We start from the raw sequence: 57,671 nt of genomic DNA, 5'->3' as shown, positions 1-57,671 counted from the left end.
GGATATATTCGGCAGGTGGAGTTCTGTATTTCTCATGGAACTGCTTGCTGAAATGAGTACGGTGAATACCGACATAATTTGCAACCTGGGTAACAGTGAGTCCTTTGTCAAAATAGGCATGAATATACTCAATTGCCTGCTCCATCCAGGGCACAGGTTCCTTGGTAGGTGTGTAATCAATACGTGCTGCCTGATTAGCAGACAGCATGGCAAACATACCGAATAATACCTCCAAACGACGGAGTTCAGCACTAAAGGTATCAGAACGCTGATTCGTGTTTAATATAAGATTATAATAATCAATCATCTGATCGAAAAGCTCGGTACTGAGTTCGCTATATCCGTCCTGCATATTGCTTTCCTGGATCAGCAGATCCGCCTGGGGACCAGTAAAGCCTACAAAGTAAGTTTCAAGAGGTTCATCGGTATTATTGATATATTCAATGGTGGCCATGGAAGACATACACCATATATTATTTGTTCCAAGTACATAATTATGACCGTTTTTGATGATCATGCCACCCTGCCGATTAGCTATCCAGAAGCAGGTAGGATTGGTGGCAAATAACCTCCTGCAGCCAGGTTCCAGAGAGTAGCGACCTGCCTGTGTAATCCACAGTCCACCGGTTTGTATAAAAGAAGAAGTAGAAAGCATAAAACGCTCCAAGCTTTCTCTTTCGGCTTGAAAAATGATATCACTTGCCATCCGTTCGTATTCATCCTTTCTGTTTAAATAGGTACCCTATCATTATACAACACATTTTGACAAATAAAAACAGCACAAAATGACATTGTTTGATAATCTTCATTTTTGCTATGATTTAAATCACGGTATTCCTACTAAAATAATGGGGATATTTTAACTTTAGTTAATTTACATAGATAATCCCGATATGTTCATTGACGATACGAAAATGGAGGATGATTCATGAAAAATCAACGTACAAGATTGGCTTTACTGCTTGTTATGGTACTTGCGCTTACCGGAGTGTTATCCGCATGCGGAGGTGGATCTGATCAGGCAGCCGATGGCAAAGTAACAATCAGTTTCCTCCACTGGCGCGGGGAAGATACGCAGACGTTCCAGAAGATCATTGATGCTTTTGAGCAAAAGAACCCGAATATTGTCGTCGATATGCAAACGCTCACTTCCGATCAGTATCAAACAACGGCTCAAGCCAAATTGACTGATGGATCGGTAGGGGATGTATTCGCTTCTTTCCCGGGTGCACAATTTTCCGCACTTGCCAAAGCAGGTCTGTTCACGGATCTGTCCGGTGAATCATTCCTTAAAAATTATAATGCCAATCTGATCGAAGCAGGCAGTCAAGACGGCAAACAATGGGCTGTACCTTATCAGCTCGTGTATAATATGCCAATTTACAATAAAGCCCTTTTTGAAAAATATGGTTTGACTCCACCGAAGGACTGGGAGGGCTTCCTCAAAGTCTGCCAGACACTCAAGGATAACGGAATTATCCCGATTGCCTTTGCCGGTGGCGATATTGGACCCGGACAATTGATGAACACGATGGTAATGAATAATGAACCAAGCGAAGATATTTTCACCAAGGTCGAAGCAGGACAAGCCAAGCTGACCGATGAATTCTGGGTGAAAACACTGGCTGAGTTCAAAGAACTGAATGATAAAGGATTCTTCCAACCAAACTCTTTAGGTACCAAAGATCCGGCAGCAGGTGCACTGTTTATTCAGGGTAAAGCCGCCATGCTCGCCAGTGGTTCCTATCAACTGAGCCAGAATGCCAAGCAGAATCCGGAGCTACAGCAGGGACTGCTTGCACCGATCACTGTATCGGCGGATCAGGCCAAATATGAAGGCGTGCATACAAGTACATTTATGCTGGCTGTCAACAGCCGCTCCAAACATCCGGAAGAAGCGAAGAAATTCGTTGAATTCTTGAGCCAGCCGGATATTGCTGCTCAATATGCTAATGAAACCGGACAAAATGTAACACTTAAGGATATCAAGTATGATAGCAAGGAACTGAATATCGCTCAGGAATGGGCAGATAAGAAAACAGTATTCCAGCCTCGTTATACAATTGTAAATGCCGAGAATCAAAAGGCTGTGACCAACTCGATCCAGGCGGTCCTGGGTGGTGCTACACCAGAACAGGCAGCTCAGGACGCACAGGCTATTATTGATCAGCAGATCGGACGTTAATACGTTCTGCTGATGATTTGCTCCATGTATCACAGGTATCAAAAGATAAAGTAAAGGGATACGGTAACGCTTATGATTAATCGTAAATTACTATGGCTGTTTATGCTTCCTGGAATATTGCTGTACACCGGCCTGTTCGTATACCCGGCTTTATCGGGATTGTTCTACTCCTTTACCAACTGGGACGGTGTATCGCCGTCCTACAATTTTGTGGGAATTGACAATTACAAAGACAGCTTTGACAGCATTACATTCCGCAAGGCATTTCTGAATAATATCAAATTCATGGTCGTTGTGGTCGTGCTGCAGACGGTCATCTCGCTGGTACTGGCACTTGTACTTGCCAAGAACAGCCGCACACATGTTGTTTTCCGTGCATTGTACTTTTTCCCGGCTATTCTGTCATCGGTATCGGTAGGATTGATCTGGTCATTCATTTACGATCCTTCGATCGGTTTGCTGAATATGTCGCTTCAGAGTGCAGGACTGGATAGTCTGATGGGCAGCTGGACAGGGGATGCGAAGATTGCGCTGTATGCGATCGCCTTTGTACAGATCTGGGCACATGCCGGACAGATGATGATTATCTTTATTGCTGGATTGCATGCAATTCCGGGTGAATTGATGGAAGCCGCTCGTATTGACGGCGCCAACCGTTTGCAGATTTTCGGCAAAATCACATGGCCGCTGCTCGCGCCATCGGCAGCAATCGTTATCTCGTATACGACGATTCAGTCGTTCAAAGCGTTCGATCTGATCTTTGTCATGACAGATGGCGGACCGAACTATGCGACCGAGATTTTGACGACATATATTTATCATCTGGCGTTCTCCAATTATTCCTTCGGACTGGCATCTGCCGGATCCATGATTTTCCTGGTACTGCTGGGTATTCTGACGTTCTTCCAGTTCAGAGCATTGCGCCAGGAAGGAGCAAGAGGATGATTGGATATTTTACAGGAAAACGAGGTGAGCTGCTGCAATGAAATGGGTTGGACGTATCATCATGATTTTGTACGGGCTGCTGGTTGCAGCGCCACTGTATTTTGTAGTCGTATCTTCGTTTAAAACGAGCCAGGCTTTTTATGCGAATCCATTGGGCTGGCCGGATACATGGAGTCTGCAGAACTTTATTCATATTTTTGATGCTCAGCCCATGTTGCAATATTTTTGGAACAGTGCGAGGGTCACTCTGTTTACAGTAGTGATTGTATTATTCCTTGGAAGTCTGATTTCTTACGCTATTGTGCGTCTGGGCGGCAGATTGGGCAAATTCGCTTTTGCCTACTTTGTAGCCGGACTGATCATTCCGTCACAGGTTATTATGCTACCGCTGTATTCACTGGTGCGTCAGCTTGGATGGTCGGACAGCCTGACTGCATTGACGGTCGTAACTGCTGCCGGACTGCTACCGCTGACGGTATTCACGCTAACCGGATTTATGGAGATGCTAAGCAAGGAAATGATGGAAGCGGGAAGTATGGATGGAGCCGGTGAGTGGAAAATATACTGGCGTCTGGTATTGCCTTTATCCGGTCCATCGCTCTCGGCGACCGCGGCATTCCTGTTCGTAATGGTATGGAATGATCTGCTGATTCCGCTTATGCTGCTGAATAGTACGGAGAAGCTAACCCTGCCGCTCGCACTGATGCAATTCCGGGGCGAGTATGTTACGGATTACACCATGCTGCTGACAGGTGTCGTGATTACAGCACTGCCGATGGTTATTCTGTTTGTATTCCTGCAGCGATTCTTTGTAACCGGTCTGACTGCAGGTTCGGTCAAAGGATAAACCGTTAGCAACATGTTGGATATTGAATGTTAGATATTGAGTTTTACATGTTGAATGTTAAATTTCAAATATTGAATGCTTTGTATAATGACCCGTTTTGTAAAAGAAAAGCCAGACAGAACCCGAAAAAATGATTTTCGTGGTTTTGTCTGGCTTTTTGTGTACGATTCTATCGGGGAGAGTGGGCACCTTGTTCAAGTAACAATTCCCTGCCGTATAGCGACTACGGCCGCCTGTGTACGGTCTTTGACCCCAAGTTTCTGGATAATATTATGTACATGGGTTTTGACGGTACTTTCGGAGACGTACAGGTCGGCAGCAATCTCAAAATTGCGTTTGCCATAGGCGACAGCCTGCAGAACTTCCAGCTCGCGCTCGGTAAGCGGTTCGGTCAATGGCATAGCAGCGACAGACGAGTCGTCCCCATTTTGTACAGATAAAGGGCGGCCGAGCAGTTCAACGAGTGCACTGCCGGCAGTCGTGGTATTGTAAATGGCTCCACCTGCACAGATTGAACGAATTCCCTGAATCATTTCGTTCATATCAATATCCTTAAGAAGATAGCCGGATGCGCCTGCGCGAATTCCATCGATCACATATTCCTGCACATCAAAAGTCGTCAGCAGCACAATCTTGATCTCCGGACGCTGCTGCAAAATAGCACGTGTTGCTTCGATACCGGTCATACCCGGCATCTGGATATCCATCAGGATCAGATCGGGCTGATATTCACCGGTAAGCGCGACAGCTTCGTCGCCGGTAGATGCCTCGGTAACGACCTGCAGATCCGGCTGCAGATCGAGAATATAGCGGATTCCCTGACGAATCAATGACTGGTCATCGGCCAGCATAATACGAATAGGACGGTTAGGCTGGTTCATGGCATACTCCTTTGTTGTTCATGATGTATTGCAAATGAAAGGGGCAGGCGTGCTTCTACAATCAGGCCACTACCTTCGCGTGCCCGGAACGTACATTTACCTTGCAGCTGCTCGCAGCGCCGGATCATATTTTGCAGACCAAAGCCGTGAATTAACGGAGTGTCCTCGCGGTATACTCCATTATCGGCAATATGCATAATCACCTGGTCGCCCAGCTGATTGATCGTCACGTCTACGACTGATGCCTCGGCATGACGAACGATATTGGTCAGTGATTCCTGCAAGATACGATACAGAATACCATCGACGGCTTCGCCCCACTGGGAGTCGGCTGCATCCGCCTGGAAATTCAGTGTGAATCCCGAACGCTCTGCGACCTGGGAAGCGAGCGTATGCAGTTCACTCACTCCACGTTCACTGACCGACCAGTCTCTCACTACGCTTCGTACTTCGGCCAGTCCCTGGCGGGAAACGTCCAGCAGCTGATTCACGGTATGTTCTGCCTGCTCGGGATTGGGCCGAATCATCCATTTCAGTGCCTGCAGCTGTACGATCAGGGAAGTGAAATGATGACCAAGTCCGTCATGAATCTCGCCTGCGATACGTGTTCGTTCGGCCAGGGCTGCATAGCGGATCGATTGTAGCGCATTCTCCTGCAGTTCGTTATGAGCATGCTTCAGTTCATTATGCACGGTCTCCAGTTCCTGTAGCTGTTCACTATTAATGCGGAGCACCGAGATATACCGGTAAATACTATGTACGCCAAAATAAATACTTACCAACGAGATCAGCATGGAATAAGGAAATCCACGATCATAATCTGCAATCAGCATTAGTACACCGGTTAAAAGGGCAAAAAAGGAAGCAATACTCTTCTCCCGGACCGAAATGGTACACAGAATAGCAAACCATACCCACAGCAAAGCCAAAAAGTTGGCGGGCGTATTGGCCATGCGTTCATTAACGAACATCATGACATACAAAAATAGACTGAATGTGATAATAAAAAGTGGATGAAGCTTGAGGGGAGCCCATGTCAGGATCACAAAAATCAGCATGGTCACCGTATAGATCGACCAGATAAAAAAGGACTCCCGAAAATAGATAGTAAAGCAGCTGTACATCATAATGATGGTCACAGAAAGACGGAATACCAGCGAGTGGTTACCCATCAGCCTGTTCAGATTATCCATACGATTAATTCCTTCCCGCAGTAGTACCCTGTGCTGAAGCTATCAGATACCATGAATCAGCCGGTTGTAATCAAGATAAATTATGATGCGGGTAGTAACAACATTGGCCAGTGCTATAATCAGCAGACTATTGGATATCAATGTGGCTGCATCACTATGATGGGGCAGCAGATAACCCGAATCGATCAGATAACCGGTGAATACACGTACAGCAATCAGTACGAGCACAATAATCATACTGGTAATAGAAGATCTTGTTACAATTTTACCATTTATAGGGTCCTGATGAACAGTATGGTATCGGGAACGAATCCAGCCAATCATGGCGCCGATACTGATACTGACAAATAATATAATTTCCATGATCAGACCGCCTGACAGCATAGGCTGAATCTGAGGAGATACAGCATACAGCAGAATTGCCGGCAGCAGGAATAGTTGAATAGGACGTACTTCCTTGACTCTGGCCATAGGATCACTCTCTTTCTGTAGATGGGGAGATAGGAGTTATCAGCAGTGGGAGCGGATAATTATCCCTCCAATCATGAAGTTAATTCCAGTATAATCGGAAGCAGCATTCGCTTCATCGGTGGTTGGATGGATTTGGTCCCAGGTGTTCTCCACCTCCAGATGGAGCAGAGGATAGCTGGATAGATAGAACCTTTTGATATATGTATAGAATTTATTGATTAGCAGATGCATTGCGCTCTGGAGGAGCAGATGCTAGACTTTATTCAAGTTTTAACCAACTTAAATGGTCGGAATTATCGGATATCAATAAAAGTGATGATTTGCAAGGATTACATTTTATTAACAATCAAAGGGGTGCAGTACATGATAACCATCAAAGCTCCATCGATATACTTGAATGAGCCACATCTGCTGGCTGTCAGCGGCTCGCATATTCGGGCTCTTGGCAGCAATGCCCTCCTTATCGGTGGTCATACGGCGCTGGAGAAAGTTACACCTCATCTGCTCCCAGCGCTGGACGAGGCAGGGGTGAATTATCATTTGCAGCCTTTTCAGGGAGAGTGTACCCGTGAAGTAATTCAGGCTTATACGGGTATAGCACGTAAAGTTCAAGTAAATCTGATTATTGGTGCAGGTGGCGGCAAAGTACTGGATCTGGCCAAAGCAGTCGCCGAACAAGCCGGGCTCCCGGTAGTAACGATTCCGACGATTCCAGCTACCTGTGCAGCATGGTCGGCACTGACTGTTCTGTATGATGAACGGGGACAGGCAGCCGGATATTGGCCGCTGCGTCGCTCACCCGATCTGGTGCTTGCCGATACAGCGTTATTGGCGGCAGCACCTGCCCGGTATCTGGCAGCAGGCATAGGGGATACGCTGGTCAAATGGCATGAATTTGCAGTGAATCTCAGTGGCAATTATTCCAGTCTGGCGCTGCGCAGCAGTGTTGCTACTGCCCGACTGGCGCTGGGGATTCTGGAAGAGCATGCACTGGATGTGTACGAACAGACTCCTCGGCAGCAGATAACGCCTGAATTTATACAAGTCACAGATGCCATTATCGTACTAGCTGGTCTGGTCGGAAGTATTCAGGATGGATCGGTACACGCGGCTATTGCTCATGGATTGCATGACAGCCTGACCCGGCTGGAAGATACTCATCGCAGTCTGCATGGGGAAAAGGTAGCTTTTGGACTGCTTACCCAGTGGCAGCTGGAGCAAAAGGAATACCGGGAGCTGCACCGGCTGGCTTCGCTGCTGCATCAGTTGGATCTGCCGGTGACATTGAAACAGCTGGGTATTGAGGGCGATCGGGAACAGGCAGCCAGACAGATTGCCAAAGGATTGACTCTGCGTGAAGGAGCTGATCATCATCTGGCTTTTGCAGTCCATCCCGAAGCAGTTACTCGTGCCATTCTTGAGGCGGATGAGCTGGGAGAGCAGTTAATCGCCTCGACAGCGAAGAGGAAGCAAAGCGTACTCGGAAGTACACCGGCTCGCTAGATCACTTTATTTCAATATATATACGATATATACACAGATCCTATTAAACAAGAAAAGGTGATGATTCTTGAAACAACGTATAAACACTATTATATTCCTGTTTACATGTTTTAGTCTGTTGATCTTCCTGTCAGGCTGTTCGGGCAAAACGAATGAATCCTCACCCGGTGAAGCGGCTGCTGCGGGAGAAGTAACGATCCGTGTCGGTCAGACAGGGTGGGGGAATCTGGAGGAAGGATTGAAGGCGGCAGGGTTGGGTGATACACCTTACCATGTGAAATACAGCGTCTTCCAGGGAGGCAATCTGATCCTGGAAGCGATGGCAGCCGGACAGGTCGATTTTGGTATTACAAGCGAAATTCCGCCGATTTTTGCTTCGCAGGCAGCTGGTGATGGGGGATTCAAAGTGGTTGCGGTACAGGAAGGCAATACACTAAATCAGGAAGTTGTAGTGGCGCAGGGTTCCCCAATTCACAGTATCGCAGATCTTAAAGGCAAAAAAGTCGCTTTTGTCAAAAATACAACGGCTCATTACTTCCTGCTCAAAATGCTGGAGGAAGCAGGATTACGCTGGCAGGATATTGATGCGGTAGAGCTATCCACAGCAGATGGTCTGAGCGCATTGATCAGCGGTAAAGTTGACGCTCTTGCAAGCTATGGCAATGCCATTATTTCTGCCCACCAGAAAGACGCCATAACCATTGCCAGCGCCAAGGACATTCTGTCAGGCAGCTTTCTCGTTAATGTATCGGACAGTGCAATCAAAGACAGCGCCCAGCAGAAAGCGATTGCCGATTATCTGAAACGGATCAATCAGTTCCACGAATGGTCCCGCAGTCATCTGCAGGAATGGGCGCAGATTACGGCAGATGCTACTCATCAGCCGGTAGAGCAGGCACTGCAAACCCTGCAGGAAGGAGAAGCCCAGCGTCATAGTCGTATCATTGCCGCTTCTGCAGAGACTATCCGTTCGGAGCAGGATGTAGCGGATACTTTCACCAAGGCAGATGTGCTGTCCCAACCGGTTAAAGTGTCTACATTTTGGAGCGATGCATTCAGCTCGGGTCTATCCACCAATAAATAATAACTGCAGACCCATTATCAGATCGCAAAGGAGGTTATAGTGTGTCTTCAAAAAGTATAGCTCCACCGATTCAGGACCAGGCTGCACTTCATACAGCCGGGGAACATGTCGTAAATCGTGAATCTGGTACTTCTATTGCTTCGACCCGAAAGCGCTACAGTGCGGATGATAATGCTTTTCTAAGGAGCCCATGGTTAAATCGGCTGCTGCCGTTTGGACTGCCACTACTACTGCTTATCGGCTGGCAGTTGCTGACGGCTAACGGATGGATTGCCGGTAATATTCTGCCAACACCGGTAGAAGTATTTCGTGCCCTGATCCGGTTGCTCGGTACAGGTGAACTGGTTGAGAATATTGCTGTCAGTACAAGCCGTGCTCTGAGTGGATTTGCAATCGGAGGTGGGCTGGGCTTCCTGCTCGGCGTCGTCAATGGTATCTCACAGCTGTGGGAGAAAATATCGGATTCATCTATCCAGATGATTCGCAATATTCCGCATCTGTCGTTAATTCCGCTCGTCATCGTCTGGTTCGGAATCGGTGAGGAAGCCAAGCTGTTTCTCGTATCGCTGGGTGTATTTTTCCCGGTATATCTTAATACATTCCACGGTATTCGTTCGGTAGATCGTGGACTCGTCGAAATGGGCAAGGTGTACGGGTTGAGTCGTCTGGCGCTGTATATCCATATCATCCTGCCGGGTGCACTGCCATCGATTCTGGTCGGTATCCGCTATGCACTCGGTATTATGTGGCTGACCCTGATTGTAGCCGAGACCGTGGCAGCAGATGCCGGAATTGGCTATATGGCGATGAATGCACGGGAATTCATGCAGATGGATGTCATTGTACTGAGTATTCTGCTGTATGCTCTGCTGGGCAAGCTATCCGACAGTATGGCCAAGCTATTGGAGAAGCGCTGGCTGCGCTGGAATCCGGTACTATCCCGCAAATAAACAGTCAAAGGAGGAAAAGTAATGACAGTGGACCAGGCAGCTTTTCTGCATGTGGATCATATTGGTAAACGATTTGGAGAGCGGCAGATTTTGTCGCAGGTGGATATTACGATCGAGAGGGGAGAGTTTGTAGCGATTGTCGGACGCAGCGGCTGTGGCAAAAGCACGTTGCTGCGTCTGATCGCTGGTCTGGAGCAGCCGACCAGCGGACAGATCAGCATCGATCGCGATACCAAAGCTTCTTCGGCAGCAGGGGCTGAAGGACGGCGGTCAACCCGGTTTCTGTTTCAGGAATCCCGGCTGCTGCCATGGAAGTCGGTGCTGGATAATGTAAGGCTGGGCATTCCGGATAAAAACAGGCATACCGCCCGTGAAGCACTGGCACAGGTAGGATTGGCTGACCGCGAAAAGGAATGGCCGGGCATACTCTCCGGTGGACAAAAACAACGTGTCGCTCTGGCACGGGCACTGGCTAGTCGTCCGGATCTGCTGCTACTGGATGAACCTCTCGGCGCACTGGATGCACTGACACGTATCGAAATGCAGCAGCTGATCGAACGGCTCTGGATCGAGCAGGAATTGACGATTGTACTGGTCACCCACGATGTGAGTGAAGCTGTTGCTCTCGCTGATCGTGTACTGCTGATAGAGGAAGGACATATTGCGCTGGATATGCGCATTACTCTGGATCGCCCACGTGAACGGGACAGCGGATTTGCTCACTTTGAGAACCAGATTCTGGGCAGATTGCTCCAGCGGGATAATCGACAGCCGCTGCCGATGGTTAGACAGCCCAATTTCTCCATCTAATACTCGGGATCACCCGATATTAACGTTTACAAAATGAAGCTTATATTGAGGAGGATTATATATGACTTTTACTGGACCCAAGCCGTATGCCTATCAGGCACCCAAGCAGAATCGCTCTACCGAACCTTCTTTGTCAACAACTGAACTGTCGGATAATCATCTGAAATCTGCCAACAGCAGTACGGATACAGTCCATTCCGTTATAGACTCCCCAGCTGCAATTCACCAGCAGTCCGATATTATCTTGCGTCAGGCAGAAGGGACAGATACCGAGGAATTGCTGCAGGTCATACTGGACGCCTATGAGCCGCTTCGTCAACTGCAGATTCCATTTCCGGCAGGTTATGCAACGCTGGAGATGATCCAGAACAATATTGCCGCACATGAATGCTATCTCCTGATCAAAAATGGAGCGATTGCCGCGACTGTCACGCTGGACCGGGATGATCAGCCGCGACTGAAAGAATTGAGCAGTCTGCCGTTCATCCGCTGGTTTGCCGTTGGACCTCGGTTCAAAGGGCAAGGGTACGGTGCGCAGCTACTCAACTGGCTGGAGCAGGAGATTATAGCCGGCAAGCACGGTCAGCCGGGAGTCATGCTGGCGACAGCAACCCGTCATCCATGGTTGGCACCGATGTACGAACGACGTGGTTATTATACCTTTTATGATGAGAACCATAATGGCGAGCATATTGTCTTTATGGCCAAGCTGCTCGACCCTGAACAGGAATTGCAATCATTTATTCATACAACTACAGGAGGGAAATAAAATGTCTACAATTACCCAACCGGTTACACATATTATTGTCTGGAGCAAAACAGGCTGCCACTTTTGCCAGGAAATCAAAACCTATCTGGAACTGAATGGGTACACCTATACCAATTTGGAAGTCGCCGGTAATGATGTGCTGCGTGATGTGCTGGAGGCCAAGTATGGTATCCGTCATGTACCTGTCGTGGAAATAGGTGGCAACGGGAAATATACCGCTCTGTTGGAGCCGGATCTGGAGAAGCTGCAGTATCTGCTAAACAGTACACAGGTGGAAGAAAGCAGAGTCCAGTGATTCGACTCGCAAGCAATGAACAATAACTTTTGGTAAAAATCAATCAGAGGTATCGGTTCCGGTTTAGCCGAATGGCTATCGATCACTATTAATAATATAAGTAGAGAGGATGAGAGCAATGAGTCAGCAGCGTCAGCTTAAATTTGGAGCGATTATACACGGAATCGGAGGAAGCATGTCCACATGGAGGCATCCGGAGGTACCGGTTGATGCCAGTGTGAGTCTGGAGTTTTACAAGCGTCAAGCCGTAAAGGCAGAAGAAGGCAAGTTTGATCTGGTATTTATCGCGGATGGATTGTTTATCAATGAACAGTCCCTGCCTCATTTTCTGAACCGGTTCGAGCCGATAACGATCCTGTCGGCATTGGCGGCAGTTACTTCACGGATCGGCCTCGTAGGAACGATCTCTACCAGCTATAGTGAACCTTTTACCATTGCCAGACAGTTATCCTCCCTGGATCATATCAGCGGCGGACGTGCCGGCTGGAATGTGGTGACTTCTCCACTGGAAGGTTCTGCTCTTAATTATAGCCGATCCCAGCATCCTTCCCATCCGGAACGCTACCGGATTGCTGCCGAATACCTGGAAGTTACCAAAGGTCTCTGGGATTCATGGGAAGAAGATGCTTTTGTCCGGGACAAAGCAACCGGTGTTTTCTTTGATCCTTCCAAGCTGCATACGCTAAATCACCAGGGAGAGTATTTCTCGGTACAGGGGCCGCTAAATATTGGACGTTCCCGTCAGGGGCAGCCGGTTATTTTTCAGGCGGGATCATCAGAAGATGGGCGGAATCTGGCAGCTCAATCTGCAGATGCAGTCTTTACCGGACAGGAGACACTGGAAGATGCCCAGGCTTTTTACCAGGATGTGAAAAAGCGGGCAGCTGCCTACGGACGAAGCGAAAATGAGCTCAAAATCCTGCCTGGTATCACACCGATTATCGGACGGACTGAAGCCGAAGCAGAAGAGCGATACCGCGAAATTGCCAGCTTGATCACTGTGGACAAGGCACTGCTGTATCTGGGTCGCTTTTTTGATCATCATGACTTCTCCCAGTATGCGCTGGATGAGCCATTCCCGGAACTGCATGGAATCGGCAGCAACAGCTTCCGCAGCGGTACCGATAAAATCAAAAAAGATGCTCGCGAACGCAATCTGACCCTGCGTGAGGTAGCACTGCAGGCGGCGACGCCTCGCAGCAATTTTATCGGTACGGCTGAGCAGGTGGCAGACCGTATCCAGTACTGGTTCGAACAGCGGGGATCAGATGGATTTATTATTCATTCCGATCTGCCTTCCGGTCTCCATCAGTTTGTGGATGAGGTGGTACCGATTCTGCAGGAGCGTGGTATTTACCGGGAAGATTATGAATACGATACGCTACGGGAGAATCTTGGTGTTCCTATTCCGCAGAATCGCTATACCCGCCGGACTGTGAATAGCTGAGCAACAGCTGTATATATGATTGTTCCGGGCGAATCAGCTCCTAATGACTGTGCACATCAGGCCAGTGTCCCTACCTGTATAATAGGGGCCTGATGCTGCAGTTTGATTTTCCCATTATGAATACAAGTCGGAGAAAGTCTTGCTGTATATGGGCTCTAAAGGAATTCTGCTGATAGGCATGCTGGATTCGATAGGAAATCCCGTTGACAAGCTCTTTCCACCCACCTATGATACATAAAACCAAGTTAATTCATAGGTTAAGTTAGTATAATAATAGGAAAGGGGAATGCACGATGAATATTGAGAATATGGAAGCTTTTGTGTACATCAATCATTATGGCAGCTTCAACAAAGCGGCAGAAATTCTGTTTTTGTCACAGCCTTCTGTTACTGCACGAATACAGTCACTGGAGCGGGAACTGGGCTGTAAATTATTCGAGCGACTCGGCCGGCAGATTCTGCTGACTGAAGAAGGCCGGCGCTTCCTGCCTTATGCCCAGCAAATGCTGCAAGTGCTGCAAAAAGGCAGACAGCAGATTCAGACGGTTCGCACAACACCAGAGGAGCTGACCATTGGATGTACACTCTCGGTATCTCACTATATTCTTCCTGCACTGTTTCCCCGATTAAAAAAGCAATATCCGGCAACTCGCTTCAAAGTAGTGACAGCAGCTACAGATCAGCTGGTTAGCCGTTTGCTCAATAAAGAGCTTGATATGGCATTTGTACGCAAAGTAATGAATCCTTCGATTCGTACGGTATCCTCCTATGAGGATCCGATCTCACTGTATGTATATGCTGATCATCCCTTTGCCAGCCATCCTCCGGGATCGGCAGTTGCTTTGCAGGGAGAACCGCTGGTTTTTTTTGAATGTGGATCGCTTGACTGGTTGCGAATTCACCGTGTATTTGAATCGCTGCCCGTTCCACCGGATATTGCTTTTCAAGTAGATCATGCGGAGACCGCGCGCAAACTTGTACTGCAGCAGGCCGGCATTTCGCTGCTGCCAGGACTGAGCGTCCAGGAAGATGTACAGTCAGGCCGGCTCGTTCGTATTCCACTTCCTGAATTGGAAGGAATCTCGCTGCAGACTAGTCTCGTTACACTGAAAGAAAGCCAGATGCATATTGCTTCGGTAACGGCAGAAATGCTCCGTGAACTGGAATATTTTCGACCGTCAGGGATTCTGCAGGAACCTGTCCATTTTTAAATACAGATGGATTCTATCCTTTAGCAAGTGAATGAACTGTGCTGGACTGGATTCTAATATACAAAAGGGAAATCTGCTTGTTTAATTCTGATTAAATACATGCGAATTATATACTATCATTTGGGATGGGTGGAGAATCTATGATCAATAGGCATGCTATACGCAAATTATCACGCAGTACGCTCTGGGTAGGAGCACTTATGATGCTGTTATCGGGCTGCGCTTCTGTAAGCGAATCGAGCGGAGGCTCGGCTGGTAATACAGATGGAAATGCAGAAGCTGCTGCCAGTGGCAGTAATGTACGCAAGATCATCGTTGGTACAGGAACAGCGTTTCCCAACGTATGCTTTATCGATGAGAATGGCAAGCTTACCGGTTATGATGTGGAGCTGGTGCGGGAGATCGACAAGCGTCTGCCGGATGTGGAGTTTGAATTCAAAACGATGGAATTCTCCAATCTGCTGCTGAGTCTGGATACGAGCAAGATTGATTTTGTGGCTCATCAGATGGAGACTAACCCGGAGCGACAGCAAAAATATCTGTTCAATAAGGTTCCCTACAGCATTTTCCTGAACCGTGTCGCTGTCGCCAAAAACAATACAGCTATTCACGGATTGGATGATCTGGCTGGCAAAAAGGTAATGACCAGCGCGACAAGCAATGCTGCCTATCTGCTGAACCAATACAACAAAACCCATAATAATGCGATCCAGATAGTCTATACGAGTGGTGCAGCCAATGATACGGTACAGCAGATTGTATCCGGACGTGTCGATGCAACGATTACGACGGATTTTGCCAACCGGTTCAATACCGATGCGGATGGTCAAGTCGCTCTGAAAACAGTGGGTGAACCACTGAACCAGTCCAATGTGTACTTTGTATTCTGCAAGGATGAACAGCCGCTGGCGGACGAGATAGATCAGGCGATCAGCGAGATCAAAGCAGATGGAACGCTCAAGCAGCTCAGCGAAAAATGGCTCGGTGATGACTTTACCAAAACGCTGGCAGAAGCCAAAGTCACCCAGTAATACAGAAATATTCATGTATCTTATTCTGACCAAGGAGGCGAGCACACTGTGAGCAGACGATTTGATATTCAATATGTATTTGAATTTATTCCGAAACTACTGGCCTATCTGAATATAACACTGCTCATCGTGGGCAGCTCGATTGTGCTGGGCCTGCTGATTGGATTGATTGTGGCACTGCCGAGACTGTATAACACTCCTGTACTGAAACGGCTCTCCCAGCTGTATGTTTCCTTTTTTCGGGGAACACCGATTCTGATTCAGCTGTTTCTCGTCTATTACGGGCTACCTGAAGTGCTGGGCTGGATTCATATCGATGTATCCCGGCTGGCCGTGTTGTACTTTGTAATTGCTACCTATGCGCTGAACAGCGGAGCATTCATCTCGGAGATGATCCGTGCCTCGGTAGCTGCTGTGGACAGAGGACAGATCGAAGCAGCACATTCGATCGGGATGAGCGGCTATCAGACCTTTACCCGGGTTATTGCACCACAGGCACTGGGAATCTCGATACCGCTGTTTGGTAATCTGGTAATCGGCAATCTCAAGGATACTTCACTGGCTTTTACACTGGGAGTGATGGAGATGACCGGTCGATCACAGACGCTTGGTACAGCTACCCAGCATTTTATCGAGACCTATATTGCGCTATCACTAATTTATTTTGTAATCAGCTTTGGATTGGAAAAGGGATTTCAGTGGATGGAGCGTTATGTGAACCGTTTTGACGGACATCGGAGCGAACAGATGCTCAGAGCAAGCTGGCGCCGTCCGCTGCGGGCGGTTCCACTACTTGGCAAAGGAGGTAAAAGCGGATGAATCTGGACCCTTCATTTATCTGGACTGCAGGACTTAGCCTGCTGCAGGCACTGCCGGAGACGCTGTGGATTACGTTTGTCTCGGTAGCAGCCGGACTGGTCATTGGTACGGCAGTAGCATTGTGCCGGATGTACCATATTCCGGTGCTGTCCCAGCTCTCGGCAGGTTATGTGGCTTTTGTCCGGGGTACACCGATGCTGATGCATCTACTGTTGATTTATTTTGGATTGCCGGTGTTGATCGATGGGATCTCGTCCGCAATGGGCTGGAGTTTTACATCTGCTTCGATTCCACTGATCGGCTTTGTATGGATTGCCTTTTCGATAACGGCGGGAGCCTACATGTCCGAAGTCGTACGGGCAGGCATTCAGGCAGTAGACAAAGGACAGGTGGAGGCTGCGCAGTCTATCGGAATGACTACAATACAGACCCTGCGGCGAATTATTTTACCACAGGCACTGTCCGTCAGCCTGCCAAACCTGTCTAATTCTGTAATCGGTATGCTGCATGGATCAACTCTGGCATATACGATATCGGTTGTAGAAATTAATGCCCGGGCACAGATCGTTGCGGCAGACAATTGGAAATACTTTGAGGCCTATATAGCGGCAGCGATTCTGTTCTGGGTGCTAACGATCCTGATCGAATGGATCAGCGGATGGCTGGAGTACAGACTGAACGCCTATCAGCGAGGAGGCGCTTTATGATTCAACTTAGCGGATTATCCAAAACATTCGGTACCCAGCAGGTACTGAAAGAAATCGATCTGACGGTCGACAAGGGAGAAGTCGTCGTTATTCTTGGGCCGAGCGGTTCGGGCAAAACAACGATGCTGCGCTGCATCAATTATCTGGAGCGTCCGGATGCCGGAGAAGTGAGGATCGGTCATCTTGCCGTTCAGGGAAAACATCCATCCCGCCGCGATATACATCAACTGCGCCAGCGTACTGCGATGGTATTTCAGCAGTACAATCTGTTCAAGCATCGGACAGCGCTGGAAAATGTAATGGAAGGATTGACAGTCGTGCAGCGAATTCCCCGCTCCGAAGCACGGGAGATCAGCGCACGTATGCTGGAAAAGGTAGGGCTTGGCAGCAAACTGGATCATTATCCAGGCCAACTATCGGGTGGTCAGCAGCAGCGGGTAGGTATAGCACGGGCACTGGCATTGAATCCGGAAGTGATTCTGTTCGATGAGCCCACCTCTGCCCTTGACCCGGAACTCGTTGGAGAAGTGTTGGAAGTGATCCGCAGGATTGCCCGTGAAGGGATTACGATGATTGTAGTCACCCATGAAATGGGCTTTGCCCGTGATGTGGCAAACCGTGTGGTCTTTATGGATGGAGGCATTATCGTGGAAGAGGGGCAGCCAGAAGAGATTTTTCAGCGTCCCCGGGAAGAGCGGACGCGCCAGTTTCTCCAGCGGATCATGCCTGAGCCCAATTATTCGATTTAATGTAATGGCTGTAAGGAAATCTCCGATTACGATTCTGCATTTGGACATAGACATATCTGCATGCAACAACACATACAGGGATAAAAATAAAGGAGGTCATGGGATGATACCTGTCGGAATATTGGATCAGACGCCCACATATGAACAGGAAGGTGCAGAAATTTCATTTCAGCGAACAGTAGAGCTGGCACAACTGGCAGAAAGGCTCGGTTATCGCCGATTCTGGGTGTCGGAGCATCATGATTCTTCGAATGTATCCGGTTCTTCACCGGAAGTGCTGATATCGTATTTGATGGCACATACCCAAAAAATCAAGCTTGGTTCGGGAGGCGTAATGCTTCAGCATTATAGTCCCTACAAAGTAGCCGAGAACTTCAATGTTCTGGCGGCACTCGCTCCAGGCCGCGTCGAACTCGGGATTGGACGTGCACCAGGCGGTCTGCCCAGATCTACACGGGCTTTGCAGGGTGAAGCGGCTGCCTTGCAACCTCCGCTTGATGTGAAATTACAGGAACTGCGCCAGTATTTGTATCATCGTGTGCCTGTTGATCATCCGCTAGCCGGTATTCAGGCGAGCCCGCGTCCGCAGCAGCCCGCCGATCTGTTCGCGCTTGGAGCGAGTCCGGATAGCGCACAGCTGGCCGCACGTCTGGGTCTGCCTTATGTATTTTCCCTATTTATCAATAGTGATGAACAGGTTGCTCTGCAGGCACTGCATAGTTATCGGGAGAACTTTATTCCTTCTGAAGAACTGCGAGAGCCTCATGCTATTCTGGCATTATCTGTTATTACTGCAGAGACCGAGCAGGAAGCTGACCAGCTGGCGGGTGAAAATCTGTCTGTCAAAATTCATCTGGAGAGCGGCCGTGTACTGACGGTTGCCACCATCGAACAGGCTGAAGAGTTTGGCAGACAGTCCCTGGAAAAATACCGAATCGAAGTCAAAGAAGCCAAAGTAGTAAAAGGCTCACCGTCATCGGTCTATAAGCAGCTCGCAGATATTCGTCTGCGTTATGGTGTCCAGGAATTTATTGTGCATACGGTGATCCGTGATTTTGCCAAACGTATTCGTTCTTTTGAACTGCTGCAGGAGGCATTTGTACAGTATGAATATGATAGTCCCGAAGCTGCCGCCGTTCTGAGTGGTTCATCTGTTCAGCAGCACCATTTATAACCCCTAACAGGGCATTAGGATAATAGAATGCATATAAATAATAGATGAATAGCATATAATGCCGTTGTTTGCCGTGAATGATTGGCACAGTGCTTGATTCGAGAATAGACAAAGAAAGCCAGACTAAAACAAAGGAGGCAACTGATGGATTCAGTCACAGCACTACAGGAACAGCTGGTAGCCATACGCCGCCATCTGCATCGTTATCCGGAATTATCCGGTGAAGAGTGGGAGACTACCCGTTATATTCGTGAACAGCTGGAAGCGGCAGAGATTCGGATTCTGCCTGCTGCCGGCCTGGCTACCGGTATTATCGCTGAAATTGGTCATTCCGGCCCGGTGATTGCCCTGCGGGCAGACATTGATGCACTACCGGTACAGGAGCAGACCGATCTGCCATATGCATCTACGATTGCAGGGAAGATGCATGCCTGCGGGCATGACTTTCACAGTGCTGCTCTGCTTGGTGCCGCCTATTTGCTCAAAAAGAAGGAAGACATATTGCCCGGCAGAGTAAGACTTATTTTTCAACCTGCAGAAGAAAAAGCCAAGGGAGCGCGTCAGATTATCGATAATAGAGGGCTGGAAGATGTGCAGGTCATCTATGGACTGCATAACAAGCCCGATCTGCCGGTGGGCACCATCGGTATCAAAGACGGTCCGTTAATGGCAGCAGCAGATGGATTCCGTATTCGTATCCATGGTCAATCGACACATGCGGCAGTACCGGAGGCGGGAATAGATCCAATTGTAGTCTCTGCTCATATTATTACTGCACTGCAGTCAATCATCAGCCGGAATATCAGCGCCCAGGAGAGTGCAGTGGTTAGTGTAACCCGGTTGCACAGTGGTCATACCTGGAATGTCATTCCCGAGCAGGCAGAGCTGGAAGGCACGATTCGTACTTTTGACGAATCGGTACGTCGCGAAGTTCTGGAGCGGTTTAGCCGTATTATTGAGCATATAGCAGCAGCTTATGGAGCCAAAGCGGATATACAGATGCTCGCCGGACCACCGCCTGTTCATAATGACAAAGAGTGGACAGAGGCTGCCCGCCGTTCTGCCCGTCAGCTGGGTCTGAATGTTATTGTGCCAACCGTATCACCGGCAAGCGAAGATTTTTCCTTTTATCAACAGCAGGTTGCGGGTGTATTCCTGTTTGTGGGTACCTCGGGTCCGCAGGAATGGCATCATCCCGCTTTTGACGTGGATGAAGAGGCGCTCGGTCATACCGCTGCTTTACTGGCTGAGACCGCACAGTCTGCAATGCAGCAGTGGCATGAGACAGCTAGTACAGCGATTCCGGCAAAATAGCATTATTATGAGCACAACATTTCGCAACGAGCAGAAGAGATGGCAGCAAGTAAGCAGATACTCACCCGTGTAAAGAACTGTCTGATTCGTAAAGAGGTGCTGTATCCGTCATCATTGAAAAAGGTAGCTCTGGTAAATCAACGATGATAGAGACAGCATGCCTACAGATAGGTCTATCTAAAGGAGGTTCCGATATGAATACAGTTCAACAGGTGCCGGATCTGTCCCGTTTATCCAGTCGTATTCCGGCAGCGCCGTCTATTGGCAGTACGACGGTAAGCCAGCCGGATCATATCCATTTATCATTTGGTTTTGCAGCAGACTCTTTATTTCCACTGGAGGTATTGGAGCAGTCTGCCCTGCAGGCGATTCGTCAAGATGGAACGCGTGCTCTGCAGTATTCGGGAGCACCGGGGCCTCGTTATATATTGGACTGGATTCAGCGCCGGGCCGCTTCTCATGGTATTCAAGCCGGGACAGCGCAAATACTGGTCACCAACGGTGCTACGCAGGGAATAGCATTGGCCGCACAGCTGTTGCTGGAACCAGGGGACGAGGTATGGGTAGAAGCTCCGACTTTTTTCAGTGCTCTGCAGGCATTTCGCCTGTGCGGAGCTTCGATCCAGGCTTTCCCCATAGATGGAGACGGGGTGCAGGTAGACAAGCTGGAGCAAGCATTGATCGGAGCTGTTCGTGAAGGAAGAGCATTACCGAAGCTGTTCTATACAATGCCTGTCTACCATAACCCTGGCGGAGTGACGCTATCGCTTCTCCGAAGACAGCAGCTGGCGGATCTTGCTCGTAAATACAACTTTTATATTGTGGAAGATGATGCGTATGCCGAACTGAATTTTACCGGGCAGACCTATACTACCCTGTATGAGTTGGCACCGGAGCGTACGATTTATTTGAATACCTTTTCCAAGATTATTGCTCCCGGTATTCGGTTGGGCTGGATGATTGCCCATCCTCTGCTGGTATCGAGGCTGCGCATTCTGATGCTGGGCAGCAGTACAGCCGTGTTTACCCAGGAGATTGTCGCTCATCTGCTGGATCAGCTTGATTTTGAACAGCATCGTGAGCAGTTGATTCGGCATTACCGGAGTCAGCGCGACAGTATGGTGGCAGCCATCCGCTCGGAGCTGGGAGATCAGGTGAGCTTTGCACTGCCAGAGGGCGGATTTTTCTTGTGGCTGACTTTTCCAGACACCGTAAATACAGCAGAAATGCAGCCTATCGCGGAGCAGCACGGAGTAAGTTATGTAGCCGGAAGTCACTTTTATCATGATCATAGCGGACACAATCATCTGCGACTATGCTTCAGTTATTGTACGGAAGAGCGCCTGGTAGAAGGCATCTCCCATCTGGCAGCTGCTTATCGAGAATATCAGGAAGAGCAGCTGCATCAAGGTGCGGATATTCCTATGAGGTACTGATGACAGCTTATGAACAGAAATAGTATGCAAAAAGAGGAACAAACTCCACCTGTTAGCAGGGAGCTTGTTCCTCTTTGATATGCGTGCTTATTCGTTATTGTTTACAGCTTGTTCCTTAGGATCATCTATCAATCAGGAATATCACCTGATTACTGAGCAGTCGCTGTCTGTACCTGTTCACGGCAGGCATCGGAGCAGAAGTGCTCATGTTCGTCTTCACAGCTATCGCAGACGATATGCTGCAGATTGCAGACCGGACAGTTGATATAATGGTCGGTTGGCTCTTCACAGTGATAGCACTTGCCTACGATTACGTCTTCCTCGGTATGGTTGATCGGTACCGAGATGCGCTCATCAAATACATAGCATTTGCCATCAAACAGACGGCCCTGTACTTCAGGGTCTTTGCTGTAAGTGACGATACCGCCATCCAATTGAGCCACATCATTAAAGCCTTCTTTCATCAGGAAGCCGGACAGCTTCTCACAGCGTACACCACCTGTGCAGTACGTGAGGATCTTTTTGTCCTTGTACTCGCTCAGGTTCTCGCGAATCCATTCCGGGAATTCACGGGAAGATTCAACACCCGGACGAATGGCACCGCGGAAATGACCGATATCGTACTCGTAGTCATTGCGTCCGTCGATAACAATAACATCTTCCTGCTGCAGCTGCTCGTAGAATTCTTTGGGCGAGAGATGCTTGCCGGTTAGTTCATTCGGATTGACATCGTCTTCGAGGCGGAAAGTGACTAGTTCCTTTTTGTGGCGTACAAACATTTTCTTGAAGGCATGACCTTCGGATTCATCAATTTTGAAGACCATATCGGCAAAACGGGCATCTGCACGCAGATCGTTCATGTACTGTTCGGTCTGCTCCCATGTACCGGAGAGTGTACCGTTAATACCTTCCGGAGCAATCAGAATGCGGCCTTTGATCCCGAGATCTTTGCAGTATTTTAAATGTTCAGCAGTTAGTGTCTCGGCATCATCAATATTGACAAATTTATAAAACAGTAAAATCCGGTAAGGATCGTTGGACATATTCATCACCTATTATCTTATTAAAATTATCGCAATTTAAAATTTTACGCCTCTTCACATCCTTAGTCAATGAATATGTATAAAAAGATGGCGAAAATGAGAAAAATATTATTTTTTTATGCTTGGGTTTTCAGTAAATGCTATCTATAATAGATAAGATGTCAATTAATGAATGCCAGCGCAAGCAGAGGAGTTACGATGAATTTGAATACATTACATTTTGATAAGTTATGCAGCATGAATGCAAGTCTGGCTCCATATTCAACTTATGAAATTGGAGGGACAGCCAGACATCTGGCTGAGCCTGCGACCACCGAAGAGATTATCGCTCTGCTGGAAGGCAGTCAGCATAAAGGGCTGGATGTAAAATGGTTCGGCATGGGGTCGAATATTCTGTTTCCGGATCAGCCGCAGGACGATACCCTTTTCCTATCGATGAAAAAACATGTAGAATTGAAATTCTCCGAAGGCAAGCTATTCGTCTCGGCAGGTGTGCCGATGACCTGGCTGGCGCTGATCGGAGTCTATACGGGAATACAGGGCATGGAGTTTACGTACCTGCTGCCAGGCACAATGGGCGCAGGTATTTATATGAATGCCAAATATTTTAACCATGAGATCAGTGATTTGCTGGATAAAGTATATTACATCGATGCGCAGCATCCGGAGCGCGGTCTGCAGACCATTGGAGTTGCCGAGTGTAACTATGCTTACAAGCAATCCATTTTCCAGCAGAATCCATGGATTATTGTAGGCGCAGATCTGAATATTGGGGAGTATATGCTTCCGGATCAGCCTGCCTGGGAAGCGATTATGCGTGAGATGGTAACAGCGAGCACGGCGTCTTCCAGTCTGCCGCAGTATTTCCAGTATTACCGAAACTGGATTCCACGTCTGGAGGAACAGGGGTACGAGGTTCCGGACATGTTCGGAATCGTGATCGAAGATCGTGGAGGCAAGCGGCATTTTGATTATGCCTGCTGTGGATCGGTCTTCAAAAATAATTATGACTTTGGTCAGCCCACTGGTAAGCTGGTTGATCAGCTCGGTCTGCGTGGCACGATCCATGGACAGGCACGCATCTCGCCATATCACGGCAACTTCATACAGAATACCGGCGGAGCCACAGCCTCGGATATTCTGTATCTGATCCAGATGGTGCAGGATTCGATCAACAACCGGTTTGGTTTTGTACCGGAGCCGGAAGTTGTGATTTTGTAATAGTGAGCAAGGAGTTCATAGAATCTGCCATGTAAAAATACAAAGTAAATGTAACAGTAAAAAATGCTGCTTACACATTACCTGTAAATGCATAACCATGTAATATGGATTTCATTATAAAAAGCCGCTGACCGGGTTGAAAGAGTCAGCGGCTTTTTAGTTATTTATTTTGGAGTTGTTTATTTTTGGAATTGTTGATTTTATAAGTGCCCTAGCCATCTTAATACCAACTGCGGCAGAGATTATACTTTTTTCTTTGGTTTGGCACGATGCTGCTTACTGATTGCTTTCCATTGCTGCTTATCTTGACGCATCAGCAGGATATTGTTTTTACGTTCATTATAAGCCAGCTCTTTACGAAGCTTTTCCCAATTGGCATAATGCTTGCGGGCAAGCGTTCCATTTTCGAGAGCATCCTGTACAGCGCAGTCAGGTTCATTATGATGAGAACAGTCCCCGAATCGGCAATGCTGAGCGATCTCTTCAATATCCTGGAACGTCTCTTCCAGACCTGCTGCAGCATTACCAATTCCGAGTGCTCGCATGCCCGGTGTATCAATCACAATAATCCCGCTTGGCAGCAGATGCATCTCCCGGTGGGTCGTAGTATGTCTGCCGCGTGCATCATCTTCACGAATTCCGCTGGTCTTCATACGCTCTTCACCAGCTAGTGCATTCACAAGAGAAGACTTGCCGACACCGGATGAACCGAGCAGCACAATCGTCTCTCCCGGTGAGAGCAAGCTGCGTAGTTCATCCAGTCCGGTACCACTGATACTGTCTACCGCAAATACCGGAACCCCAAAGGCTGCGGCATTCAGCTGATCCATATAGTAGGACAGCTTGTCGGACAAATCGGCTTTGGTCAGTACAATCACCGGAGTGGCGCCGCTATTCCAGGCGACGGTCAGATAGCGCTCCAGACGATTAATATTGAAGTCGTCATTGGCTGAATTAACGAGAAAGCAGTAATCAAAATTGGCAGCGACGACCTGAGGCGGCATGTCCGGGTCAGGATCATCGCGCAGAAAGATACTTTTGCGTTCCAGGACAGCATGGATAAGGGAAGTATCTGACGGATGACTCTCCAGCGCGACAAAGTCGCCGATCGCCGGCCAGTCGGTACGCATGGCATCTCGGAATGAGGAAGACTTGGTCTTGGCTAAATGTTCACCGTCAGCCGAGACGACGCGCATCACATGTTTGAATACAGCCGTGACACGGCCAGGAATAAGCTGTTCGGGCAGCTTCGATGCTGCGAATTGTGCAGCAAAAAAATCATTATATCCATAATCTTTTAAATTCAATGTAAGTTAGCTCCTTTAGTATACGGGAGCTCATGATCTGTTATCCGCTCACTACTCCCGATTTGAAGTTGGTCATATACGGCTTGTGGCTGCGAAAAAATTGATAAGTCACCATAATTCATCATCCTTTCTATTCGGGATTTCCCATTCAGTATAGCAGATATGGGAGAAAAAGGAACCCATACTTATTTCGGGGGATGTAAACACGATGTAAAGCAAAGGTGATCAAAAAGAACTATATTTGTCATAAATATGAAGTTAAGCCTTTTCAGATAGCGAAAATAAGCTACAATTGATGTATTCCTGCCGGGTATGTCGATATTTTGTAAATCAGGGATCACTTTATTATTTTCTATTCCGCCATTTCTGCGTTGTAACGAGTTTCATCATTCACTCATGTCCAGAGCGACATGTGTATAAGGCTGGTGCAGCCGAGGAGGAGACGGATGAAATTAAAACATAAAGGCTCACGTTTACTGCGAAGTTATGTAGTTTCCTACCTGTTAATCTTTTGGATTCCCCTCATTATAATTACGGTGCTGATTTACCATAGTGCAGTTAACAGCCTGCGCAGTGAAATTGAGCAATCAAATGTTAATCAGTTGAATCATGTACGCTCAACGATTGATGGACGAATGACAGAGCTGCGCGATATTGCTATTCGTATGAGCTATGATAATAATCTGACCCCTTATATGGTCAAACATCCGTATTACAGCAGCGAAGCGATCAAGACACTGGATCGTTACCGGGCGAACAGCTCGATTATTGATGATCTGTTTTTGTATTTTCATGATGATTCGGTCATTTACTCTTCACAGGGGCTAAGTAATCTGAATGTTGTCTTTGACAAAACGTATAAATTCGATGGCTGGAGTACAGACGCTATCCAGCGCGATCTGAACAAAATTCGTTATCCGATGACGCGTCCTGCCGAGCAGGTCAACGTGAATTCGCGTCCTTCTTCGATGCTGGTACATATGGTGCCGATCAAGCCGACGGATGCGTATCCTTATGCAACGGTCGTTTATTTGATTGATGAATCCCGGCTGACGGGGATGATGGATTCTATTCTGAGCGATTTCAAAGGAAATAGTTATATTTTTGATAATCATGGTCAGGTGCTGACATCCAACAATCATGATCAGGCTGTTCATGCCGATGAGCTGGGTACACTGGCGGGTCTTACACCGGGTATTCATAATATGGAATTGAATGGTAAGCAGCAGTCTGTAGTTGCCGTACATTCGGAGGAGAATGGCTGGACTTATATTACAACGATGCCGAGCGATCAGTTCTTCAGCCGGATTTTCCATGTACAGACACTGATTGTGCTGATATTTGCGATGATTGCTCTGGCAGGTATACCGGTGGCACTATTGCTGGCGAGACGTCAGTATGGTCCGCTGCGTGACCTGGTGGAATTTGCCCAATCCAATGACAAAGATTCATCTATTCAGCCATTGGTATCGGCTTCGCATAACGAATGGGCCTGGATTCGGCAGACGCTGCATGATTACCGGGATCGAATGGATTTGCAGGAGCCGTATGTACGCCATCAATGCCTGCTCATGCTGATGAAACACGGACAGCCCGAGGATACGGAGACACTGCGGCTGATTGATACGCTGGGTCTGCGCGCAGATGGGCAGCATTACTTTGTCATGATTATCTCGGGAGATTCGCTTGTGAACGATACCGTATCCCATTCGTCGGAGCAGCATCCCAATGTAGAGCTGCTGGATGAGATGCTCAGTCCGTATCCAAGCCTACCCGAGATTCTGGCTGAAGTAGAATTGGATGAGCTGCAGGCACATGTCTATGGCGTAGAGTACTCATCAAGCAACCGGTTGGCGCTGGCTGTGTGCTGGAAGCCTGGAGATGTTCAAGATGGTAATGCACGGATGACTGACATTGTCGAAGCAGTGCGCAGAATCGTATATGATCATTATCATGCGATGCCGACTGTAGGTGTCGGTACAAGCTATGCTCAGCTGACCGAGATCAATCAGTCCTTTATTGAGGCTGCGACAGCAATGGAGTACCGGGTAATCAGCGAGCAGGCGAGTGTAACGTACTTCTGTCAGCTGCATGAAGAGACAGGCAGCAGTGACAGTGAGCAGTACTGGATCAGTCCGGAATCGCTGCTCAAGCTGACCCAGAGTCTGAAGCAGGGCAATATACAAGTCGCTTCGCATATGATCCATAGTATTACTGCAAATGTGCATGATCGTTCGCTGGCATTGCCTCTGATGCGCTGTATATTATTCGATTTGCTGAATACGGTGCTGCGTGCAGCTTCGGAAGCTGGTCTGCTGAACAGTCTGCGTGATATGCCGCAATTATCGGGCTTTGATACCGCAGAGGAGCTGGAACATCGTCTGCAGCAGCTGGCGGTGCGGATCTGTGAGTGTGCCGAGCACAAGCAGGAGACGGAACAGGTCTCCATGATGGATCAGGTCGTCATTTATGTAAATGAACATTATTGCGATTATGCACTTAGTCTGGAAGGACTGGCACAGCAATTCTCAATCTCCAGTTCGTACCTTAGTCGTACATTCAAGGAGAAGACCGGACAGACATTCTCCCAGTATATCTGGCAGCTGCGCCGAGATGAGGTTATTCGTCAGATTACCCATACCGCTGATCCGCTCAAGGATATTATTGTGCGTGTCGGATATCTGGATACCGCCAACTTTATTCGCAAATTCAAAAAAGAAATGGGATGTACGCCAGGACAGTATCGCAAACTTCATTCTGAAGAAGATAGTAGCATCGACCGTGCGGATTCCATTTCCTGATCCAACTATATATGAATACGTTTACATTTTGATGGGATACACAAATAGACAATAAATAAACCGCCCTGGTATCATCAGGGCGGTTTATTTGATCGTATTGTGAGAGTAGTATGCTGCACTATAATATTGCCATTTTGGATGTAATATTTAATATCCGTGCTAGATAATAATGAAATAAAGCGAAGTGGTAAATCAAAAGAGTAGGTTTAGCTTGATTTCCAGCGATCGTATGCTGTCTGGTAAATCTCGATCATGCGATCACTGCCCATTTGCTTGACGGTAGCCAGATAGTTGTCCCAGCCGCTCAGAGGTTCCTGACCGGTAACAAACTTTGCTTCCATCTGCTGTACATACGTATCCATATCAGAGCGCAGACTGGAGATCTCGGCCTGTTCTTCCGGTGTCAGATACAGAATCGGGAATGGAGGCTGTGGATCGTATGCCAGAATTTTCTCTTCATTTTGCTTATCTACCCATACATCGAATTCTTCTTTTAGTCCTTTTTGCAGATCGGGACTCAGTAGGGTAGGAGCAGGCGTACCATAGTTCGGTGTAAGTGTACCGCGATAATCTTCGCGGCTATTGAATTTGTCGGGAAGAGGCAGCCACTTTTTGGTATGATCTTCGGCATTTACTGTTTTATACATCAGACCTTCCGGTCCTTTGTCAAACAGCATGGCTCCTTCATAACTGTACATATAATCTACCCAGCGGATCGAGGCTTCCGGTGCCGGATTGCTTTCGGTAATAGCAAATGAACCTGTAGATAATCCTGGATGAATAGCAACTGCCGGTTTGTCTACACTATCGCTCTTCACAGGGACGAACATTGGATCATTGGTTGTTGGTTCCCCGCCATGGGTAAAGTAGGCATGCCAGTCCTGGAACAATCCGACCTGATTATTGGCGCCTTTGGCTTTTTTCTGTTCGGGAGTCTGGGAGAATGTCTCGTGATCCAGCAGATTTTCTTTCCACAGACGGTTCATATACGTCAGGAATTCACGATAACCGTCTTCCGTACGGGCAAAGTGTACTTTACCGTTGGCATCGTTATAGATATCTTCGCCATAGATTCCCCATGCGCCCAGCAACCATGAACGGATATCGTCCAATTTGACCGAAACTAACGGAATTTCGTCTTTTTTGCCATTACCGTTTGGATCTTCATCACGGAAGCGAACCAGCAGGTCATACAGCTCTTCCGTCGTTTTTGGAAGTTTGTTGTGATCGATTTTCAGTGCATCCAGGAACTCGCCGTTATACCACATCGGGCTGCGATACCAGATACTCTGCTGATTGATTACCGGCAGGGAATAAATATGACCATCCGGTGTCGTGATCGATTTGCGGATTTCCGGGTTTTCGTCCAGGATTTTCTTCAGGTTGGGTGCATAATTGTCAATCAGGCCTTCCAGCGGCAGCAGAATACCCTGGCTTCCATAGTTGACTTCATCTGCTTGTGTTAAGGAAGACGCGTAGAAAATATCGGGATATTCACCACTGGCAAATGTCAGATTCTTTTTGGTCTCAAAACTTTCAAGTGGAGGATTATCGAACTGGAAAGAGATGCCGCTCTTTTTTTCCATTTCCTGAAAAGCAGGCATGTTTGCCCACTTTTGTACTCCTACATCAGGTCCCATCATTCGGAGCGTTACTTTTTCTTTGACAATCGGGAAGCCTTCTTTATTCACCTTGGCTGCGGATTCCTGACTGCCTGCCTTGGGTTCGGCAGAGTCCGAACAGCCTGCCAGCAGCGAAGCCCCGAGTACAAATGACAATACCAGCGCCGCTGCTTTGGGTGCTCTGAAGCGGGTCACTCCAGACTTTGACGCTTGGGAACGAGAAGATGTGGAATGAGTCATAATAATCCTCCTTTGAATTTGTAGATAGAATATATCTAGTCTTGCAGATTAGAAGCAATCAGCCTTTGACAGAACCAATCATGACGCCTTGTACAAAATAACGCTGCAAAAACGGATAGATGGCAATAATCGGCAGTGTGGAGATAATGATAACAGCATACTTCAGCAGAGCAGCTACGTCGGCCCGGGCATTCATCGCCATTGCCGTTTCGCCGCTGGTAGCGGTACCAATTCCACTGCTGTTCATTTCCTGCAGAACGAGAATCTGCCGCAGTACCATTTGCAGAGGATATTTGGCTTCATCATTCAGGTAGACCAGTGCATTGAAATAGCTGTTCCAGTGACCTACTCCGTAGAACAAAGCCATAACGGCGATAATTGGAGAGGAGAGTGGAATAACAATTTTCCAGAACAACCGCAGATTGGTACAGCCATCGATATGTGCTGCTTCCTGCAGTTCCTTGGGAAGCGTAGACTGGAAAAAAGTCCGCGCAACGATGATATTCCATACCGAAGCAGCTCCCGGCAGAATAAGCGCCCACATCGAATTGATTAATCCCAGTTCTTTGACCAGCAGGTAAGTCGGAATCAGACCGCCGCCAAAGAACATCGTAACCAGAAACATCCCCATAAAGAATCCGCGTCCTACGAAATCGGAACGACTGAGTGCATATGCTGCCGGGATCGTAACGAGCAGATTCACCAGCGTACCTACTACCGTGTATAGAATCGTATTGGCATAACCGCGCCAGATGGCCTGGTTCTCGAATACACGCTGGTATCCTTCAAAAGTAATGCCTTTGGGCAGCAGCCACATTTCACCGGAATTGACATAGGTAGGTGAACTGATCGATGCGCTGACAATGTATACCAATGGATACAATACACAGAGTAGAGCAATAGCCAGAAACAGATACGTGAATAGCAGGAAAATGCGGTCTGCTTTGCTTTCCTTGATAACAGCAGCCATGGTGAAATGCCTCCTTTATTCGGACATCAATGCCTCATCATTACCAGAGGCTGTTTTCACTTGTTTTCCGTGCGATCTGATTGACAGCGATCAGCAGAATAGCATTAATCACCGAGTTGAATAAACCCACTGCGGTAGAGAAGCTGTATTGTACATTCAGTAAACCTGTTCGATACACAAAAGTGTCAATAACATCGGATGAGCTCATATTCAGCGGATTTTGCAGCAGTAATATTTTCTCGAAACCGACACCGAGAATGCTGCCCACATTGAGGATCAGCAAAATGGTAATCGTCGGAATAATCGTTGGAATATTAATATGGATAATCCTGCGCCAGCGGCTCGCTCCATCCATTATTGCAGCTTCATGCAGCTGTGGATCAACCGCGGACAAGGCAGCCAGGTAAATAATTGTTCCCCAGCCTGTACTTTGCCATACGCCGGATAATACATACATCGTCTTAAACCATGCCGGGTCGGTCAAAAAGTTAGGCGCTGTAAAGCCAAGCCATTCAATAATATTGATAATGATACCGGTAGACGGAGACAGGAATGTGACGATAATACCGGCCATGACAACAACCGAGATGAAATGGGGAGCATAAGTTACGGTCTGAACTGTTCGTTTGAACCATCCATTTTTGATCTCGTTAAAAGCCAGCGCCAACAGAATGGGCAGCGGGAAACCTACGATCAGTTGGTAAAGGGAAATCGTCAGTGTATTACGAATCAGATCCCAGAAATAATAAGAGTTAAAAAAACGGATAAAATGATCGAATCCTACCCACGGACTCTCTGTAATACCTCGGGCAGGCATAAAGTTTTTGAAAGCAATCTGAATGCCGTACATCGGTCCATAATGAAAAATAAGGAAGTAGAGGAAGGCTGGAGCAATCAGCAGGTAAAGCTCCCAGTTACGCGAGATTCTTTTTCGTAGACTGTGTCGGCTGCTGCGTGCCGACGAATTGGAGACTCCATCGATCTTAACGGTATCTGCCATGGGTTTTGGCATTCTATTCCTCCTTTCTGGATTAAAAAGCATGAACAGGAATGCAGTGCATAAGAATTAGGTTTATACGTTGATTGAGATGTCCCCAGTGTAAAAAACGGTTAAGCAATCGTAAATATGTAGAATGTGCAATAGCTCTGTGCGTATGAAAGAGCACCAAAAATACGCAGACTTGCATCGAGACCGCCAGATAGTCCATTAGAAACATACGAAGCCATCCCTGTCTGGCAATATGTGAAATATGATGTCATATCAAGCTTATTCTATTCGTTCAGTATAGCCCATCTTAATAATGAAAACCCTTACATAATGAGGATTTTTAGATAATACAAAGAACATGTTAGTTGTATGCGTTTACACATGTTAGCTAAAAGGAAGGAATTATAAAAGGATCTACTTTATATTTTAAAAAATTAAAAATGAATAGAAGTCCCTTTCTAATAGCATTCTGGTAGGGATAACAATGACATATCGGTGAAGGATTTGAGGATGTCCGTTTAGCGGACCCTGTTTTGCGTCTAATAGAGAGTGGAGACAATAAATCGAATGAAGGTGAGCCTGATGAGTGACTATCATAATAAAGTGATGGAAAAAATCGTGGGCGTCTTCAGGAATGAACCACAGGCAGTCCAGACGATCCGTGAATTGAAAGCTGCGGGATTTGAAGAAAGAGATATCTCTGTACTGTCCAAAAATCCGGAAGACGCCAAAGCGATTGAGCGAGAGACCGGTGTCGATATTGAATATGAAAAAGAATCCAGTATGTCCGAGACGACTATTTTTGGCGGACTTGCAGGTATGGTGGCAGGGATCGGTACATTCGCTATTCCTGGTGTAGGTCCTATCCTGGCAGCCGGTCCGATTGTCGGTATGTTCACTGGTGCTTTATTCGGTGCAGGGGCTGGTGGATTGATTGGTGCATTAATAGGATATGGAATTTCGGAAGAGGAAGCCAACCACTACAATGATCAATTGGAGGAAGGTAACATCCTCGTTCTGGTCGCTGAAGCAACAGGGCGCACAGAAGAGATATACCGTGTATTCCGCGCCAATCATGCTGCAAACCTGTTTGACTGAAAATTATCACAAAAATGGAATTGGAAAACTTAACCTGTTTAGATTTATATCAGCTGGTTAAAAATAGAACAGGTTGAACGTAACATGTAAGAATCCAGAACAACTATTTATCTACTACCAAGGAGGATGAAATTTATGTTGAACAACCAAAACAATGAAAACAACCGTAATATGGACCTGAACAATGAGACTCGTAAAATCGTAGGTGTCTTTTCAAATGAGAGTGAAGCAAGTAATGCGATCCAGCAGTTGAAAGATGCAGGCTTCTCTACAGATGATATCTCCGTAGTCAGCAAAAATCGTAAAGACGTTAAACATATAAGTGAGGAAACAGGTACAAAGGCTCCTGAGGGTCTGGCTACTGGAGCAGCTACAGGCGGCGTGGTCGGCGGTGTAGCCGGATTGCTCGCTGGTCTGGGTCTTGCAGCTATTCCAGTATTCGGACCGATCATGGCAGCTGGTCCAATCGCCGTAACATTGGCAGGTGCAGCAGCGGGTGCAGGTGCAGGTGGTCTGGTAGGCGGTCTGATTGGTCTGGGTATTCCAGAAGATGAAGCTCGTGAATACGAAACTAACGTAAATGAAGGTAACATTCTGGTTATGGTAGACAGCGCAGCAGGCAACCGCTCCCGCATCTATGATATCTTCCGTGCCAACAATGCAACCAACAGTCGTTACTATGATAACGATACAACGATTCCGGATAACAGAGCTGCAGATACAACAGCCTCTACTACTGTAAACGGTGCGCCAGGAACATCCGCTACTGCTGCAACAGCAGCTAATATGGACGGCGTGTTCGATTCCGGTGAAGACGAGCAGAATCTGCGTCTTCGCGAAGAACGCCTGGATGTAAGCAAAAATGAAGTTCGTACAGGCGAAGTAGAAATCCGTAAAGAAGTAGTAGAAGAGCAAAAAACAATCAATGTTCCGGTTAATCACGAGGAAGTTGTGATTGAACGCCGAGCAATTAATAATGAAGTAACGAATGAGCCAGTAGGCCAAAGCGAGCAAATCCGTATTCCTGTAAGTGAAGAGCAGGTGCATGTAGACAAGCACAACGTTGTAACTGGCGAAGTGGAAGTTCACAAACGCACTGTTCAGGACACAGAGCAAGTACAGGATACTGTAAAACGTGAAGAAGCTCGCATCAACCAGACGGGTCAGCCGATTGTAAGTGGTGACCAGACAACACGTACTACTGCTGGAACAACAGGCGTAACAGGTACAACTGGTGCAGCAGGTACTACAGGTCGTGTAGATAATACACACGATGAGTCTCTTAAAGAGCGCGGTAAAGATATGATTCAGGATGGCAAAGATGCGATCAACCGCATGAAACGATAATTCAATATACGGAATAGTTGTTTTAAATCTATTCAAGCAAGGTATCTATTACTGATCTGATATCGGATTTTTCCCGGAATTCAATGCAGAAATAGTATAGAACCCCATATCCCGCTGAGCTAATGTTCAGCGGGATATTTGCGTGTATAACGTTCAAAGTGTACAGAATAAAATAAAAAAAGCTGTATATTCCAGTGGATTTCTACAATAGAATATTCTCTACTGTTGCCAGGATTTTATCTTAATGGAATGCTATTATTGGTCTGTTCTCGTTCTTAATTCAAAAAGCAAAGAAACCCTTTGACGCTTTTGATAAACGGCAGTATACTCAAATTATCGTTTATATACAATTCCTATGAGTTTAATAGGATATAGTTATAAGTATGGACTGCATAGGCATATACATCATAGATACCATTACTTTTTTAATTTATTGACCACTGGTCTAAAAGAGGAGCAGGAGCCTGAATATGACTTTATACAATAATACAATGGAGCTGATTGGCAACACGCCGCTCGTAGAGATTAATGCGTATTCTCTGACTCGCGGTATTCGGTTATTCGCCAAACTTGAATTTATGAATCCGGGTGGCAGTGTCAAAGACCGGGTAGGACGGGCACTTGTCAAAGAAGCTTTGGAAAGCGGCAAGCTGAGACGCGGCGGTACGCTGGTCGAAGCAACAGCAGGCAATGCAGGAATCGGTCTTGCAATGGCAGCTATTCATGAAGGGATTCGTGTTGTTTTTGCGGTACCCGAGAAGTTCAGTATCGAGAAGCAAATCTTGATGAAAGCTCTGGGTGCAGAAATTGTGCATACGCCGACATCCCTTGGAATGCGTGGAGCAATAGAAAAAGCCAAAGAACTGGAACAGCAGATTCCGGATGCCTACTGTCCTGGACAATTCAGCAATCCCGCCAATCCGCAAGCTTACTACGAAACAATGGGACCCGAGATATGGCGAGATCTTAACGGTAAAGTGGATATATTCGTAGCAGGTGCAGGGTCTGGGGGTACCTTTATGGGAACTTCCCGCTATTTGAAAGAACAAAATCCAGAGCTCAAAACCGTTATCGTAGAGCCGGAAGGTTCTATCCTGAACGGTGGTCCTTCAGGTTCGCACAAAACGGAAGGGATCGGTATGGAGATGATTCCCGACTTTATCGACAAATCGTATTTTAATGCGATTCACACGATCAGTGATGAGGATGCATTCAACCGGGTGAGCGAACTGGCCCGATTGGAAGGGCTGTTAATTGGAAGTTCTGCCGGTTCGGCACTGCATGCAGCATTGCTCGAAGCAGAGCATGCTCCTGACGGAGCGCATATCGTTACCATTTTCCCGGACAGCAGTGAACGTTATCTGAGTAAGCACATTTACGAAGGAGGTATTTGATCTTATGAAACGCAAAACAAAATTAATCCACGGCGGTATTCCCGGCGATCCCCATACTGGTGCGGTAAGCGTACCTGTGTATCAGGTCAGCACCTACAAGCAGGAAAGTATCGGTGTTCATCAGGGCTATGAATATTCACGTACCGGTAATCCCACTCGTTATGCCCTAGAAGAGCTAATCAAAGATCTGGAAGAAGGCGAACGCGGTTTTGCTTTTGGGTCAGGAATGGCAGCGATTCATGCGGTATTCACTCTGTTCAACAGCGGAGATCATGTGCTGCTCACCGATGATGTATATGGTGGTACCTACCGTATTTTCACCAAGGTACTAAGCCGTCTGGGTCTGGAATCGACGTTTGTGGATACTACGGATGCCGAAGCAGTACGGGCAGCCATCCAGCCGAATACACGCGCTATCTATATTGAGACACCGACCAATCCACTACTCAAAGTAACCGATATTCGCGCAATGGCAGATATTGCTCATGAACATGAATTGCTGGTCATTGTAGATAATACCTTTGCAACGCCGTATTGGCAAAATCCATTGACACTGGGTGCGGATATTGTACTGCATTCAGCGACCAAGTATCTTGGCGGACACAGCGATCTGGTCGCTGGTCTTGCTGTCGTAAACAGTGCCAAGCTGGCAGACGAGCTGCATTTTATCCAAAATGCAGTAGGAGCTATTCTTGGTCCACAAGATTCCTGGCTGCTGATTCGAGGTATCAAAACATTAGGTCTGCGGATGGAAGCAATTGAACGCAATGCCCGGGAAATTGTGAAGTTCCTGGTGCAGCATGAAAAAGTAAATAAAGTACATTATCCTGGGTTGGAGCAGCATCCTCAGCATGAGCTGGCTTCGCGCCAAACCGAAGGTTATGGCGGTATCATTTCCTTTGATGTAGGCAGTAATGAAGCAGCCGAATTGCTCCTTAGCAAATTGCATTACTTTACACTGGCAGAGAGTCTGGGTGCTGTAGAGAGTCTGATTTCTGTACCGGCGCGCATGACCCATGCTTCGATTCCGGAAGAACGCCGCGCCGAGCTGGGAATAACCCCTGGACTGGTACGCATATCGATCGGTATCGAAGATGTGGAAGATCTGATCGAGGATCTTAGAGCAGCATTGGAAAATTAATAATATAGTAACAAATAGTAAAAAGAGTCCACTTCTATCTGAGTATTCAGAAGAAGTGGACTCTTTAACTTTTAAAAGGATTGAATTAAAAAATCAGTTTGGCAAATTATAAATAACTTAAGGTGAATGTACCGTTACTACCACCTGTACTCGAAGTTACACTAACAGAATAATTTCCTACCAGACTGTTATTGCTGACACGGAATGTATATGGGCTGCTACCGCTATAGGCTTGGTTAGCAACGACACTGCCAGTGTTGAGATCAGTTACTTTAAGATTGAACGTAGCATAGCGGGCAGGACTGACAGTAACGGCAAGTTCTCCACGCATAGGTACAACAACCGCATTACCGCCAACTGGATATGGACCCGACACTGCATTGATCGAAATAGAATCCTGTGAAGAGACGGCTGGGTTGTTTACTGTAACATCAGGTGATACAGAACTAGCGAAACCAGTAGGTGCTGCAGTGAGTGTGACAGCTAGTGACAGAGCGGACAATACTGCGATGTTTCGAATTTTCATAATTATGTCTCCTTTATGTTATATTTACAACCAGTTCTATATTAACATTTAATCCCATATAATTACAATAAAAGGTATTAAATTCATTAAATTTACAAATTATCTGGAGTTGAATTGTACGCAATACATCTATCATTTCTACTTTATCCTTCACTGGGTAAGTCACTTGCAGGTTGGGTAATAGCAAAGTAGCAGATAACAACGATTCAGGAGGTTGATGAATGATTACTTTTGAGCAGGTATCCAAGCGATATGAAGATGGTACGACAGCTGTGCAGCCGCTGGATCTTCATATTGAAAAAGGTGAATTTTTTGTGCTCGTTGGACCTAGTGGATGCGGCAAGACGACCACTCTTAAAATGATTAACCGGCTAATTGAACCGACCCAAGGCAGTATTTATGTAAATGGAACCGACCACAACACGATTCAAGTACATAAGCTTCGTCAACAAATTGGCTATGTTCTTCAGCAGATTGCATTATTTCCCCATATGACGGTTGAAGAAAATATTGCCGTAACGCCTGAGCTGCTGCACTGGGAAAGGGAAAAAACGTCCAAGCGTATCGATGAGCTACTGCATATGGTAGGCATGGACCCGGCCGTTTTCCGTAGTCGCCGTCCGGATGAGTTGTCTGGTGGACAGCAGCAGCGGATCGGCGTAATCCGTGCACTAGCAGCAGATCCACCAGTTATTCTGATGGATGAACCGTTCAGTGCACTGGATCCAATCGCGCGGGAACGTCTGCAAAATGACCTGCTCGAACTGCAGCAGACAATTCGCAAGACAATTGTATTTGTTACCCATGATATTCAGGAAGCGATCAAGCTGGGAGACCGGATTGCCGTAATGGATGGAGGGGCTATTGTACAGATTGATACACCTGAGCAGCTGTTGCAGCATCCTGCCAATTCTTTTGTGGAACAGTTTTTTCAGTCGGTGCGCCAGAACAGTATGCCGGCATACCCGACTTCCGGAAATGAGAGACCACTATGAATAATATTATGAATGTATTTCAAGAACGTCAGGATCAGCTCTGGCAGGCACTCACCGAGCATCTGGTAATTTCGTTTACCTCGCTACTGATTGCGCTGATTATTGCTATTCCATTGGGTATTTTTATAGCCCGTCATCTGAAAATATCCGAAGGCGTGCTGGGTGTAGCTGCTGTACTGCAGACGATTCCATCTCTTGCCCTGCTGGGACTTCTGATTCCGCTGCTGGGCATTGGTACTGTGCCAGCTGTTGTGGCTATCGTGATCTATGCGCTGCTGCCGATACTGCGCAATACGTATACCGGTATTCGCAAAGTCGATCCTTCTTTGCTTGAAGCGGCTGATGCGATGGGGATGACTCGCAGCCGCCGACTGTTCAAAGTCGAGCTGCCATTGGCAATGCCGGTTATTATGGCAGGTATTCGTACAGCAATGGTGCTTATTATCGGGACAACTACGCTGGCTGCACTGATCGGGGCGGGCGGATTAGGTGATATTATTTTGCTGGGAATTGATCGGAATGATACAGCATTGATCATACTGGGAGCTGTGCCCGCGGCACTCCTGGCAATTGTATTCGATCTGCTGCTGCGGATTATTGAGAAGACCTCATTCCGCCGTTCGATCTGGCTGATGTCAGCTGCTGTCGTCATTATTCTCGGATTTACTATTGTACCGCTGTTCAATCAATCCCAAAAAGATCTGGTGATTGCCGGCAAATTGGGTGCGGAACCCGAGATTCTGATCAATATGTATCAGGAATTGATCGAGCAGAATACAAATCTGACGGTCGAGCTGAAGCCTGGTCTTGGCAAGACATCTTTCCTGTTTAATGCGTTAAAAGGCGGCGATGTAGACATTTATCCGGAATTTACGGGTACTGCCATCTCGGAGTTCCTGCATGAAGATGCTGTCAGTACGGACAGTGCACAGGTCTATGAACAAGCGCAAAAAGGAATGCAGCAGCAATTTGCTATGCAGATGCTGCCGCCAATGAAGTATAACAATACCTATGCACTTGCTGTACCGGAAGCGTATGCCGAGCAGCATAATCTCAAGACGATCTCTGATCTCCGTAAAGTAGCATCCCAGATCAAAGTCGGATTCACCCGCGAATTTGCCGATCGTAACGATGGATATGTCGGTCTGGCGAAGCTTTACGGGTTCAAATTTGATAATTTGACTACCATGGAACCGAAACTGCGCTATAGTGCAGTTCAGTCGGGAGATATCCAGCTGATCGATGCGTATTCCACAGACAGTGAGCTTGCCCAGTATAAGCTGCGTGTACTGGAAGACGACAAAGGACTGTTCCCGCCTTATCAGGGAGCTCCGCTGATGCGCGCAGATACGTCGGCAGAGTATCCTGAAGTGACCGAAGCCCTGAACCAGCTATCCGGCCAAATCACAGATGATGAGATGCGCCAGATGAATTACCAGGTCAATGTCGAAGGCAAACCTGCCGCCGAAGTCGCACGTACCTACTTGCAACAAAAAGGATTATTAAAATAACGTTTCTCCTATATCTATTTGCTCACTCCCTATGCATAATTTGGCAGAGCAGAGCAGAGCAGAGCAGAGCAGAGCAGAGCAGAGCAGAGCAGAGCAGAGCAGAGCAGAGCAGAGCAGAGCAGAGCAGAGCAGAGCAGAGCAGAGCAGCAAAAAACCGGCGTTCTCCCACCAATCAGGGCGAACAGCCGGTTTTTCTTTGTTATCCTACCTCCACAAGCACTGAAAATGTCTCCACGCACGAAGCGCAGGCAAGGGAATAGGGCAAAGGACGACCTTTAAGCCTGGAGATCCCCATTACTTCCGCATAATAAAGGATCTCCAGGCTTAACCGGAGGACGCACCCTATCCCTTGCCGAAGTGTTCTCTGCTAAACCCCTCCATTTTCAGCCCTCCCTACCACACGATAAAATTTAATTTGCCCATTCCGCATCTTCACGGATTGCGGTATAATGAAATGATGCAATTCAGCAGATGATAGTAATAGCTAGGATTGTACTTTTAACCGGGTGGGGGAACAATTGGATTGAATACGTATCCTTTTACATTTGATCCGTCCCGTCCATTTATCCAGCAAGCGGGTGAGTGGATCGCGGACGTGTTTTACGATATTTTGCCGGAAGCTGGTCTGGAGCTTCGTGACGAACAGATTTATATGGCTTTTCAACTTGAAAAAGCCTATGCCGAGAAAAAAACCATTTTTGCTGAAGCAGGTGTAGGAACAGGCAAGACGCTGGTCTACCTGTTATATGCGATTGCGTATGCACGTTATACCCGCAAACCGGCGATTATCGCCTGTGCGGATGAGTCTCTTATTGAGCAGCTGGTCAAGCCCGAAGGCGACATTCATAAGCTGGCCCGTTATCTGGATCTGAATGTAGATGCCCGTCTGGGTAAATCGCCGGATCAATACATCTGTCTCAACAAGCTGGATGTAGTCAGAGCGGAACCGTCCGAATCGGATATGTACCGCGATATTTACGCGGATCTGCCGGAATTTGTTCATTATGCGGATACAATGCAGACTTTTCGTCCATACGGTAACCGCAAGGATTATCCGGCACTGGATGATGAGCAGTGGAGCAAGATTGGCTGGGATGTATTCCAGGATTGTCTGGTCTGCCCGCAGCGTCATCGTTGTGGACAGACATTGTCTCGTGACCATTACCGCAAAGCAACCGATATTATCATCTGCTCCCATGACTTCTATATGGAGCACGTATGGACCTACGAAGCGCGCAAGCGTGAAGGACAGCTGCCGCTGCTGCCTGAGCATAGCTCGGTTGTATTTGATGAAGGCCATCTGCTGGAGACAGCTGCGCAAAATGCACTGACCTACAAGCTTAAGCAGGGATTGTTCGAGAGCATTGTGACTCGTCTGCTGGATGGCGAAGTACGTGAGACGCTGGCGGTAGCTGTAGAAGAAGTTATTGTACAAAGCGATATGCTGTTCGAGCAGCTCGCTCGTTATAGCAAGCCGGTTCCGGGATCGGATCGCAAAGATATTCAGTGGAATGACGAACTGTTGGCACAGATTGCCAGGGTCAAGCAGCATATCGATGTGATTGAGGAAGAATTGGTATTTGAGAGTGGACTGTTTACACTGGATGATTACCAGCTCAAGATTGTCGAAGAACATCTGGAAATGATCCAGCTGGCACTCGGACTATGTCGTCAGCAAGATCAGCTCATCTCCTGGGTGACCGGCGAGAATGAAGATCTGACTCTCGTTATTATGCCGAAGCAGGTCAAGGAAGTACTGGGAGAAATGGTATTTGCCCGCAAAATGCCGGTTATTTTCTCATCGGCTACCTTGTCGGTAGATGGTTCGTTCGATTATATTGCGGATAGCCTGGGTATTGAAAAGTATCTGTCCTTTTCGGTGGAATCACCTTATGACTACAAGGAGCAGATGCACGCGGAGCTAATCACGGATTTGTACAGTCAGAATATTGCTGGATCAGTCAGTGATGCAGCAGGCAAGCATGTGTCTGTCAGTACGGCAGGTATACAGGGGGTAAGCGAGCAGGAAATTCGCCAGCAGACCGAGCGTGTACTGAGTCTGGTGGAACAGAGTGGAGGGCGTTCGTTACTGTTGTTCTCCTCTATGCAGGAATTGGCAGCTTTCCGCCGGATGACAGAAGTTATGGGAGTTGCTTTGTCTTACCGGATGCTCTATGAAGGGACAGCCGAGATCAGCCATCTGATCTCCGAATTCCAGCAGGAAGAGACAAGCGTGCTCTGCGCAGTCACGTTATGGGAAGGACTGGATATTCCAGGCCCGTCATTGTCCCATGTCATTATCTGGTCACTACCATTCCCTCCTAATGATCCGGTATTTGCTTCACGCCGTGAGGAGGCGATGGATGCATTCCATGAAGTGGATATGCCTTATATGATGCTGCGTTTGCGTCAAGGAATTGGACGTCTGATTCGTTCTCGCGATGATAATGGACGTGTATCTATCTTTGGCCGGGAACTACTGCAAGAGGATGTACGACAGGCAGTAGAGCATTTGCTTCCATAATAAGATATCCCTCTGCATTGAAAGGGATACGAATAATATTCGTATGAACAGTACAAATAAAAAAGCTCAAATGCATGTTTATGCATTTGAGCTTTTTTGTGTTGAGATAGATAATATTATCTATTTCGACAATTATAGTATTTAAAACATTCCAATTTATCTCAAATATTATATTTAATTATTTATTTTGTTAAAAATAATAAAAAAATATAATATTTACAATTAATTACAAAGGAAATATAATGTATTAAAAAGTGGAAATAAATGAATAATAATAATAATTTATTTAAAATTAATAGCTAAAGCAGGTGAGTTATGCAATGGAAAAGCAAAGTGTAGCCGAATTACCTTTTAGCAGCATAAATGAAAAATCCAGGCAAAGGAGAGAATCGTACAATATTATATTTTATCTTTTGAGCAGATTTGCCTCATTATCAGGAACAAGCATATATAACTTTGCTATCAGTTTTTATGTATTACATATAACAGGTTCAGGCTTGGGATTTGCATTGACCCTTGCATTGGGGACTATACCAGCTATTTTATGCGGACCGATTTCCGGAGTTATTTCTGATCGTGTTGATCGCAAAAAACTGGTTATATACATGGATGTTTTGAGTGGACTAATTATCTTTACGATGTTGGCAGCTTCCATGCTGGATCAGCTGAGTCTAATGTACATATATATTACGACAGTATTATTGGCCATTTGCCACACTTTTTTTGATACTTCTATCGGAGCTTCGATTTCCAATATAGTAAAAGTGGAATCACTCCCCAGGATCAATTCCTGGAATGAAATGGTTACTTCGTTGACTAATATGATTGGTCCCTTTTTAGGCGGTTTTGTTTTTGCACTCATCGATATCCGAATTTTTCTTCTCATTAACGGTATTTCTTTTATACTATCCGCAATTTTGACCAAATTTGTTGACTTTAAGTTTAATCTTCCCCCCACCGAAGAACACCACACACAAAAATCACCAACCAACAATTTTATAGATGAACTGAAAGAGAGTTTTACATATATCAAAACGGAAAAATGGCTCAAAGTACTAGTTGTATTTTTTATGTTTATAAACTTTTTTATGATTTTTGGTATTACCGTGCCGATTCCTTTTATCGTGAATCAGGTATTGCAATTTTCTTCAATTCAGTTTGGTATCATTGAGGCTATGTTTCCTCTAGGTATACTCATAGGAGCTATTTTGTTTTCTGTCGTAGGAACCAAAAAAAATAATTTTAAAAAAATGATTTTTAGCTTTGTTATTTTGGATATAGGTGTGCTTGCTACTGGTATTTTAACTTATCCGGTTATTGAATTGTCAACGTCACAGTATTGTGCGGCCATATCTGTTCTGTTTTTTATTATTTCTGCAGCAGTACCATGCATAATGATTCCTATTAATGTGGTACTTCAAAGTATGGTTCCGGATTATATGAGAGGCAGAATATTTGGTCTGCTTGGTATGCTTTCTACCTTGTTGATTCCTTTAGCGAGTATTTTGTCGGGTATTTTGCTGGATATGATTCCTGCTTTTGCATTGCCTTTTAGCTCAAGTCTACTTTTGCTGATTTCTACTTTACTAATGTACAGGAATAAAGAGCTTCGTAAATTAAATTTCTAAGTTATGAATTATATAATCTGGAGGGATAAAAGTGATATTGGATCAGTTTGAACAAAGGGTGAATAAAATGCCTGACTCACCGGCAATTGTTACAGAGGAAACAAGTTACAGTTATAACGACTTACATTTGATCTCCAATCAAATAGCTGATCGTCTGAGTACTGCACGTACAGACATAGTGAATAGCCAGATGAGAGCAGTACTGCTGTTTGAACACGGTGCCGAAATGATTCTAGCTATGCTGGCCTGTATAAAAGCAGGAGTGACCTATGTTCCTATTGACTCAGCATATCCTTTTTCAAGAGCAGCTTATATAACCGATCATGCAGAACCGCAATACATAATTACAAACAATCAAAATGAAGAAAAGGCATTACAATTATTACAAACCTTACATAATCCTATACCGATTGTAAATGTAAATGAATTACAGAACATTGATGATCATCGTGATTCGTATCCTATTGCTGCGGAAAATGCTGCAGCGTACATATTATATACATCGGGTTCAACCGGAGAGCCAAAAGGTGTTGTTCAGACCTATAAACATATGCTTTTTTATATCAATAATTATATTCATGCCGTCAATATTACATCCGAAGATCGCCTTACCTTATTTTCCTCCTATATCCATGATGCTTCAATCATGGATATATTCGGGGCACTTCTTGCCGGAGCCACATTATATCCAAAAGATATCCGTCATATGACTAATGATAATACTCTAAGCAAATGGTTGCTCAAAAATCAGATTACAGTCTGGCATTCCGTACCTACCCTGTACAGATACTTTATAAAGGAACTTGCCGAAAATATAGCACTGCCACAACTGCGTCTGGTCGTGCTCGGCGGAGAAGCTGTTATTGCCTATGATGCGGAAAGTTTATTTGAGAAAATTCCCAATGCTCAGTTGTACAGTTTGTACGGACAAACAGAATCTTCTTTTAATTCGGGAATCAGCGTATCCGTGAATAATATACAAAATAGCCCGCTGCTTGGTACACCTATTCCGGGGCTTGATCTGATACTACTGAATGAAGCGGAACAAAAAGTTGAACCAGGAGAAACGGGAGAAATCCATGTAAGCAGCAATTATATTTCAACAGGTTACTGGAAAGATCCAACTCGTACCCAAGTGGGATTTAAAAATCATATATTATATGGAAAATTATACGCGACTGGTGATTTGGGCTGCCTGCTTGATAATGGAGACATCCAATTTATGGGACGCAAAGATTTTCAAGTGAAAATCCGCGGATATCGTGTAGAGACGGGAGAAGTAGAAAGTGTACTGCTTCGTTGTCCCAAAATCAGTAAGGCTGTAGTGGTGAGTACTCCTTTGTCCCATAACGAATCGCTGCAGCATCATTTATATGCTGTACTACAGGGGGAAAATATATCTGGAGAAGAAGCAAGGGCATTTCTGGCGCGATATCTTCCGGAATATATGCTGCCTTCCCGTTGGCTTGTTACAGAACAAATACCTACAACAGCAACAGGTAAAACGGATCGTAAAAAAATTCTGGAGCTATTCGCAGATTATCATGCATCTCCTTCTAATGAGGTAGCAACTACCCAGGAAGAACAATTGCTGTCCACGATCTGGTGCAATATTTTTAAAGTCGAGCAGGTTCGTATACAGGATGATTTTTATTATCTGGGTGGGGATTCATTAAGCGGACTGCGTATGGCATCTGAGATTTACAAAACATTTAATGTGAAAATAAAGCTAGCAGATATTTTCGCCAACCATACCATTCAGAAAATGGCTGATTTTATCTGTAGTTCAAATATGAACGGAATAGTAAAGCGCGAAAATGCAATTACTGTATTTGAAAGGAATGAGAATAACGATTATCCAGTATCATCCATGCAAAAAAAACTAATCGCACTTCAACTTAATCATCCGAATTCGGTTGTCTATAACGAATCCAAAGCTTATCGGATAACAGATGGCAGAATGGAACCGGACAGACTGGCCGAAGTTGTAAAAAAGCTTGTCAATCGTCATGAATCATTACGAACCAGTTTTGTTATCAATGATACGGAATTCAGACAGCAAATAAATCCTTTTGTCGCCAATGCCGATTCTGTTTTCACCTATATACCGTATATCGCTAATGATGATCCATCAGCAGAAGCGACAGCTATCCGAATAAAATCTTTGATTACACCGTTTGATCTTCGGAAAGCTCCATTGATCAGAGTAATTCTTTTGGAAGAAAACGATCATCAAATCCTAATAATAGACATACATCATATTGTTGCAGATGGATTATCATTATCCATTTTGATTCGAGATCTATTGGCTATTTATGAAGAGCGGGAATCCGGGGCACTCTCTTTATCTTATCTGGATTATGTATTATGGAATGAAAAAAATGAGGATAAAGAAAGGAAAAAAGAGCTGGAAGCTTTTTGGAATAAGGAACTTGGTCCTTCCATTCCAAGATTGAATCTTCCGATAGATGAAAGTCGGCGTACAGCGGCATCTTTTGCTGAAGGAGGGAAATACTTTTTTGATTTAGATTACTCACTTAGTGAAAATATTGCTTGTTTTGTTAAAGAAAAAGCAAGCACAGATTATGCCTTTTTATTATCTGTTTTTTCTGTTGTTCTTTCAAAATATTCGGGTCAGCAGGATTTTGTAATAGGTACACCAGTACTGGGAAGAGGTCATTCTGATCTTGAAAACAGTGTAGGCATGTTTGTAAACAGCATCGCACTGCGAGTAAAACCTGATGATAACTTTGGGTTCAGAGAATTTATGGATCATACCAAAAATCGGACGATAGAAGCTTTGGAATATCAGGATTATGATTTTGGTGAAATGGCTCATCGCCTTGACATGCAAACAGAGTATAGGAATCATCCATTGTTTGATGTGTTTTTTTCGGTACAAAATTTTAATACAGATATATGGTCAGGACAAAACTTCGTAATGAAAGAACTGCCAATAGATAACGGCACTTCCAAATTTGATTTAACATTCATTATCGGTCGGTATGAATCGGAATTAAGAGGGTTTATTGAATACAACAAAGAGCTATATTCAGAAGAATTTATAAAATCATTGATGGAACACTTTATCCAGGTATTAAGAATAGTACTGGATGAAGTCAACATTCCTATTGCTCAAATTTGCCTTTTAAACGAGCAGGAAAAAAACCGGATTTTACATGCATTTAATAATACCCAAAAATGGTATCCACAAAACAGTACAATTTCAGAACTGTTTGAAAAAGCTGTAAAAGATAGCGAAACTTTGCCGGCTTTGATCGCAGGATCATCACATTGCAGCTACGGGGAATTGAATGAAAAATCCAATCAGATTGCTTGGTCTCTGCGCAAGAAAGGAATAGGGCAGGGAGATATTGTTCCAATTATTTGTGATACGGATATAAATTCCATTATTTCTATGGTTGGAGTATTAAAAGCGGGAGCAGCATATCTGCCGATAGATAAACATTACCCCGTATCCCGGATTCAATACGTTATTGAGGACAGCAGAGCAGCGCTTGTCATTGGAGACCAAATATGGGCATTAGGAGTTGGATTGAACATAAAGTCTGTTGAAATTATGGATATAACGGCACCTGAAGTCAGTCTGGCCAGTATAAAAAATATGGAATCCAGCCATACTTCGGGCGATACGGCATATGTAATCTATACTTCTGGAACAACAGGTAATCCCAAAGGGGTATGCATCAGCCATCGCTCCCTGGCCAAAATGGTTATAAATAATAATTTTATAAAAATTTCTTCCGGTCATTCATTAATGCAGGCAGGGTCTTTATCATTTGATGCTTCTGTGCAGCAAATATGGCTGGCTCTTTTGCACACGGTACCTTTGCATCTGATTTCCAAACAAACCTTGCTGGATACGGATGAGTTGGCTGCTTATATGCGGCGGCAGCAAATCACTCACCTGGTCTTGCCTACTACTTTTTTTAATCAGTTCAGCCAGGCACAGCCAGAAGCATTTGAAAAAGTAAAATGTATAATTGCCGGAGGTGATGTGATTTCCAGCCGGCAGGTCAATCATCTTCTAGAAAAATTTCCAAAACTAGAAATTATTAATGGATACGGTCCTACGGAAAATACAGTTATATCCACATCGTTTCATATGAAGGGAAGCTGGGATGAACAGCAAAGTATACCGATCGGCAAGCCGGTTAGTAATTCCACCGCCTATGTTATGGATCATAATCATCAACTGCTTCCGATCGGAATCCCTGGTGAGCTTCTTCTGGGAGGAGACGGTTTGGCTTCAGGTTACTGGAATAAACCTGAATTGACTGCTGAGAAATTTATCGCGCATCCCTATATGGATGGTGAACGATTATATAAAACAGGAGATATGGTTCGCTGGCTGCCGGATGGAAACCTTGAGTTTCTTGGTCGAATTGACCGTCAGGTGAAAATTCGCGGATACAGAGTGGAAATTGCCGAAATTGAGAAAAGGTTGGGCAATCTTAAAGGAGTTAAAGAAGCGGTAGTTGTCGCTGTACCGGATGCATCAGGGGATAATGCACTTTACGGATATATAGTAGAGCATAATGACAGTCAGTTGAGTATATCAGATCTACGTACAAAGCTGGAACAGGAACTTCCCGAATATATGATCCCGACCCATATGCAGCTTCTTGACAGGCTGCCCTTGACGCCGAATGGGAAAATTGATACCAGGGCGCTTCCGAAGCCCGAATTTCATTCGATTGCAAAAGATTATGTTTCTCCGGAAACGAATACAGAACGGACAATTGCAGACGTATGGCAAGAAATTTTGGGTAGGGACAAAATTGGTGTGACAGACAGCTTTTTCAATACAGGTGGAGACTCTATCAAAGCTATTCAAATCGTCTCAAGATTGCGTCAGCATCATATTAAAATATCGGTAAAAGATATCATGCAGCAGAAAACGATTAAAAAAATTGCCCTGCAGGCATCGATTCAAAAATCCAATATCTCTCAAGCAGCGGTGGAAGGCAGCATTTGTTGGACTCCTGTATTAAAGGAATTTATAAACAATAACAGCCAGGCTGCTTTTAAACAGTTTAATCAATCTTATATGTTTCATTCTGCCCATAACCTGGATAAAGTGGCTGTTGAACAGGCACTTAAAGCACTTGTTATTCATCATGATGCACTACGGTTGGCGATCCTGCCGCAACACGATCTGACAGATGGACTGAATGCCAGCTCCACTCTTCGATTATATAATCGCAGTGTATCGGTAAAAGAGCATGTATTGTTCAAAGTGGATTACTTTGACTTAAGCAATACCGTCCATATTGAACAGGAAATAATAAAAGAAGCGGACAAACTGCAAGCGGATACCGATCCTTATAACGGGGCTATGTTGCGAGCTGGTATTTTCAGAACCAATGCCGGCGATTATTTGCTGCTCATTATTCATCATGTAGCAGTAGATGGGGTATCCTGGAGAATTCTACTGGAAGATTTCAAGGTATCTTATCGGAATGCACAGTTAGGAAAAGAAGAGGATTTGCCTGCGAGAACAGCTTCTTTTCAAAATTGGGCGGCTTATCTAAATCAGTATGCACAAAGCGCAAAACTGCATACTGAGACTAGATATTGGAAATCGGTTGTTAAACAGATCAAAGAAATTCAGCAGCCAAAAACTACTACAAGGCAAAAAGATTTGGCCTCCCTGATCATGACTTTGGACGAGCAGACTACACTTTCCCTGCTGACCGATTCTCATAAGCCGTATGGAACCGAAGTCAATGATCTTTTGCTGGCAGCTCTCGGTCGGGCTTATCACATGTGGACAGGCCAGGACAAAATGTCTTTAATACTGGAAGGTCATGGACGAGAAGAACTCGGATGGAATGAAATACAACCATTGGAGATCAATCGTACAGTAGGCTGGTTTACCAGCGTTTATCCAGTAGTTTTGAACATAGGGGACAAAGAGCCGGCTATGATTATCAAACAAACAAAAGAAACATTGCGCCGTATTCCGAATAAAGGAATTGGCTATGGTATTATTCGATATTTAACGGATTATGCCAATCAGAAAGAGTATGAAGTCAATGTACCAATCAGCTTCAATTACATGGGGCAATTTGATCAGGAAGACCAGGAGAATTGGCTGAGTCATTGTGATTTTGCAAAAGGAACCGAGTTTCATCCTGAAATGACGTTCGGTCAAAATATCCAAATAAATGGAAAAGTTCAGCAGGGACGACTAAAACTGATGCTGGAATACAATCGCAATATATACACCGATGAAATCATTGCGGAATTTTGTACAATGCTTAAGCAGTCTTTTGAACAAATCGTTTATTGTACGACACATACCGATATTGTGGAACGTACGCCTTCCGATTATGGGATCAACGAATACAGTATAGAAGAACATGCAGAAATTATGCGTGAAGTAGTTGCACTGCACGGGGAATCTACGGAAGTTGAATCGATCCACTTTTTGACACCGATGCAGGAAGGGATTTTTTATACGTACCTGAAGAACAATGCAACTACAGCCTATGTTATTCAGACACCGATACAATTGAGCGGAACAATCAACCATTCGCTCCTGGAAAAATCGTTTTCGATATTGCTTGATAGACATGCCGTACTCAGAACGATGTTCTTGGATCACTGGAAGCATTCCTGTCAGATTGTTTTAAAAAGACCTGCTGCAACGATATCATTTGCCTGCTTTATGGATTGCTTGGATCAAGAGGAGAAGCTGACCAGCTACAAACAAAAATGTATTGAAAAAGGGTTTGAATTACGAACAGATCTGCTTATGAATCTTCACCTTATACGACTTCAGGAAACAAAGTATATCCTGTTGATTAATGTGCATCATATTATTATGGACGGTTGGTCAATAGCATTAATAATGAATGAGTTATTGTCCATTTATGACAAACTCAGCAATGATCAGGCAGTATATTTATCGGAGGTGCCTGACTATCGGGAGTATCTGGGTTGGCTGCATCGACAAGATACATCAGCCGGCATCGCATATTGGGAATCGTATCTGCAAGGATACCATACTCCTGCCCGGCTGCTGCCTGATTTGGATAGTGAAGAGGATTATGAAGATGGTTTGTGGAGCCAGTCACTTGGCGAAGAATTAAGCCGGAAAATTCAGCAGCTGGCCTGGGACCATGAGATAACAGTCAATACAGTATGTCAGACGGTATGGGCTATCCTGCTACAAAAATACAATAAAAGTAGCGATGTAGTGTTCGGTACCGTTATATCAGGAAGACCGGCAGAAGTAAGCGGAATCGAATCCATGATTGGAATGATGATCAATGCTGTTCCAATAAGAATAGTGTGTCAAGAAAGCTCCACGCTTGACGAAATGCTGAAAAGTGTTCAACAGCAGGCCAATATGTCACAAACCTATAACTATGTAAGTTTGGCCGAAATACAGAAAAACAGTGTTTTGAAACAGGATCTTATTCATCATCTTACTGTATTTGAAAATTATCCTGATGCTACGAATGATAAGCAGTTTAGCCAATTTCATTTTCAACGCGAAACCTCAAGAGAACAGACCGGTTATGATCTCGGCATCGCATTCAGCATGAATGAACAACTTGTACTGGATATCATGTATAACAAAAACAAATACTCCTATCTTTATATTCAAAAAATAGCCACCCATTTGGAAATGATATTTAAGCAGTTTGCACAAGATACCAGCCTACCTGCAAAAGAGATTAGTCTTCTTGATGAAATGGAGAAAAAACAGCTTCAGCAAGAGATGGATGCCGGGAAAAAATTGCTGGAGCAAAATGAAAGCTTTGAATTCAATTTCTAGTATGCATTCTATAAAAGGTAAGGGGAGGCTTTTATGAATTATAATCCGCATGATATAAACTGGTCGGAACAATCGGTCCAATCAAAGCAATTTTGGGAGAATCAGCTTGCCCAGGAGCAAGGGGAACGAATTTTTTTCGATCTCCATCCGCATTCCGAACAGTATGCAAGTAAAACGATGGAACTGAATATCTCTGCCGAATTAACCCATGAAATTAACCGGATCAGCGGCGATAAAGAGTTGTTTGCCTATATTATTTTTTTAACAATACTGCAAATTCAGATGTATCGCTATACAGGCAAAGCAGTCAGCGTAAATGTGCCTGTATTTCAGGATGGTATTTCCGAAGAACGGTCAACAATCAATCGTATTCTTCCTTTGAACATACATTTGAATGATCAGTTATCCGTCAAACAGACAATTGGCTTATGCAGACAGGAAGTAATGGCTGTACTGAAACATCAGTATTATCCGCTCAATGAACTCAATCCGTCGTCTTATCAATTTGTAATAGGAATGGCGAATCTTCATACGGATCTTGAGAGTGCATCATGTACAAATGAACAAATACAGATATGGATAGAAAAGCAGCATGAAGGGTTTTGTTTCAGAATCACTTACAATCATAACTATTATAAAGAGGAAGGGATACAGGCATTCTGGTCACGCTACCTTTATGTTCTGGAAAATAGTATCGCAAATACAGATCAGCAAATTGATCATGTCGCATTATTATCTTCGCAGGAGACAGCCAATATAATGCAGTGGTCTGCAGGAGAAAAAAGTATATATCCCAAATACTCCACTATCGCTGAATTGTTTGAAAATATTGTACAAAGCGTACGTACAGAAACCGCTATTTTTGCTGGAAAAGAAATATGCCACTATGAAGCATTGAATCGACAGGCCAATATACTCGCTCATTTTTTGCGGAGCTGCGGAGTAGGAAATGGAGATATTATTCCTGTAATTTGTGATAAAAACACAGACACTATTGCCTCTATGCTCGCAGTTATAAAATCCGGAGCAGCCTATCTTCCTATCGACAAAGATTATCCGGAAGCTCGTATACAATATTTGATCGAGAACAGCCAAGCAAAGCGTATTATAGATGCAGCCGGGGTGAGTGACCGTTTTGGAGACTGGAAACACACACTGGACATGCTCTGTCCGAACGATCAAAAGCTGGATGTTACTCAAATACAAAACCCGGAAATAATCAACTCGCCGGAAGATACAGCCTATCTCATTTATACATCAGGAACGACGGGCAAGCCGAAGGGGGTATGCATTACCCATCGATCACTTGCAAAAATGGTTTTAAATAATGGCTATATGAAAATCCAAGCAGGCGATCAAATGCTGCAGGCCGGATCACTATCATTTGACGCTTCCGTACAGCAAATCTGGCTGGCGCTGCTTCATGGTATTCCTCTACATATGGTTGCCAAAAATGTACTGCTTGATTCGGAACAATTAGGTGTTTACATAAACAGGCAGCAGATTACCCATCTTATCCTGCCTACTTCCTTATTTAATCAAATGGATAGTTCGGCATTTCAATGTGTGAAGTATCTGATTGCCGGAGGAGAAGTCATTTCCAGCAAACAAGTTCATCGCTGTTTGGAGGCTTACCCTGAATTACATATCATCAACGGTTATGGACCAACAGAAAACACCGTTATTTCTACGGCCTTTCCAATGACAAATCGCTGGGACGAAAAGGAAGCTATTCCGATTGGAAAACCTGTCAGCAATTCATCTGCTTATATTATGGATAAAAACATGCAGCTTCTGCCTGCAGGAGTACCGGGAGAGCTGGTTGTCGGCGGGGATGGTGTTGCCCGTGGATATTGGAACCATGAACAACTGACCGCAGACAAATTCAAAAACAACCAATATATACCCGGAGAACGTTTGTACCGGACGGGTGACCTGGCTCGTTGGCGTGCTGACGGAAACCTTGAATTTCTGGGTAGAATCGATGAACAGGTCAAAATCAGAGGCTACCGGGTAGAATTGGGCGAAATCGAACAGACGCTGACTGCTTACAGACAGGTAAAAGAAGCAGTGGTTATAGCCCAAAAAGGCCAATCTGCTGTTACACAGCTGTATGCCTATATAATCGGATTTACAGAGGATTCGATAGATCTGAATGCAGTCAACGCTTATCTGAGAAACGAGCTGCCGGAATATATGATTCCTTCAGCATTGATGCAGCTGGAAAATATACCATTGACACCAAACGGCAAAACAGATCGGAAAGCACTCCCGGAACCTGATCTGTCTGCAAAAACATCGGTCTATTGTGCACCCAAAAATGAATTGGAGCAGATGCTCGTTACTGTATGGGAAGAAGTGCTCGGTATTGAGCCTGTCGGTATATATGATTCGTTTTTGGATATTGGCGGCGATTCGATCCGGTCTATCCAGATTGCTTCGAGACTTCGTTCGCGTCAAATCCATGTGGGTGTCCAGGAAATTATGCAGTATAAAACGATTGCGGAAATAGCTCTTCACGTAAAAGAAGCGCATATCAGTCTGCCTCAAAATGAAGTGGAAGGAATAGTCGAGAAAACTCCCATTATCCGATATTTTCTGGAATTTACCCAGCCCAGTGCATTTCGGCATTTCAACCAATCAGTCATGTTATATCATCCAAACCATTTTGAAGATCGTATTGTTAAAAGTGTGATGGAGAGTCTTATAAAACACCATGATGGATTACGAATGATACTGGTCAATAGCGGTGATGAACAATCTTTACCTGTATTTGATACAGAGGTACAGCTGGAAATTCGTGCTTTTAACGATTCGGCTTTATTTTACAATTTCCAGTCATTTGATTGGGTTACCCAAATCGATGCCGAACAGCAGATTACCCAAAAAGCAGAGAAAATGCAGCTCGCGATGAATATTAGTAAAGGGCCGCTGATCCAGGTTGGCGTATTTCATACAGCAGCTGGAGATCACCTGTTAATTTCCATGCATCATTTGATAGTTGACAGTGTTTCCTGGCAGATTTTTCTGGAAGATTTTTATGCTGCCTACAAAGCAGCGACAAAGAAAGAGCAGTACATTTTTCCGGAAAAGACTACCTCTTTTCAAAATTGGGCTGCTTCCCAAAAAGAATATGCCAGAAATCATCAATTGCTAAAAGAGCTGGATTATTGGCAAAAAGTTGTAGAAAAGCAAACGACCATAAAACCAATAAAAAACCACACGCTATTGAAAAATATGATTAGCCAAACTATCACGCTAAATGATGAAGCAACAGAGAAATTGCTCAAAAAAGCCAATCGCGCCTATGGAACAACGATTAACGACCTGCTTCTGGCTGCGCTTGGCTACGCTGTTCAGCAATTTAACGGTCAGGAGCATGTTTCGCTCATGCTGGAAGGACATGGACGCGAACCTTTAAAAGGAGAAACGGGAAAAGGAATAGACATTACCCGAACGATAGGATGGTTTACAAGTATTTATCCGGTGAATTTGCAAATAACCGATTCTGATCTGGGTATGCTTGTTAAGCGAACAAAAGAAGTTTTGCACCGTGTTCCGAATAAAGGGATTGGCTACGGCATATTAAAACATCTTGCCGAGCTGGATCTGACGAACAATAATCTTTTATCAACCGGAACGGATATCAGCTTTAATTATCTAGGCCAACTGGATAACAGCTACCGAAATGATCAGGAAATGATAATGTCACCTTTGGGGACAGGGGTACAGGCCAGCCCCGATCTTCATGTACGGGAGAACCTTCAGATCAATGGATTTGTGAAAGATCAAAAGCTGCAGATGATTATGGAGTTCAATGAAGAACAATGGACTGAAGCGGACAGGAATCAGCTTGCTTCTTTGTATGAGTACGCACTGTATCGTGTGATTGATCACTGTACAGCGATACAGTATACCGAAAAAACTCCTGTTGATTATGGAATCCATGATTTATCACTCGAAGAAGTAATGGAATTCAAAAAATATATTATCGAGCAGGTAAGTACAGAAGCCACTATTGAGCATATTAATCGTCTGACACCGATGCAGCAGGGAATGTTTTTTACGCTATCCGAACAGAAGGATACACAGGCTTATATTGTGCAGGGAGAATACAGCTTAAAAGGCCGTGTACAACCGTTTATTTTTCAAAAAGCTTTGGATATATTGTGTCAGCAGCATCAAGTATTAAACAGCATTTTCGTGGAACATGAAAAACATCCGGTTCAGATTGTATTATCCAACTGGAAAAAAGAAGTAAGCGTAATTGATATCCAGGATATGGCTTATCCAGAGGAAGCTTGTATAGCCTATAAACAGTCACTGCTTCAACAAGGATTTGATATACAAAAAGATCCTTTGTTTCATCTTTCACTTGTGCAGACACAGCCGGAAGAATTCCGCTTGATTATTACCTGTCATCATCTTATTTTGGATGGCTGGTCACATGGACGGATGTTAAAAGATCTGCTGGATATATACAGAAGGGTAGAGAAAGGAAGCATCAACACGGTTATCCCGGAATATGATTTTGCTTCTTATATAGAATGGTTGGAAGATCAGGAAGAAGATCAAGCTTTAATCTACTGGCAAAATCAGTTGGAGGATTACAGCCAGGATATTATTCTTCCGATCGATAAAAATACAACTACCGAATATGCGGAAGGCATACACGAAGTCATACTTCTGGCTGATCAGAGTGATTATTTGAAACGTGCAGCTCAAAACAATGCCATTACGTTGAATACGCTTTGTCAAACAGCATGGGGAATACTGCTGCAGCGATATTCCAATACTAATGATGTTATCTTTGGGGCAGTTGTATCAGGCAGACCTCCGGAAATGGATAATATCGAACAGATGATGGGCATGTTTATCAATACATTGCCGATTCGAATTACTTCCCGATCCGAACAGACAGTAATTGAACTTTTGCAGGAAGTGCAAATCAATAATCAAAACAAATCTCCATATGAATACGTATCCCTGGCTAAAATTCAAAATACTACATCATTAAAATATCACAGGTTGAATACGTTAATGGTACTGGAAAATTATCCGGACATTTCTTACGAAAATCAGGATGAATTGAATTTTACGATAGAACGAATTCATGGAAGAGAACAAACCGCTTATGATCTGAATATTATTTTCACTTCGAAAAATGACTGGAAATTTACTCTCATGTATAATCGCAATTTGTTTACGGAGGAGATCATCCGGCAGCTAGGAGACCATCTTCAATATATACTGCAATTGCTTGTTGAATATCCTAACAGGCAAACTGAACAAATTACATTGATGGATACCGAAACCTGTCTTGAACTTATTCATAAATTCAATCCGGTACATACGACTCCTTCGATTGAACGTACACTGGCTGAGGTGCTGGAGGAGGAGGCCGGGCGTCGCAGTTATCAGCCTGCGGTCATCTCCGGTGGAAAGCAGCTGACCTATGGAGAGCTGAATCGCCGAGCCAATCAGCTGGCTCACTGCTTGCGCCAGCAGGGAGTGCAGCCGGATGAACCGGTCCCTGTACTGTGCAGCAAGTCGATCGATACGATCGTCGCCATGGTCGGCATTATCAAAGCAGGGGGCGCTTATGTCCCGATCGATGAAAGTTATCCAGCGGCCCGGATCAGCTATCTGCTTACAGACAGCCAGGCCCGGTGGATCGTCGGCTC

General features: G+C 45.3%; 38 protein-coding genes and 2 pseudogenes (1 of these 40 running past the window's edge). 30 read left to right on the top strand and 10 right to left on the bottom strand.

Annotated elements, in window-relative coordinates:
* Positions 1-706, bottom strand: partial view of an AraC family transcriptional regulator gene (locus WH46_RS23520; protein ID WP_017812076.1) — the 5' portion only. 164 nt of this gene lie to the left of the window's left edge; only the first 706 of its 870 coding nucleotides appear in the window; it begins with the start codon at positions 704-706; its stop codon lies beyond the left edge, outside the window.
* Between the two features lie 222 nt (positions 707-928).
* Here WH46_RS23520 and WH46_RS18055 point away from each other — a divergent pair, with 222 nt between their 5' ends.
* The 3 genes from WH46_RS18055 (at position 929) to WH46_RS18045 (ending at position 3,977) form a co-directional block, all read left to right on the top strand.
* The gene (locus tag WH46_RS18055; protein ID WP_017812077.1) at positions 929-2,185 is read left to right on the top strand and encodes an ABC transporter substrate-binding protein; all 1,257 of its coding nucleotides are present in this window, start codon (positions 929-931) and stop codon (positions 2,183-2,185) included.
* Between the two features lie 72 nt (positions 2,186-2,257).
* Positions 2,258-3,130 (top strand): carbohydrate ABC transporter permease, encoded by an 873-nt coding sequence (locus WH46_RS18050; protein ID WP_017812078.1) that lies wholly within the window; start codon positions 2,258-2,260, stop codon positions 3,128-3,130.
* A 37-nt stretch (positions 3,131-3,167) separates the two neighbouring features.
* Positions 3,168-3,977: a carbohydrate ABC transporter permease gene (locus tag WH46_RS18045; RefSeq protein WP_017812079.1), complete on the top strand. Its 810-nt coding sequence runs from the start codon at positions 3,168-3,170 to the stop codon at positions 3,975-3,977.
* 194 nt (positions 3,978-4,171) lie between these two features.
* Here the strand turns inward: WH46_RS18045 and WH46_RS18040 are convergent, their stop codons facing one another.
* Genes WH46_RS18040 through WH46_RS18030 form a run of 3 tightly spaced genes read right to left on the bottom strand, consistent with a single transcriptional unit; the run spans position 4,172 to position 6,522 of the window.
* Positions 4,172-4,858, bottom strand: coding sequence for a response regulator (locus WH46_RS18040; protein ID WP_017812080.1), 687 nt, complete (start codon positions 4,856-4,858; stop codon positions 4,172-4,174).
* Positions 4,855-6,051, bottom strand: a complete 1,197-nt coding sequence (locus WH46_RS23515) for a sensor histidine kinase (RefSeq protein WP_052714288.1) — start codon at positions 6,049-6,051, stop codon at positions 4,855-4,857. Before WH46_RS23515 ends, WH46_RS18040 begins: the two co-directional genes overlap by 4 nt.
* 42 nt (positions 6,052-6,093) lie before the next feature.
* The gene (locus WH46_RS18030; protein ID WP_046227816.1) at positions 6,094-6,522 is read right to left on the bottom strand and encodes a DUF1453 family protein; all 429 of its coding nucleotides are present in this window, start codon (positions 6,520-6,522) and stop codon (positions 6,094-6,096) included.
* A 363-nt stretch (positions 6,523-6,885) separates the two neighbouring features.
* Here WH46_RS18030 and WH46_RS18025 point away from each other — a divergent pair, with 363 nt between their 5' ends.
* The 15 genes and pseudogenes from WH46_RS18025 (at position 6,886) to WH46_RS17955 (ending at position 21,821) form a co-directional block, all read left to right on the top strand.
* Positions 6,886-8,025, top strand: coding sequence for an iron-containing alcohol dehydrogenase family protein (locus WH46_RS18025; RefSeq protein WP_046227815.1), 1,140 nt, complete (start codon positions 6,886-6,888; stop codon positions 8,023-8,025).
* 67 nt (positions 8,026-8,092) lie between these two features.
* Entirely contained in the window at positions 8,093-9,109 is a 1,017-nt protein-coding gene (locus WH46_RS18020) for an ABC transporter substrate-binding protein (protein WP_046227814.1), read from the top strand.
* Between the two features lie 41 nt (positions 9,110-9,150).
* On the top strand, positions 9,151-10,059 hold the full coding sequence (ssuC, locus tag WH46_RS18015) for an aliphatic sulfonate ABC transporter permease SsuC (protein ID WP_269430638.1): 909 nt from the start codon (positions 9,151-9,153) through the stop codon (positions 10,057-10,059).
* Positions 10,060-10,179: 120 nt separating this feature from the next.
* Positions 10,180-10,869, top strand: a pseudogene (locus tag WH46_RS18010) (ATP-binding cassette domain-containing protein); the annotation flags it as partial.
* A 61-nt stretch (positions 10,870-10,930) separates the two neighbouring features.
* Positions 10,931-11,638: a GNAT family N-acetyltransferase gene (locus WH46_RS18005; RefSeq protein ID WP_052714287.1), complete on the top strand. Its 708-nt coding sequence runs from the start codon at positions 10,931-10,933 to the stop codon at positions 11,636-11,638.
* Between the two features lies 1 nt (position 11,639).
* Positions 11,640-11,933, top strand: coding sequence for a glutaredoxin family protein (locus tag WH46_RS18000; protein ID WP_017812089.1), 294 nt, complete (start codon positions 11,640-11,642; stop codon positions 11,931-11,933).
* A 118-nt stretch (positions 11,934-12,051) separates the two neighbouring features.
* The gene (locus WH46_RS17995) at positions 12,052-13,380 is read left to right on the top strand and encodes an LLM class flavin-dependent oxidoreductase (RefSeq protein WP_046227812.1); all 1,329 of its coding nucleotides are present in this window, start codon (positions 12,052-12,054) and stop codon (positions 13,378-13,380) included.
* Between the two features lie 293 nt (positions 13,381-13,673).
* Entirely contained in the window at positions 13,674-14,591 is a 918-nt protein-coding gene (locus tag WH46_RS17990) for a LysR family transcriptional regulator (protein ID WP_046227811.1), read from the top strand.
* A 140-nt stretch (positions 14,592-14,731) separates the two neighbouring features.
* Positions 14,732-15,622 (top strand): transporter substrate-binding domain-containing protein, encoded by an 891-nt coding sequence (locus WH46_RS17985; protein WP_046227810.1) that lies wholly within the window; start codon positions 14,732-14,734, stop codon positions 15,620-15,622.
* A 48-nt stretch (positions 15,623-15,670) separates the two neighbouring features.
* Positions 15,671-16,441: an amino acid ABC transporter permease gene (locus WH46_RS17980; protein WP_046227809.1), complete on the top strand. Its 771-nt coding sequence runs from the start codon at positions 15,671-15,673 to the stop codon at positions 16,439-16,441.
* A complete protein-coding gene (locus WH46_RS17975) occupies positions 16,438-17,148 on the top strand; it encodes an amino acid ABC transporter permease (protein ID WP_046227808.1) in 711 nt (236 codons plus the stop codon). Before WH46_RS17980 ends, WH46_RS17975 begins: the two co-directional genes overlap by 4 nt.
* Positions 17,145-17,897: an amino acid ABC transporter ATP-binding protein gene (locus tag WH46_RS17970; RefSeq protein WP_046227807.1), complete on the top strand. Its 753-nt coding sequence runs from the start codon at positions 17,145-17,147 to the stop codon at positions 17,895-17,897. The genes WH46_RS17975 and WH46_RS17970 overlap by 4 nt, the downstream gene beginning before the upstream one ends.
* Before the next feature lie 103 nt (positions 17,898-18,000).
* Positions 18,001-19,071, top strand: coding sequence for an LLM class flavin-dependent oxidoreductase (locus tag WH46_RS17965; RefSeq protein ID WP_046227806.1), 1,071 nt, complete (start codon positions 18,001-18,003; stop codon positions 19,069-19,071).
* A gap of 144 nt (positions 19,072-19,215) precedes the next feature.
* Complete coding sequence (locus WH46_RS17960) at positions 19,216-20,385, top strand: amidohydrolase (protein ID WP_046227805.1); 1,170 nt, start codon at positions 19,216-19,218, stop codon at positions 20,383-20,385.
* A gap of 194 nt (positions 20,386-20,579) precedes the next feature.
* Positions 20,580-21,821, top strand: a complete 1,242-nt coding sequence (locus tag WH46_RS17955; protein WP_046227804.1) for an aminotransferase-like domain-containing protein — start codon at positions 20,580-20,582, stop codon at positions 21,819-21,821.
* Positions 21,822-21,970: 149 nt separating this feature from the next.
* On the opposite strand, the gene trhO is transcribed toward WH46_RS17955, so the two are convergent.
* Positions 21,971-22,864, bottom strand: coding sequence for an oxygen-dependent tRNA uridine(34) hydroxylase TrhO (gene trhO, locus WH46_RS17950; RefSeq protein WP_046227803.1), 894 nt, complete (start codon positions 22,862-22,864; stop codon positions 21,971-21,973).
* A 198-nt stretch (positions 22,865-23,062) separates the two neighbouring features.
* On the opposite strand from trhO, the gene WH46_RS17945 reads away from it, so the two are divergent.
* Positions 23,063-24,085 (top strand): UDP-N-acetylmuramate dehydrogenase, encoded by a 1,023-nt coding sequence (locus tag WH46_RS17945; protein ID WP_046227802.1) that lies wholly within the window; start codon positions 23,063-23,065, stop codon positions 24,083-24,085.
* Positions 24,086-24,327: 242 nt separating this feature from the next.
* On the opposite strand, the gene rsgA is transcribed toward WH46_RS17945, so the two are convergent.
* A complete protein-coding gene (gene rsgA, locus WH46_RS17940) occupies positions 24,328-25,392 on the bottom strand; it encodes a ribosome small subunit-dependent GTPase A (RefSeq protein ID WP_046227801.1) in 1,065 nt (354 codons plus the stop codon).
* Between the two features lie 446 nt (positions 25,393-25,838).
* Between rsgA and WH46_RS17935 the strand changes: the two genes are divergently transcribed.
* Positions 25,839-28,193, top strand: coding sequence for an AraC family transcriptional regulator (locus WH46_RS17935; protein WP_046227800.1), 2,355 nt, complete (start codon positions 25,839-25,841; stop codon positions 28,191-28,193).
* A gap of 206 nt (positions 28,194-28,399) precedes the next feature.
* Here WH46_RS17935 and WH46_RS17930 read toward each other — a convergent pair whose 3' ends face one another.
* Genes WH46_RS17930 through WH46_RS17920 form a run of 3 tightly spaced genes read right to left on the bottom strand, consistent with a single transcriptional unit; the run spans position 28,400 to position 32,037 of the window.
* On the bottom strand, positions 28,400-30,055 hold the full coding sequence (locus WH46_RS17930) for a type 2 periplasmic-binding domain-containing protein (RefSeq protein ID WP_017812103.1): 1,656 nt from the start codon (positions 30,053-30,055) through the stop codon (positions 28,400-28,402).
* Positions 30,056-30,113: 58 nt separating this feature from the next.
* A complete protein-coding gene (locus WH46_RS17925; RefSeq protein ID WP_017812104.1) occupies positions 30,114-31,025 on the bottom strand; it encodes a carbohydrate ABC transporter permease in 912 nt (303 codons plus the stop codon).
* Between the two features lie 40 nt (positions 31,026-31,065).
* Positions 31,066-32,037, bottom strand: coding sequence for an ABC transporter permease (locus tag WH46_RS17920; RefSeq protein WP_017812105.1), 972 nt, complete (start codon positions 32,035-32,037; stop codon positions 31,066-31,068).
* A gap of 558 nt (positions 32,038-32,595) precedes the next feature.
* On the opposite strand from WH46_RS17920, the gene WH46_RS17915 reads away from it, so the two are divergent.
* The 4 genes from WH46_RS17915 (at position 32,596) to WH46_RS17900 (ending at position 36,993) form a co-directional block, all read left to right on the top strand.
* On the top strand, positions 32,596-33,111 hold the full coding sequence (locus WH46_RS17915) for a general stress protein (RefSeq protein ID WP_046228087.1): 516 nt from the start codon (positions 32,596-32,598) through the stop codon (positions 33,109-33,111).
* A gap of 135 nt (positions 33,112-33,246) precedes the next feature.
* Positions 33,247-34,458, top strand: a complete 1,212-nt coding sequence (locus WH46_RS23690; protein WP_017812107.1) for a YsnF/AvaK domain-containing protein — start codon at positions 33,247-33,249, stop codon at positions 34,456-34,458.
* Between the two features lie 470 nt (positions 34,459-34,928).
* Positions 34,929-35,852, top strand: a complete 924-nt coding sequence (locus WH46_RS17905) for a PLP-dependent cysteine synthase family protein (protein WP_017812108.1) — start codon at positions 34,929-34,931, stop codon at positions 35,850-35,852.
* A 4-nt stretch (positions 35,853-35,856) separates the two neighbouring features.
* The gene (locus WH46_RS17900; protein ID WP_017812109.1) at positions 35,857-36,993 is read left to right on the top strand and encodes a bifunctional cystathionine gamma-lyase/homocysteine desulfhydrase; all 1,137 of its coding nucleotides are present in this window, start codon (positions 35,857-35,859) and stop codon (positions 36,991-36,993) included.
* A 106-nt stretch (positions 36,994-37,099) separates the two neighbouring features.
* Here the strand turns inward: WH46_RS17900 and WH46_RS17895 are convergent, their stop codons facing one another.
* Positions 37,100-37,519 (bottom strand): hypothetical protein, encoded by a 420-nt coding sequence (locus tag WH46_RS17895; protein ID WP_017812110.1) that lies wholly within the window; start codon positions 37,517-37,519, stop codon positions 37,100-37,102.
* Between the two features lie 221 nt (positions 37,520-37,740).
* Between WH46_RS17895 and WH46_RS17890 the strand changes: the two are divergent.
* The 6 genes and pseudogenes from WH46_RS17890 to WH46_RS17865 form a co-directional block, all read left to right on the top strand.
* A pseudogene (locus WH46_RS17890) lies at positions 37,741-38,469 on the top strand (ABC transporter ATP-binding protein); the annotation flags it as partial.
* A 41-nt stretch (positions 38,470-38,510) separates the two neighbouring features.
* Positions 38,511-40,025, top strand: a complete 1,515-nt coding sequence (locus tag WH46_RS17885; RefSeq protein ID WP_046227798.1) for an ABC transporter permease/substrate-binding protein — start codon at positions 38,511-38,513, stop codon at positions 40,023-40,025.
* 523 nt (positions 40,026-40,548) lie between these two features.
* Positions 40,549-42,549: an ATP-dependent DNA helicase gene (locus WH46_RS17880; RefSeq protein ID WP_046227797.1), complete on the top strand. Its 2,001-nt coding sequence runs from the start codon at positions 40,549-40,551 to the stop codon at positions 42,547-42,549.
* Between the two features lie 320 nt (positions 42,550-42,869).
* A complete protein-coding gene (locus tag WH46_RS17875; RefSeq protein WP_046227796.1) occupies positions 42,870-44,177 on the top strand; it encodes an MFS transporter in 1,308 nt (435 codons plus the stop codon).
* Between the two features lie 31 nt (positions 44,178-44,208).
* Positions 44,209-51,987 carry a non-ribosomal peptide synthetase gene (locus tag WH46_RS17870; protein WP_046227795.1) on the top strand — a complete coding sequence of 2,593 codons (7,779 nt, stop codon included), beginning with the start codon at positions 44,209-44,211 and terminating at the stop codon, positions 51,985-51,987.
* 33 nt (positions 51,988-52,020) lie between these two features.
* Positions 52,021-57,671 (top strand): non-ribosomal peptide synthetase (locus WH46_RS17865; RefSeq protein ID WP_046227794.1); only part of this gene is annotated, 5,651 nt, incomplete at its 3' end.

Origin of the sequence: Paenibacillus dauci, assembly GCF_000971985.1 — a bacterium.
GTDB lineage: Bacteria > Bacillota > Bacilli > Paenibacillales > Paenibacillaceae > Saccharibacillus > Saccharibacillus dauci.
Note: the sequence above shows the minus strand (reverse complement) of the source record. Positions and strands in the feature narration are given on the sequence as shown.

Bases quoted from the DNA above. Each gene is read 5' to 3' on its own strand.
- WH46_RS18000 (WP_017812089.1), top strand. From the start codon at position 11,640: ATGTCTACAATTACCCAACCGGTTACACATATTATTGTCTGGAGCAAA.
- WH46_RS17915 (WP_046228087.1), top strand. From the start codon at position 32,596: ATGAGTGACTATCATAATAAAGTGATGGAAAAAATCGTGGGCGTCTTC.
- WH46_RS17905 (WP_017812108.1), top strand. From the start codon at position 34,929: ATGACTTTATACAATAATACAATGGAGCTGATTGGCAACACGCCGCTC.
- WH46_RS17985 (WP_046227810.1), top strand. From the start codon at position 14,732: ATGATCAATAGGCATGCTATACGCAAATTATCACGCAGTACGCTCTGG.
- WH46_RS17995 (WP_046227812.1), top strand. From the start codon at position 12,052: ATGAGTCAGCAGCGTCAGCTTAAATTTGGAGCGATTATACACGGAATC.
- WH46_RS17885 (WP_046227798.1), top strand. From the start codon at position 38,511: ATGAATAATATTATGAATGTATTTCAAGAACGTCAGGATCAGCTCTGG.
- WH46_RS23690 (WP_017812107.1), top strand. From the start codon at position 33,247: ATGTTGAACAACCAAAACAATGAAAACAACCGTAATATGGACCTGAAC.
- WH46_RS18045 (WP_017812079.1), top strand. From the start codon at position 3,168: ATGAAATGGGTTGGACGTATCATCATGATTTTGTACGGGCTGCTGGTT.
- WH46_RS17930 (WP_017812103.1), bottom strand. From the start codon at position 30,055: ATGACTCATTCCACATCTTCTCGTTCCCAAGCGTCAAAGTCTGGAGTG.
- WH46_RS18055 (WP_017812077.1), top strand. From the start codon at position 929: ATGAAAAATCAACGTACAAGATTGGCTTTACTGCTTGTTATGGTACTT.
- WH46_RS17990 (WP_046227811.1), top strand. From the start codon at position 13,674: ATGAATATTGAGAATATGGAAGCTTTTGTGTACATCAATCATTATGGC.
- WH46_RS17970 (WP_046227807.1), top strand. From the start codon at position 17,145: ATGATTCAACTTAGCGGATTATCCAAAACATTCGGTACCCAGCAGGTA.
- WH46_RS18040 (WP_017812080.1), bottom strand. From the start codon at position 4,858: ATGAACCAGCCTAACCGTCCTATTCGTATTATGCTGGCCGATGACCAG.
- WH46_RS18030 (WP_046227816.1), bottom strand. From the start codon at position 6,522: ATGGCCAGAGTCAAGGAAGTACGTCCTATTCAACTATTCCTGCTGCCG.
- WH46_RS18025 (WP_046227815.1), top strand. From the start codon at position 6,886: ATGATAACCATCAAAGCTCCATCGATATACTTGAATGAGCCACATCTG.
- WH46_RS17960 (WP_046227805.1), top strand. From the start codon at position 19,216: ATGGATTCAGTCACAGCACTACAGGAACAGCTGGTAGCCATACGCCGC.
- WH46_RS17900 (WP_017812109.1), top strand. From the start codon at position 35,857: ATGAAACGCAAAACAAAATTAATCCACGGCGGTATTCCCGGCGATCCC.
- WH46_RS17955 (WP_046227804.1), top strand. From the start codon at position 20,580: ATGAATACAGTTCAACAGGTGCCGGATCTGTCCCGTTTATCCAGTCGT.
- WH46_RS17975 (WP_046227808.1), top strand. From the start codon at position 16,438: ATGAATCTGGACCCTTCATTTATCTGGACTGCAGGACTTAGCCTGCTG.
- trhO (WP_046227803.1), bottom strand. From the start codon at position 22,864: ATGTCCAACGATCCTTACCGGATTTTACTGTTTTATAAATTTGTCAAT.
- WH46_RS23515 (WP_052714288.1), bottom strand. From the start codon at position 6,051: ATGGATAATCTGAACAGGCTGATGGGTAACCACTCGCTGGTATTCCGT.
- WH46_RS17935 (WP_046227800.1), top strand. From the start codon at position 25,839: ATGAAATTAAAACATAAAGGCTCACGTTTACTGCGAAGTTATGTAGTT.
- WH46_RS17875 (WP_046227796.1), top strand. From the start codon at position 42,870: ATGGAAAAGCAAAGTGTAGCCGAATTACCTTTTAGCAGCATAAATGAA.
- WH46_RS17965 (WP_046227806.1), top strand. From the start codon at position 18,001: ATGATACCTGTCGGAATATTGGATCAGACGCCCACATATGAACAGGAA.
- WH46_RS18005 (WP_052714287.1), top strand. From the start codon at position 10,931: ATGACTTTTACTGGACCCAAGCCGTATGCCTATCAGGCACCCAAGCAG.
- WH46_RS17920 (WP_017812105.1), bottom strand. From the start codon at position 32,037: ATGCCAAAACCCATGGCAGATACCGTTAAGATCGATGGAGTCTCCAAT.
- WH46_RS17895 (WP_017812110.1), bottom strand. From the start codon at position 37,519: ATGAAAATTCGAAACATCGCAGTATTGTCCGCTCTGTCACTAGCTGTC.
- WH46_RS18050 (WP_017812078.1), top strand. From the start codon at position 2,258: ATGATTAATCGTAAATTACTATGGCTGTTTATGCTTCCTGGAATATTG.
- WH46_RS17945 (WP_046227802.1), top strand. From the start codon at position 23,063: ATGAATTTGAATACATTACATTTTGATAAGTTATGCAGCATGAATGCA.
- WH46_RS17925 (WP_017812104.1), bottom strand. From the start codon at position 31,025: ATGGCTGCTGTTATCAAGGAAAGCAAAGCAGACCGCATTTTCCTGCTA.